We start from the raw sequence: 46,568 nt of genomic DNA, 5'->3' as shown, positions 1-46,568 counted from the left end.
CCGCCGCTACATCATCTGGCGGAACAAGCACGCCGCCGACGAACGCCTACGCGCAGTCGTCGCCAGGGCCAACGTTGCCTGATGCGGCACTAGCCCGATTGCGTGGCGCCCACTACCGAACGGGTGAGCACTGCGCGGCGCTTCGGGCTTGTCGTGCCTGATGGTGCTTCTCTCGCCGAGAAGTGCGGAGCCTGGAAGAGCAAGGAGAAGTCGTGGCAGGCAGTGTCGGTGAGAATCGTGGGGAGATCCACTCGCAGCTCCTGGCTGGGCAGAAGGCCCTGGTGACCGGTGCCAACTCGGGCATCGGCAAGGCGACGGCGATTGCTCTCGGCCGGGCCGGCGCTGACGTCGTCGTCAACTACGTCGTCGGCGCGGACGAGGCCGAGAAGGTGGTCGCGGAGATCGAGGCCTTCGGGGTCCGTGCCTACGCGCACGAGGCCGACGTGTCCGACGAGGAGCAGGTCGTCAAGATGGTCTCGGGCATGGTCGACGAGCTGGGCACCATCGACATCATGGTCGCCAACGCGGGCCTGCAGCGGGACGCTCCCGTCACGGAGATGACACTGGCCCAGTGGCACAAGGTCATCGACGTCAACCTCACCGGCCAGTTCCTCTGCGCCCGGGAGGCGGCCAAGGAGTTCCTGCGGCGTGGCGTCGTCCCGGAGGTGTCCCGCGCCGCCGGAAAGATCATCTGCATGAGCTCGGTCCACCAGATCATTCCCTGGTCGGGGCACGTGAACTACGCCTCCTCCAAGGGCGGCGTCGGCATGATGATGCAGACGCTCGCCCAAGAACTGGCGCCCAAGAAGATCCGGGTGAACGCGGTCGCCCCCGGCGCCATCCGCACCCCCATCAACAAGGACGCCTGGGACACCCCCGAGGCCGAGGCCGACCTCCTCCGGCTGATCCCCTACCGCCGCGTCGGTGACCCGGACGACATCGCCAACGCCGTCGTGGCAGTGGCCTCCGACCTGCTCGACTACGTGGTGGGCACGACGCTCTACGTGGACGGCGGAATGACGCTCTTCCCCGGCTTCGCCACCGGCGGCTGACACCGCGATGGAGGACCACATCACGCCCCGCCGGGTGGTGATCCTCGGCGGGGGATTCGCCGGGTTGTTCGCCGCCCGGGCGCTGCGCCGGTCGCCCGTCGCCGTGACCCTCGTCGACCGCTGCGCCCACCACCTCTTCCAGCCGCTGCTGTACCAGTGCGCCTCGGGGATCCTCTCCGAGGGGCAGATCGCCCAGCCGCTGCGCGCCGTCCTGCGCCGTCACCACAACGTCCGCTGCCTGCTGGCCGAGGCCACGGACGTCGACGTGGACGATCGTCTGGTTCACGCGCGGCGGCCGGACGGTGCGATGATCAGCCTCCCCTACGACGATCTGATCGTGGCGGCGGGTGTGCGCCAGTCCTACTTCGGCCATGACGAGTTCGCCGAGCACGCCCCGGGGATGAAGACCCTGGACGACGCGCTGGACATCCGCCGGCGGCTCTTTCGCGCGTTCGAGATGGCCGAGTCGGCCACGGACGCCCGGGAGCGGCAGGAGTGGCTCACCTTCGCGCTCGTCGGGGCCGGGCCGACCGGAGTCGAACTCGCCGGGCAGATCCGCGAGATCGCCGGCCACACGCTCGAAAAGCAGTTCCGCACGATCGAGCCCGGGCAGGCGCGGGTGCTGCTCCTCGAGGGGGCCGACTCCGTGCTGGCCGCGTTCGGGCCGACCCTGGCCCGCCGCGCGGCCCGGACGCTGAAGGGTCTCGGGGTCGAGCTCCACATGGGAGCGATGGTCACCGGCGTGGACGAACGCGGCCTGACGGCGCGTGACCGTGCCGGCCGGATCACCCGGATCGACGCGCGCACCGTGCTGTGGACGGCCGGCGTGGAGGCGCCACCGCTTGCCGGGGTGCTGGCCCGGGCGACCGGCGCCGAGCAGGACCGGGCCGGCCGGATCCTCGTCGAGCCCGACCTCACGATCGCCGGCCACCCGGAGATCCGCGTCGTGGGCGACCTGATGAGTCTGAACAGGCTGCCGGGCCTGGCCGAGGTCGCGATGCAGTCGGGTGCCTACACGGGCCGCGCGATCCGCCACGCCGTGGAAGGCCGGACCAAACAGCCGAAGCCCTTCAGATACCTGGACCTCGGCAGCGCCGCCTACATCTCCCGGGGCCGGGCGGTCGTCAAGGTCGGACGGCTGAACGTGTCAGGGGTCACGGGCTGGCTGGCCTGGTTGTTCATCCACATCGCCTTCCTCACCGGCTTCCGCAGCAGGCTCGGAGCGCTGCTCACCTGGTTGATCGTGTTCGCCTCCGGGTCCCGCCGCGAGCGCGCTTTCACCTCCGCCGGAACCCGCGCTCCGACCGACCCGGCCCCGCCAGCTCACTGACCCAGCGCCACACGGATCGAGCCATCGAGGCACACATGCACAGCACCACACTTCTTCTCGCGAACACCCCACCCCAGACGTTGCCCGCGCGCGAGCTGATGGCCTTCACCCTGGGCTCCCACATCCTCCTGGTCCCGTTCGGGGTCGCGCTGCCTTTCATCACGCTCCTGATGCACTATCGCGGGCTGCGCAAGGGTGACGCCGTGGCCCTGAAGCTGGCCCGGCGCTGGTCGGCGGTGATGGCCGTGCAGTTCGCCATCGGGATCGTCACCGGCACTGTCCTCTCCTTCGAGTTCGGACTGCTGTGGCCGAGGATGATGGGCCGCTGGGGGGACGTGTTCGGTCTCGGATTCGGCGTCGAGGCCTGGGCGTTCTTCCTGGAAGCCGTCCTCATCGCGATCTACCTGTACGGCTGGCGCAGGCTCAGGCCCTGGACGCACTTCTGGCTCGGCGCGCCGCTGCCGCTGGCCGCGCTGCTGGGAGCCTTCGGCATCATCGCGGCGAACTCCTGGATGAACACCCCGCAGGGCTTCACCCTCGACGCCCAGGGCAACCCGGTCGATGTCACCGTGCGGCAGGCGATCTTCACACCGATCTTCGGCCCGCAGTACTGGCACTTCGCGGTGGCGATGTTCCTGACCGCCGGCTACGTGGTCGCCGGGGTCTACGCGGTCGGCTGGCTGCGCGGACGCCGCGACCGGTACCACAAGCTCGGCTTCACCGTGCCGTTCACCGTCGCCGCGATCCTCACCCCGGTCCAGTTCTTCCTGGGCGACAATCTCGCCCGGCAGGTCTTCCACAAACAGCCGGTCAAGTTCGCCGCCGCCGAGATCGTCTGGAACACCGACACCCACGTGCCGGAGTACCTGTTCGGTCGCCTCAACGAGGACGGAACGATCTCCGGCGGCATCAAGATCCCCCAACTCGACTCCATCCTGGCCGGATTCAAGCCCAGCACCCAGGTCACCGGCCTGACCTCGGTGGCCGCCGACGACCGCCCCACCGCCACTCAGGCGACCATCGTCCACTGGGCCTTCGACATCATGGCGACCATCGGCAGCCTGCTGATCCTGCTCGCCCTCTGGTACGCGTGGTGCTGGTGGCGCCGCCGTGATCTCCCCCGATCCCGGTGGTTCTTCCGCTGCGCCGCCGTCGCCGGGGCCGCCGGTCTGCTGACCGTCGAGTGCGGCTGGATCACCACCGAGGTCGGCCGCCAACCCTGGATCGTCTACTTCAACATGCGGGTCTCCGACGCGGTCACCGCCACCCGCGTGAGTTCACTGTGGACGATGTTCGGCATCGTGGTGGCCGTGTATGTGCTCATTTTCGCTGCCTTCCTCGCCGTGCTGCTGAAGATGCGCACCCGCTGGCGGATCGCCGACGAGAGCCCGGCCGGGCAGGCCGGCGCGCTCGGTCCGGAGGCCGGCACTCCGTACGGCCCAAGGGAAGCGACCATGGCAGCCACCGGAGCCGCGCCGGATCCCGGTACGCCGCGGTCACCTGGTGGCACGTCATGATGGCCGACGCGATGTCCTGGGTCCTGGTGCTGGCAGTCGCCGCCTACGCCTGCGCCGGGGGCACCGACTACGGCGCCGGGTTCTGGGACCTGCTGGCCGGGGGAGCCGAGCGCGGCGAGCGCCCCCGCTGGCTGATCGACCATGCCATGGCACCCGTCTGGGAGGCCAACAACGTCTGGCTGATCTTCGTCTTCATCATCATGTGGACCGGCTTCCCCACGATGTTCCAGGCCGTGTTCGGCGCCATGTGGCTGCCGCTGGCCCTGGCCGCCATCGGCCTGGTCCTGCGCGGCGCAGGCTTCGCCCTGCGCAAGCCGACCCGGCGCCTGGCCGGACGGCGGATCTACGGCGCGGTCTTCGCGGTCTCCTCACTGCTCACCCCCTTCTTCTTCGGCGTGGTCATCGGCGGCATCGCCTCCGGCCGGGTCGCACCCGGGACCACGGCCTCCTCCGACGCCTGGGCCAATCCCACCTCCATCGTCACCGGGCTGCTCACCGTCGCGGCCACCGCGTACCTCGGCGCCGTCTTCCTCACCGCGGACGCGCGCCGCTTCGGAGCCGACGACCTGGTCCGGTACTTCCGGCTCCGAGCGCTCTGCAGCCTCGGAGCCATCGTGGTGCTGGCGGTCATCGGCATCCCCGTCACCCACCACGACGCCGCGTACGTCTGGCACGGCCTCACCCATGGAGCCGGGTTGGCGCTCGTGATCCTCGCCGCCCTCGCCGCCGCCCTCACCGCACTGCTGCTCGCGCGGCGGGAGTACCGCTGGTGCCGTTACACCTCGGTGGCCGGCGTCGCCCTGACCGTGGCCGCCTGGGGCCTCGCCCAGCGCCCGTACCTGCTGCCCACCTCGTTGACGGTGGCACAGGCCGCGGGAGCCGCTCACACGTTGCGCTGGTTGGCAATCGTCACGGTGATCGCGGTCGTGGTGGTCGGGCCGGCCCTCGTCCTGCTCTATCGTCTCGACACGCTCGGCGACCTGGAGCCCCTCACCGACTCCGATACGCGAGGGGCTCGGGCACCGGGCGACGACCGCTAGCCCGACCGGGCAGCCCTCCGGTTCGACCGCTGTCCGGTGCGGACCAGAGGGCGTTCAGCGCAGCCGGTCGATCAGATGGTCGCCGACCCGCAGGGCGTTGGCGATGGCGGTCAGCGACGGGTTCACCGCGCCGATGCTCGGGAAGAAGGCGGTGTCGACGACGTAGAGGTTGTCCAGGTCGTGCGCTTTGCAGTTGACGTCCAGGGCCGAGCTCTTCGGGTCGTCGCCGAACCTCACGGTGCCGGCCTGGTGGGCGGTGGCCCCGATCGGCATTCCCTTGTGCAGGTAGATGCTGTGGTCGAGCAGGCGGTGCTCGTGCATGCCCAGCTGACCGAGCATGCCCTGCAGCTTGTGCTGCAGCTTCTTCAGCCCGGTCGTGTTGTTCTTCTCGTCGATCGACAGGTGGACGTTCCCGTCGCCGTCCAGGGTGACGCGGCTGTCGGGCAGCGGCAGGTCCTCACCGCACAGCCAGAAGTCGACCGCATGGTGCGCGAGCACCTCGAACGGCATGTCCGGCGAGAGCTTGCCGGCCCACCGCGGCGCCTCACCGTGGATCTGCTCGGCGTCCGACTTGCCGAGCATCTGGATGCCGCCGAGCGGGTAGTCGAAGTCGTCCGAGCCGAGGTACCAGTCGTTGAGCGCCAGGGTCTTCTGGAACTGGGTGGGGTTGGGTTCCTTCGAGACCGCCATCAGGGCCAGGTTGTTGTGCCGCATGTAGTGGCGTCCCACCACGTCCGAGCTGTTGGCCAGCCCGTTCGGGTGCCGGTCGTTGGCCGAACGCAGGAGCAGGGCGGCGGAGTTCACTGCTCCGCAGGCGACGACCACGATGTCGGCGCCGAACCCCGTCGCCGAGCCGTCCGCGAGTTCCACGACCACGCCGGTGACGGTGCGTCCGGTCGGATCGGTCTCCAGGCGGCGCACATTGGCGCCCGTGATCATGGAGACGTTGTCGTGCTTCAGCGCTGGATCGACGCAGATCACCTGGGCATCGGCCTTGCCGTTCACCAGGCAGGGGAAGCCGTCGACCCGGTTGCAGCGGATGCAGACGCTGTCGTGGGTCGCCCGCCCGTTCTCCTTCTGCGTGAGGTTCACGCCGATCGGCAGATGGAAGGGATGCAGCCCCTGCTTCTCCAGGTCGTCGCTGAGCTGCTGGATGCGCGGCTCGTGCTCCACCGGCGGGTAGGCGTACGGCGCGCCGGCCGGGCCCTCCGTGGGGTCCTCGCCGTGCTTGCCGTGCACCAGGTAGAGGTGCTCGGCCTGGGTGTAGTAGGGCTCCAGGTCCTCGTAGCGGATGGGCCAGGCGGGCGAGATGCCGTCGTGGTGGCGCAGCTCGCCGAAGTCCTGGGGGCGCAGCCGGAAGAGCGCGGCGCCGTAGAACTTGGTGTTGCCGCCGACGTAGTAGTTGACCTCCGGGGTGAATTCGTGGCCGTGCCGGTCGTACCAGGTCTCCTGCGCCAGGTACTTGCCCTGCACGAACACCTTGGTGGAGTTCCAGTTGTCGATCTCGCGAGGCAGGTAGTCCCCGCGCTCCAGGATCAGCACCCGCTTGCCGGAGGGCGCCAGCCGGTGGGCGAGCGTGCCGCCGCCCGCGCCGGTGCCGATGATGATGACGTCGTAGTGTTGGGTGTCGGCCACGATGGGCTCCCGTTCTCGAAGTGTTCGCACGTCACAGGATCGCGATGGGATTGACGGGTGATCCGGTGGCGCCGGGAAGCCGGAGCGGGGCGATCACGCAGAGGAACGACCAGCGGTCCTGCTCCTCGCAGATCGGCACCAGATCCTCGAACTGCAGGTAGTCCAGCAGGTGCAGTCCCATGGCGTGGATGCCGAGAACGTGCACCGGGAAGGTCACACCCTCCGTGGTGCTGGGAGCGGTGTCGTTGTTGCCGTCGCTGCCGAGCACCGCGACCTGCCGGTCCGCCAGGAACTCCATCGCGGTGGGGTGAAGCCCGGCGCGAGCCCCGGTCGCGTTCCACGGCCCGAGTTCGCGGTGACGGCGGCGATGGCCGACCCGCACGAAGAGCAGGTCCCCTCTCGTGACCCGCAGATGCTGCGCGGTCTCGGCGGCGGCCAGTTCCTCTCCGGTCACGTGGTCGCCGGGTTCGAGCCACGGCACGCCGCGCAGACGGGGGATGTCGAGCAGCACGCCGCGGCCGACGATTCCGTCCCGCGCCACGTCGATGGACAGCTTCGTCGCCCCGGTCACGGTCAGGCTGCTCGCGGCCACGCCGTTGTGCAGTGTGCCGTCGTAGACGACGTGGCACAGGGCGTCGAGGTGGCCGTCGGCGTCGCCGTGCACGTTCATGGCGAAGCGGTCCGCAGCGAACTGCAGGCCGTTCGCCTCGATGTCGCCGTCGACGACGCCGGTCATCTGGTGCTCGCACGGCTCGGGGTTGCCGGGGCGCGCCCGGGTTTCCAGGACGGCGGCGAGCGTGACGGTGCGACCTGATCGGACCTCACCGGCGGCTGCCAGCACCTGCGTCGGTGTGAGGGTGTCCAGTGCGCCGCGGTCGGCGGTGCCTCGCACGGCCTCGCGTCGCACGCGCTGGTAGAGCGCGCGGAACTCGGCCGAACTCAGCGGTGGTGGGTCGGCGGATCCTGTGTGCGTCGCCATGGATGCTCAGCGGGTCTGTTCGCGGTCGAGTGCTTCGTCGAGGGTGGTGGCGGCCATGATCAGCGAGAGGTGGGTGAACGCCTGCGGGAAGTTGCCCAGTTGCTCCCCGCTCGGCCCGACCTCCTCGGCGAAGAGACCGACGTGGTTCGCGTAGGTCTGCATCTTCTCGAAGGCGTAGCGCCCCTGCTCGGTCCGGCCGGCCCGGGCCATCGCATCGACGTAGAGGAAGGTGCAGAGGCTGAACGTGCCCTCGGAGCCTCGCAGACCGTCGGGTGAGGCGGCCGGGTCGTAGCGGTAGACGAGGCTGTCGGAGACGAGTTTGCGGTCGATGGCGTCCAGCGTGGACAGCCAGCCCGGGCCCCTGGGAGCGAGGAAGCGGACCCGGGGGATGAGCAGCAAGGACGCGTCCAGGACGTCCCCGTCGTAGTGCTGGACGAGAGCCTGCTCCTTGTCGCTCCACCCGCGGGTCATCACCTGTTCGAGGATGTCGTTGCGGGCGGTGGTCCAGCGCGCGAGGTCGGCGGGCCTGCTGAACTCGGTGGCCAGACGCAGCCCGGCGTCGAAGGCGGCCCAGCACATCACCCGGCTGTAGGTGAAGTCCTTGCGTCCGCCACGGGTCTCCCAGATGCCCTCGTCGGGACGGTCCCAGGAGTCGGCGAGCCAGTCCAGGGTGGCGGCGAGCGCCTTCCACCCGTGATAGCCCGTCTGTTGGCCCACCGTGCCGCCCTCGGCCAGGGCGTAGAGCGCCTCGCCGTAGATGTCGAGCTGCAGCTGGTCCATGGCGGCGTTGCCGGCCCGGACCGGGGCCGAGCCGCGGTAGCCCTCGAAGTGGTCGAGGATCACTTCGGGGATGTCGGGATCGCCGTCGACCCGGTACATGATCTGCAGACGCTCGCCGTCGGAGCCCGCTCGTTCGGCCAGGCGATCGCGCAGCCAGTGGGTGAACCGGGTGGCCTCCTCGACGAATCCGAGGTCGAGCAGTGCTCGAACGGACAGTGAGCCGTCACGGACCCAGGTGTAGCGGTAGTCCCAGTTGCGCTCGCCGCCGACCTGCTCGGGAAGGCCCATGGTCGCCGCGGCGACCGGGGCGCCCGTGGGGTGGTAGGTGAGCAGTTTGAGCGTGATGGCGGAGCGGTTCACCATGTTCGGCCATCGGCCGCGGTAGGTGGAGGTGTGTAGCCAGTCCTGCCAGAAGTTGCCGATGTCGAAGAGCTGGTCGTTGAGCTCCTCCACGGTGATCGGTGCGGGCGGGGCCCCGTCCGGGCCGCAGACGGTGAAGGCGGCGCCCGCCAGCTGCCCGGCGTTCAGCGTGACCTCTCCGCGTACGTCGTCCCCGTTGCGTTCCACGGGGAAGGTACTCTGCAGGTATCCGGCGAGTTCCGGAGCACGGAACACCGCGGTCCCGCCCTGGAGATCGAGTTCGTGAGTGGCGCGGCCGTAGTCGAACCGCGGTCGGCAGTCCAGGACGAACCGCACGGTGCCGCGCACCGCGCGCACGACGCGAATCAGCGTGTGCCGGTCGGTGGGCTTGCCCGTCCGGTCGGGCGGCATGCAGTCGATGACCTCGCCGACCCCGTCGGGGGACATGAACCGGGTCACCAGGACGGCCGTGTCGGGGTAGTAGAGCTGCTTGCACGTGACCTCCGCTTCTTCCGGGGCGAAGAGGAAGTAGCCGCCCCGGTCGTGGTCGAGCAGGGCGGCGAAGATGCTGGGTGAGTCGAAGCGAGGAGCTGCGAACCAGTCGACGACCCCTTGCGACGAGACCAGCGCGGCGGTCTGCAGGTCGCCCACCAGACCGTGGTCGGCGATAGGCGGGTAGCGGTCCATGGTGTCTCCGCAATCTCGGGAGGATCCCCTGCGTTCCACTATCCGACCAGCCGCGCGCACGCGCTCCACGTCAGGTGCCGATGACTCCCGGAGTCCGCTGTGACCAGGAAGGACGCGCCTGCCCGCCTGGTACTCCAGATGGAGTACTCACGCGCCTGCCTGACGTCGGCAGGCGGGACCGGGACAGGCCGCGGCCCGGACCGCCCGGAGGCGGTACCGGCCGGGCCGCTCGACTTGCCGACGATCGTTCCCCCGGCGCTACTGGCCTCGGGCGGTACGCACGCGCCGCCACTGCACTTCCCCGGCTGCGGAGGGGCTACATGGAGATGGTCCATCTCCGGCTGGTGACTCCGCCGGACGTCACCGACGAGACGGTCGACATGCTGACCGGCGACCGCTACGTCTTCAACCTGGTCGTGCTCGCGGGTACGGCACGTCACCCGGACGGCGACGCCATCGAGTGCGACGTGCTGGCAGGTGCGGCGAACGAGGTCCTGCGCAACCTCCGTGAGCTGGAGGTCGACCGGCGTGGCTCGGTCGTGATCGAGTCGGTCGACATGGCGTTCTCCGGACTCGCGGAGGAGGCGGAGACACACCAGCTCGGGGCGCTCGCGCATGCACCGGTGTGGGAGGCGGTCGAGGCGCGTATCCGGGCCGAGGGGACCTACCTGCCGAGCTTCTACGTCTATCTGATCATCGCTGGACTCATCGGCTCGGTGGGAATCATCACCAACTCCCAGATCCTGATCGTCGCGGCCATGGTCGTGGGACCCGAGTACGGCGCCATCACCAGCGTGGCGCTGGGCATGGACCGGAGGAACGGGCCGCGGATTCGGCAAGGGCTGTTAGCGTTGCTCGTCGGCTTCTCGCTGGCCGTGGTCTTCACGCTCCTGTTCTCGTTACTGGTCCGGGGTCTGGGAATTCAGCCGAAGGCGTTCACGCTGGGCGTCAGGCCGGTCTCCGACCTGATCAACACGCCGAACTTCTTCTCCTTGGCCGTCGCCGTGCTCGCCGGCATGGTCGGGATCATGTCGCTGACCCAGGCCAGGACGAGCGCCCTGCTCGGCGTGTTCATCTCGGTCACCACGGTCCCGGCGGCCGCTGACATCGGCGTGTCCTGTGCCTTCGCGAGCTGGAGCGAGGCGCGTGGCTCACTGCTGCAGCTTCTGCTCAACATCGTCGTGCTGATCGCGGTGGGTGTTCTCACGCTCAGGTTCCAACGCGCGATCTGGCGGCGGATCAGTCTTCGAAACAGCCGCTGACACCTGGCCTTGGCTCGCCCGGATCACGCGGTGGACGGATGAACAGATCGCAAGCGGCGCGTCGGCCGCAGTGGCCGGCTCGGCGCTGGAGCGATCGTACCGGGACCATCTGCGGGACGGACTCACCGGACGGCTGATGAGGACGCCCACCGCGCCGGGAATCGTCTCAAAGGGCGAACCCACCGAGCTCTTCCGGAGGTGGGATCGTGTCTCGCTTGATTTGGACCCTGTGCGCCCGCACCCTGCCGATCGAGGGGCCTGCACGTGTCGGGCCGCCACGGCGCCCGGGTTCGTGGGTTGTGCCCACCCTCAGGCAGCGCGAGGAGGCCGCGTGCGCGAGAGCCGGACCGGACGACAGCTGACGCTGCGCCATGGGAGCCACTCCGTGGTCGTCGTCGAACTGGGCGGTGCCCTTCGGCACTACGCGATCGGCGGACGTCCGGTGCTCGACGGCTTCGCTGCCGACGACCGGATCACGGGAGGACGCGGCCAACTCCTGGTGCCGTGGCCGAACCGGGTCAGGGGCGGCCGCTACCGATGGCACGGACAGGACCTGCAACTGCCGCTGACCGAGCCGGTGAACGGCAACGCGATCCACGGTCTGCTCCGCTGGACCTCGTGGCAGGTGCTGGAGGAGGCGGACAGCCGAGCCGTGCTGGAAGTCACGCTGTGGCCGCAGCCGGGCTATCCCTTCCACCTGCGGGTCCGAGCCGAGTACGTCCTTGGCGACGAGGGCCTGGAGGTGGCCGTGACCGCGCTGAACCAGGGCACGAGCGTCGCACCGTACGGCGTGGGCCAGCATCCCTACCTCACCGTCGGCACGGCCACGGTCGACGACGCGGTGCTGACCGTTCCGGCGCGGAGTTGGGTCCGTACCGATGACCTGGGCCTGCCCGTGGCCACCGAACCGGTCGCGGGCACGCCGTACGACTTCCGCACACCGAGGGCGATCGGCGCCCAGCACCTGGACACCCCGTTCAGCGATCTCGACCGGGACGCCCGTGGTCGCGCCGTGGTACGCCTGGCCCACCCGTCGGGGGAACACGGTACGGATGTCTGGCTCGGCGAGGGGGCGGACTTCCTGCAGGTGTACACCGGCGACACCCTGCCGGAGGGGGAACGTCGTCGCGCGGTCGCCATGGAACCGATGTCCTGTCCGCCGGACGCCCTCCGCAGCGGTGCATCGATCGTCGCCCTCGGACCGGACGAGCGGCACACCGTCAGATGGGGCATCTCGCCATGGGAGAAGTGACCGAGGCCACGGGTCCTCGACCTCGCCGTCATCGGCCTGGCGATCACTCCGGAACCGGTGCCGATCGCCGCGTTCACCCTGATCCTCCCGGCGCGGAACGGCGTACGCCACGGTCCTGCCGTCCTGCTCACGTGGCTCGCACGCCTGGCTGTGGTACTCGGAGTCGTCCTCCTGTCCACCCGAGGCACGCCGCCCCGCTCGTGATGGAGCTTCGGACGACGTTCGCGTCCGCTCCGGCGGGAGCCGGACTCGCGCTGCTGCGCACCTGGTCGGCGGAACACGAGGACCAGGCGATCGTCACCCTGTCGCTGTCGCTGCTGCTCGGCCGCTGGCGGGTCGGCAAGAGCCGCCACCAGCTCGTCCGGTGAGCCGGCCTGCCGGAGCGGTGACGTGACGACGAACCAGATCCTCATCGGGACGGGCCTGATCCTGGTGCTCGCCGTCGGCTCGCAGATCCTGGCGAGCCGACTGCACATCCCCGCCCTGATCGTCCTGCTGCCCGTCGGCTTCACCGCAGGTGCGCTGACCAGCGATGTCGATCCCCAGCGACTGCTCGGCGCAGCCTTCTCGCCTCTGGTGTCGCTCGCCGTGGCGGTGATCCTCTACGACGCCGGTCTCGGGCTCGACCTGGCGAAGTTGAAGGGGCACATGCGCCGCGTCGTCATCCGGCTGATCTGGATCGGCGTGCTCCTCACCTGGGCGATCGGCACGCTCGTGTCGAAACCGCTGCTCGGCCTGGACTACGGAGCGGCCGTGATGCTCGGGGCCATCCTGGTGGTCTCGGGGCCGACTGTCGTGGGCCCGCTGCTCAGCTTCGTCCGCCCGACGGACCGGCTGCGGCACCTCCTGGTCTGGGAGGGCTCGCTGATCGATCCGGTGGGTGCGATCCTGGGCGCGCTCGTCTTCCACGCGGTCGACGCCAGTACCAGGGGTCGGTTCGGGAGCGGGGCGGCACACTTCCTGGGGAGTGTGGGCGTCGGCCTGGCCGGCGGGGCCGTCGGAGCGGTCCTGCTGTGGGCGCTGGTGCAGGGACTGCGGCTGGGCGAGGTGCTCGGGACCACCGCGCAGCTCGCCGTGGTGATCGGCGTGGCGGCGGTCTGCGACGTGCTCCGCGAAGACACCGGGCTGATCGCCGCGGTCGTGATGGGCCTGGCCGTCACCAACCTGCGACGCTTCGACTTCCCCGTGCGTCGGCCGTTCTTCGAGACACTGGTCACCCTGATCCTCGGGGTGCTCTTCGTCTCCATCTCGGCCACCGTGACACCGCAGTCGCTGCGGCACGTACTGCTCCCCGCGTTGGGACTGTCCGCCGTCCTGGTTGCCGTCGCCAGGCCGCTGGTGGCCCTGGTGTCCACGCTCGGCACTGACATTCCCCGAAAGGAGCGCGCCTTCCTCGGCTGGATGGCGCCGCGCGGCATCATCGCGGCATCAACCGCCTCGACCTTCTCGGCCGGCCTGGTCGGCAAGGGGATCGTTGGCGCCTCGAAGATCCTCCCGGCTACCTTCGTGGTCATCGTCGCCACGGTGACGCTCTACGGGCTGACCGCGACGCTCGTCGCCCGACGCCTGGGGGTCGTGCGCTCGGGCCGTTCCCGGCCGCTGCTGGTGGGCGGCGAGCCCTGGGTGGTCGACCTGGGCCTGGCCCTGAAAGCCGCTGGTCTTCAGGTGCTGCTGTGGGCCGGTCTCGAAGAACAGCGTGAGCGCATCGAACAAGCCGGACTCGAGCTGGCACCCGGAGAACTGCTGGCGGCAGCCACCGGGGAAGGCGCCGAGCTGGAGGGCATCACCGTGGTACTGCTTCTCACTGCCGAGGACGACTTCAACGCACTGGCGTCGGTGGTCCTGCGGGGGAGCGTGGACGGACCGGTCTACCGGATCGGGCCTCCAGCCGCCAGCCACGGCGTCGTCGCCCCGTTCCTGGGCGGTGACATCCTGTTCGGTGCCGGGCTCACCAGGCCTCGGCTGATGCGCCGGTACGGCGCCGGGGCCGACGTCGTGGCGCAACCGGTGAACGACGCGACGCCGCCAGGGCACGACGCCCTGTTCGTGGTGCGCACCGACGGCCGCCTGGTTCCGGTCACCGAACACGACATCCCCTCTCCGCAGACGGGAGATACCGTCGTGGTCCTCGGCCCGGCCCCCGCCGGCCGTGCGGAACGGATCTGAGCTTCGGTCGGTCCAGCAGGCGGGTTCAGCCGGCCCAGCCGCTCCGGGGAGGAGAAGAGCTCGCGGCCGCGCATCGGCACGAGCGCCGTGGGACCGGGCGCTCGTCGACTCCATGGCCGAACTGCCCACCGGGGTGGTCGAGGAGGTGGTTGCCGGCCTTCTCCTCGACGACGTGGCGGAGTACCGTCACGGATGGAATGACAGGCTGTTCGACGGGCCGAGGGCTATCACCAGCGCTTCGGCCTCGTCCACGTCGACTTCGCGACCCAACGACGCACCCCGAAGGCCTCGTACACCTGGTACCGCGACCTGATCGCCACGTACCGGGCCCGGCGTTCGGGGTGGTCGGCTTCCGGTCGGTGCGGGTGGTTCAGTCGGCTTCTGGGCGCGGTTCCACCGTCATGAGGAGGTTGTCGGGGTGGTTGGTGCTGGTCATGACGCCCCGGACCCGTGCTCCCGGGGCGGGCGTCAGCCGCCAGCGGCTCGCCACGGTCGCGGCCACGGTCAGCATCTCGGTGCGCGCGAAGGACTCCCCGATGCACAGGTGGTGGCCGGCGCCGAAGGGGACGAACGCGCCGCGCGGGGCGGGGGGCCGGTCGGGCAGCCAGCGGTCGGGGTCGAAGCGCAGGGGGTGGGGGAAGTGGCGGGGATTCCGGTGGAGGACGAGGGCGCTGAAGATGAACTCGGTGCCTTCGCGGAAGCGGTAGCCGCCGAGTTCGACGTCGGTGGTCGCGCGGCGGATCGTGATGCCTCCGGGGTTGCGCATCCGAAGGGCCTCGTCGACGACGCGACGGGTGTGGCCGAGCCGGGGCAACTGGTCGGCGGTGAGGGGGAGTACGGCGTGGTCGTGCAGCTCCTGGTGGAGTCGCCGGTCGAGGTGCGGGTGCCGGCCCAGTTCGTGGAAGAGCCAGGCGAGCCCGCCGGCGGCGGTCTCGGTGCCGGCCACCAACAGGGTGATGAGTTCGTCGTGGAGCTGGCGGTCGGTCATGGCCTCGCCGCTGTCGGCGTCCCGGGCCTGCAGGAGCATCGACAGCAGGTCCGGTCGCCCGCTCGCGCGGTCGGCGCGGTCGGCGTGGATCAGGTGGTCGATGGCGCGGCGCAGCCGGTCGTGGGCGTCGGCGAGGCGGCGGTTGCCCGGTGTGGGGAGCCGGTGCCACAGGTTCGTGGGGTCCAGCACCCGGGTGTACATGCCGTGCAGGACGACGGGCATGGCGTGGCGGATCTCGGCGGCGGCGGAGGCGTCGAGGGAGGTGGAGAACAGCGTCGAGGTGACGATGGCGAGGGACAGCTCCAGCATCTGCCGGGTGACGTCGACCACCTGGCCGGGCCGCCAGGAGTCGGCGCGCTCGGCGGCCAGTCGCGCCATGGTGTCGACGTAGTGGGCGATCTGCTGGTGGTGGAACGCCGGTTGCACCAGGCGCCGTTGGCGGAGGTGGAAGGCCCCTTCGGAGGTGGCAAGTCCGTTCCCGAGGTAGGGGCGGAGCTTGTCGAAGGAGCGGCCCTTGGCGTAGTTCGCCGCTTCGGTGACCAGTACGCGGTGGACCAGGTCGGGGCCGGTCAGCACATAGCTGGGTTTCGGGCCGAGGTGGGTGGCCACGATCGGGTCGTAGGCGGTGAGGCTGTCGAGGAACTCCAGCGGACGCCGCCACAGTGCGAGCGCGTGGCCGATCAGCGGGAGCCGTCCGGGTGCGACGGGAGGGGCCGGTGGTCGGCTGGCGGTGGGCATCGTCGTTCCTCCGGTGAGGGGTCGGGACCCAGTCTGCGGTCCGGCGCACCACCTGCGCACCCTTCGCACCGGGGCGCGCTGGTGGACTTCGCGGCGCACGGAAGCGGATTCACACCTTGTCCGTACAACTTGATGCGTTCGTCTGCCGTACGGCGGCCGGTCATGAACGGGCCGCCGGTTGGTACCCCGCGCGCGCTGTCCTTGGGGGCGCCGTCCTCCACCCTCCTGACATGCTGAGGTCAATCCACCCATGGCAGAGCTGAATCGTCGTCGCTTCCTCCAACTCGCCGGTGCCACCGTCGCGTTCTCGTCGCTTTCGCAGAGCATCGCGCGCGCCGCGTCCATCGCCCCGCAGGGGAGCACCGGCACCCTCCAGGACGTCGAGCACATCGTCGTGCTGATGCAGGAGAACCGTTCGTTCGACCACTACTTCGGGGCGCTGAAGGGCGTCCGGGGCTTCGGCGACCCCCGCCCGGTCACCCTGCCGAGCGGCAGCTCGGTGTGGCACCAGACGGACGGCCTCAAGCGGGAGGTGCTGCCGTTCCGGCCCCAGGTCAGCGACCTCGGGATGCAGTTCGTCCAGGACCTCAACCACGACTGGGCCGGCGGCCACAAGGCCTTCAACAGCGGCACGTACGACCAGTGGGTACCCGCCAAGACGGCCACCACGATGGCCTACCTGACCCGCCAGGACATCCCCTTCCACTACGCGCTCGCCGACGCCTTCACCATCTGCGACGCCTACCACTGCTCGTTCATCGGCTCCACCGACCCGAACCGCTACTACATGTGGACGGGCTGCACCGGCAACGGGGTCGCCGGCAACGGTCCGGTCCTCGGCAACCAGGAGGCCGGCTACAGCTGGACGACCTACCCCGAGCGGCTGGAGAAGGCCGGGATCTCCTGGAAGATCTACCAGGACGTCGGCGACGGACTGGACGCGGCCGGTTCGTGGGGCTGGATCGGCGACGCGTACCGCGGGAACTACGGCGACAACTCGCTGCTCTACTTCAACAACTACCGCAACGCCAAGCCGGGCGACCCGCTGTACGACAAGGCCCGCACCGGCACCAACGCCAAGGCCGGCGACGGCCTGTTCGACCACCTGCGGCGCGACGTGCAGGCCGGCACCCTGCCGAAGATCTCCTGGATCGCCGCCCCCGAGGCCTTCACCGAGCACCCCAACTGGCCCGCCAACTACGGCGCCTGGTACGTCTCCCAGGTGCTGGACGCGCTGACGTCCAACCCCGACGTGTGGGCCAGGACGGCGCTGTTCATCACCTACGACGAGAACGACGGCTTCTTCGACCACGTCGTGCCGCCGTTCCCGCCCTCCTCCGCCTCGCAGGGCCTGTCGACCGTGGCGACCACCGCCGACTGGTTCGGCGGCGGCGTCGGCTACTCGGCCGGACCGTACGGGCTCGGCCAGCGGGTCCCGATGCTGGTCGTCTCGCCCTGGAGCACCGGCGGCTACAGCTGCTCGGAGACCTTCGACCACACCTCGATCATCCGCTTCATGGAGCGCCGCTTCGGCGTCCAGGAGCCCAACATCTCGCCCTGGCGGCGCGCCATCTGCGGCGACCTGACCTCCGCCTTCGACTTCAGCGCGTCGAACACGACCGCGGCGGCGCTCCCCTCGACGGCCGGCTACGCCCCGGCGGACCGCAACCGCCACCCGGACTACGTGCCCACCCCGCCCGCCACCGGCACCATGCCGAAGCAGGAGGCGGGCGCGAAGCCCACCCGCCCGCTGGCCTACGCGCCGTACGTGGACGGGGCGGCCGACACCGCGGCGGGCAAGTACCGCCTCACCTTCAGCGCGGGCGCGGCGGCGGGCGCCCAGTTCCTGGTGACCTCGCCCAACCGCACCGACGGTCCGTGGACGTACACCACGGAGGCGGGCCGGACGATCGCGGACGCCTGGAACACCACGTACTCCAAGGGCGTCACGGACCTCACCGTGTTCGGCCCCAACGGCTTCCTGCGCCGCTTCCGCAACCCCGGCAAGACCGCCGGGCCCGAGGTCACCGCCCGCCACAACGCGACCACCGGCAACCTCGACCTCACCCTCACCAACGCGGGCGCCGCGGACGTCGTGCTGACCCTCACCAACGCCTACGGCGGCACGCCGCAGGCCCTCACCGTCCGCCGGGGCGCGACCGTCACGTGCACCGTCGACCTGAGCGCCTGCCGCAACTGGTACGACGTGACCGTCACTTCGGGCGCGACCGCCGACTTCGTACGCCGCCTCGCCGGCCACGTCGAGACCGGCGCCCCCGGTCTCTCCGACCCTGGCATCGTCACCTACTGACGGCACCGCGCACAGCGCCGCCCCGGGCACGAGGGTGCCCGGGGCGGCGCTGTGCGGGCGACTCAGAGGAAGTAGAGCCGGTTCAGCGGGACTTCCTCGGCGGGGGAGGACCGCAGCGGCGTGCCGTCGAGGGTGACGAGACCCTCGCGCGAGTCGACGAGGACCTCGCCGAGGCGGGTGTTGCGGACCATGTCGCGCGGGCCGATCCCGCGGGTGTGGCGGACGGCGACGCGACGGCGCCGGGTGGTCATGGTGTCGTAGGGGCGGTCCCGGGTGCCGGACTCGGCGGCGGCGCGGCTGGTGAAGGCGACGGAGAGGTCGGCCGGAGTGGCGCCGTGAGCACCGAACAGGGGCCCCAGAACGAGCGGTTGACAGGTCTCGGTGGCGGCGTTGGGGTCGCCGGTGACGCCGTAGGCGGGAAAGCCCGCCTTGAGGACCAGCTGCGGCTTGGCTCCGAAGGAGGCCGGCTGCCACAGCACGATGTCGGCGAGCTTGCCGATCTCGATCGAGCCGACCTCGTGCGCGAGGCCGTGGGCGATGGCCGGGTTGACGGTGAGCTTGGCGATGTAGCGCAGCACGCGCTCGTTGTCGTCGTCCGGGCCGTCGCCCTCCAGCGGGCCGCGCTCGGCCTTCATCTTCCCGGCCACGGCGAAGGTGCGGCGCACCGTCTCGCCGGCCCGGCCCATGCCCTGGGCGTCGGAGGAGGTGATGCCGATGGCCCCGAGGTCGTGCAGGACGTCCTCGGCGCCCATGGTGCCGGCCCGGATGCGGTCGCGGGCCATCGCGGCGTCGCCGGGCAGGTCGGTCTTGAGCCCGTGGACGGAGACGATCATGCCGTAGTGCTCGGCCACCGCGTCCCGCCCGAAGGGCAGGGTGGGGTTGGTGGAGGAGCCGATGACGTTCGGCACGCCGGCCATCTTCAGCACGTTGGGGACGTGTCCGCCGCCGCAGCCCTCGATGTGGAAGGCGTGGATGGTCCGCCCGTCGAGGACGCTCAGGGTGTCCTCGACCGAGAGACACTCGTTCAACCCGTCGGTGTGCAGGGCCACTTGGACGTCATGGGCCTCGGCGACGGACAGCGCGGTATCCAGGGCGCGGGTGTGCGCGCCCATGTCCTCGTGCACCTTGAAGCCGCAGGCCCCGCCCTCGGCGAGGGCTTCGACGAGCGGGGCGGGGTGGGAGGACGAACCGCGGCCCAGGAAACCGATGTTGACGGGCCAGGCGTCGAAGGAGTTGAAGGCGTGGCGCAGCGCCCAGGGCGAGTTGACGCCGACGCCCCAGGCGGGGCCGAACTCCTGGCCGATGATGGTGGTGACGCCGGAGGCCAGCGAGGCCTCCATGATCCGCGGGGACATCAGGTGGACATGGGTGTCGACGGCGCCGGCGGTGGCGATCAGGCCCTCGCCGGAGACGATGGCCGTCCCGGTGCCGACGACCACGTCCACGCCGTCCAGGGTGTCCGGGTTGCCGGCCCGCCCGACGGAGGCGATCCGGCCCTCCCGGATGCCGATCGAGGTCTTGCGGATGCCCTGGATCGCGTCGATCACCAGCACGTTGCTGATGACGAGGTCGCAGGTGTCCCGGACGGCGGCGGCCTTGAGGTGCAGGCCGTCGCGGGCGGTCTTGCCGAAGCCGACGAGGAACTCGTCACCCGGCCGCTGGGAGTCGGATTCGACCCGGACGACCAGACCGCTGTCGCCGAGCCGGACCCGGTCCCCGGCGCGCGGGCCGTGTACGGCGGTGTACTCGGACGCTTCGATGCTGCTGCTCACGGCTGGTTCTCCTGCCCGTCGTCGACTGCTCCGAGGTAGCCCTGCTCGGCCGCTCCGAGGTAGCCCTGCTCGGCCGCCCGGCGCAGGGCCTCCTGCCGTGCCCGCGGCGAGTCCAGCGGGCCGTCCACGAGCCCCGCGAAACCGATCGCGACGCGCTCGCCGCCGATCGGCACCAGGTCGACCTCGACGGTGGCGCCGGGGTCGAAGCGCACCGAGGAGCCGGCCGGCACCGCGAGGTGGGTGCCGTAGGCGGCGGCGCGGTCGAAGGCGAGCCGCGGGTTGACCTCGAAGAAGTGGAAGTGCGAGGTGACCGAGATCGGCACGTCCGCGGTGTTGCGCACGGTAAGGGTGTGCACGGCCTCCGGTCCGGGCGCGGTGCGGCCGTCGCCGTGGTGGAGGACGGCGCCCGGCGCGGCCGTGCCGAGGGTGCCGCCGCCGAACGGGTCGGCGATGACGGCGAGCCGGGTGCCGTCCTCGAAGACGGCCTCGACCTGGATCTCGGTGACCAGGTCGGGGACGCCGGGCAGCACATCGGCGGCGGCGAGGACGGAGCGTCCCCGCTGGACGGCCTCGGCCAGCCGGAGGCCGTCGCGGGCGGCCTCGCAGACGGTGTCCGAGATGAGCGCCACGGCCTCGGGGACGTTGAGCCGCAGGCCGCGGGCGCGGCGGGCGCGGGCGAGTTCGGCGGCCGTGAAGATCAGCAGCCGGTCGCGTTCGGTGGGGGTCAGCTGCACAGGGGTTCCCTTCTCCCTCGGTGCGGGACGGTGCGGGACAGCGCGGGACAGCGCGGGACGGCGGGGGACGGGTGCGGGACGGGGTCAGCCGGCGGGCTGGTCGTGGGTGGCGCAGTGGATGCCGCCCCCGCCGCCGGCGATGGTGTCGATCGGCAGGGGGACGATCTCGCGGCCCGGGAACTGGTCCTTGAAGACCTCCTGGGCGTGGCCGTCCGCCTTGGCGTCACCGAACTTCGGCAGGTAGACGCCCTTGTTGCCGATGTAGAAGTTCATGTACGAGGAGACGAAGGCGTCGCCCCGGCCGGTGATCCTGTCCGGGTCGGGCTGGCCGATCTCGATCACCTTGAGCTTCCGGCCGGCGGCGTCGGTGGCCTCGGCGAGGACGGCGCGGGCCTGGTCGGCGGAGCGGGACCAGACGTCCGGCGGGGTGCCGGGGAAGGCCCGGTCCAGCAGGACGACCCCGGGGGCGGCGTAGCGGGCGAGGCAGTCGACGTGGGCGTCGGTGATGTCCTTGCCCTTGACGCCCGCGAGCCAGATCACCTTGGTGAGGCCCAGCACCCGCTTGAGTTCCGCCTCGATCTCGTCGCGGGTGCGGCCCGGGTTGCGGTTCTCGTTGACCACGGAGCTCTCGGTGACCAGCAGCGTGCCCTCGCCGTCGGTCTCGAAGGAGCCGCCCTCGGCGGTGACCGGGGTCTCGATCCGCTCGATCCCGTACGTCTCCAGGACGGTGCGGGCGATCCGGCCGTCGTCGGTGTGCTCCTGCTTGCCGCCCCAGCCGCTGAAGTTGAAGTCCACGCCCTGGACCTTTCCGCCCTCCTCCACGAAGACCGGGACGGTGTCGCGGGCCCACAGGTCGTCCACGGGGACGGCGAGCAGCTCGACGTCCGAGCCGCAGGCGTTGCGGGCCGAGGCCTCCTGGCCGGGGCGGACGAGCAGGACCACCGGTTCGCGCTCGCCGATGGCCCTGGCCACCGAGGCGATGTCCCGGCGGACGGCCCCGAGCTGCTCGCCCCAGACGTTCTCGGAGGCGGGCCAGGCCATGAAGGTCCGCTCGTGCTTCTCCCACTCGCCGCCGAGCCGGCGTCCGCGGGCCGGAGCCGGAGCCGGGGCGGGGGTGGGCGCGGGGGGCTGTGCGGGCGCTTGCGTCGACGCCTGGTCGGGGGTGCCGGAGGCCGTCGGGGCCGCGGAGTCGGCCGGGTCGTCGCCGGAGGCGGCGCAGGCGGTCGCACCGAGGGCGATCGCGCCGGCGCCGGCGAGCGAGCGCAGTACCGTGCGGCGGGCGAGGGAGGGCTGGGACACGCTGGACTCCGGTGGGGCTGGGGGTGGTTCCGGTTCGGCGGGAGGGACGGGCTCCGGGGAGCGGTCGCGCGGCGCCGGTTGGGCGGTGGACGAGGTCGTCCCGGTGGACGGGGTCGTCCGGCATCACCGAGACTGAACTCTCGCATTGACTGAAAAATCAGTCAAGCTTTACGGTGAAGTCACCCAAACCACCCCGAGACGACCGGGCCGCCGAACGGACGGCCCGGTCACGACGATGAAAGGCCGGGTGAGGCGGCGATGCTGCGCAATGGTCTGGAACCCTGGCACGTGCTGGTGACGGTGGCCGTGCTGGTGCTGCTGTTCGGCTCCAAGAAGCTGCCCGACATGGCGCGCGGACTGGGGAAGTCGATGCGGATCCTGAAGTCCGAGACGGCGGCCCTGCGGAAGGAGGCGGCCCCGCCCGGCGGCGCCCCGGCGGGCGACGGTCAGTCCGGCGGGACCCCATCCGGCGGGACCCCGTCAGGCATCGGCCGGTCAGGCACGGCCCCCTCCGGCGGCGGTCCGGCCGGCAGCGGTCCGGCCGAGCCGGCCCGGCACCGGCACCCCTGACCGTCCCGTCGGCCGCGCGTCGCCAGGGACGTCCGAGAGCCGCCGTTCCCCACCAGTCGGTGCGGGGGCGGCGGCTCTCAGCCGTTGCGGCGGTACTGGTCCAGGGACACCCTGACCGGCCCGTCCGCGCCGGCGGTCGACAGCACCCGGACCACGGCGAGGTCCCGGCCGTCCGCGGACCGGACGCAGAACGCGCCGCGCGGTCCGACGGCGCCGAACGGCACCCGCCCGGCCGGCCGCGAGCCGAGCCCCTTGAGGCAGTCGGCGACGCCCAGGCCGGCGTCCCGGCCGATGAAGGTGTCGGCGGCCTCCGGGACGAGGAACTCGCCGTCGCCGCGGCCGACGTACCAGATCGCGCTGTCCACCGGGACGACGGTCCCGGTGGCGAGGTCGAACTCGTAGGAGGAGTCCGCCGAGGTCAGCTCGACCCCGCGGTAGACGGTGGCGTAGTCGGTGACGGGCGGCGGCGCGGAAGCGGTCGGCGCGGTCGGGGCCGACCGGGTGGGGGACGGGGATCCGGTGGGGGCCGACGGGCCGGGCGGGGCCGGGGTGACCGGTGCGGCGGTGCCGGACACCGGGGCCTCCTCGGTGGCGGCCTCCACCTGGTCCGGGTCGTCGAGCAGGAACACCGCCGCCGCGGCGCCGACGGTCAGGGCCACGGCGGCGGTCAGCGCCGTTCGTCCGAGGGCCCGTCTGCGGCCTCCTCCGGCCCGGGCGCGCCTCGCCGGGCCGCCCTCGGCCGAGGGCGCCGGGACGGAGCCGGACGCCGGCACCGGTCCGGACGCGACGACGGTGGGGGTCGGGACGGCCACCGGGGCGAGGACCGTACGGGCCGAGGCCCAGCCCGGTCCGTCCGTCCGGTCGCCCGGATCACCGAAACCGCCCTGCTCGCCGGCATCACCCCGCTCGGCCTCGGCCGGTACCTGCGGCAGCTCGGCGTGCCGGGTCATCTGGTTGGTCAGATGGTGCGGCAGCCAGTCGTCGCCGAACCTGAGGTGCCCGCCGACCGCCGGGTGGCTCCGGGCGGCGGCGATCACCTCGGCGGTGGTCGGCCGGTCCTCGGGCCGCTTGGCGAGGCAGTGCAGCAGCAGCTCGCGCAGGCCCGCCGGGACCGGGGTGAGGTCCGGCTCCTCGTGGACGGTCCGGTAGAGCGTCGACGGGTCCGGCCCGTCGCCGAAGGGCGGGTTGCCGCCGGCGACGTGGACGGCGAGGGCGCCGAGGGCGTACACGTCGGTGGCCGGGGTCGCGGGCCGGCCCATCGCCTGTTCGGGCGCCATGTAGGCGGGCGAGCCGATGCGCAGCCCGGTGCCGGTGAGCGCGGCGGCGTCGGCGGCCCGGGCGATGCCGAAGTCGATCACCCGGGGGCCGTCCGGGGCGATCAGCACGTTGCCCGGTTTGAGGTCGCGGTGCACCACCCCGGTGGCGTGGATCGCCTGCAGCGCCTCGGCGATGCCGGCAATCAGCAGCAGGACCGTCCGTTCGGGGAGCGGGCCGAAGCGCCGTACCACCTGTTGCAGGGACGGGCCCGGCACGTACGTGGTGGCCAGCCACGGCGGGGCGGCCTCCACGCCGGCGTCCACGAGCTGGGCGGTGAACAGTCCGTGGATGCGTCTGGCGCTGGCCACCTCCTGGGCGAACCGGGCGCGGAACTCCGGATCCTCGGCCAGTTCGGGTCGCACCACCTTGAGTGCGACCGGCCGCCCGCCGGGGGTGTAGGAGAGGTAGACCCGGCCCATGCCGCCGGCCCCGAGCCGCGCGTACAGCCGGTAGCCGCCGACCTCGCGCGGGTCGTCCGGGGTCAGCTCCTGGAAGACCGGCTGGAGGGCGAAAGGGGATCGGTCAGCGGACATGCGGGCTGCCTCTCTCGGCGGGCGGTGGCGTCGGCGGGCGGGACGTCGGCGGTCGGGGACTCGGGTGCGCGGGGGCCCGACGGTCGCGGAAGCGGCGTGCGGCGGGCACGGCCTCGCAGAGTTTAGAGGTTTCGTCAGGATTGGCCGAATCCGTCGCCGCCGGCTCGTCCGGGGCCCCCGCTGCCTCCGGAGTCCCCGCCGCCCCCGGCGCCTCGCCGGGGGTCTCCCAGCTCCGCCTCGATCGCCCCGCGCAGCAGGCGGCGGGCGTGCTCGACCGGCAGCGAGCCGCTGAGCCAGCGCACGCTCAGGCCCTCGACGAGTGCGGTCAGCCGTTCGGCGGCCGCCGCGTGCGCCGGCGCGGTGCCGCCCGGATCGGCCCGGGCGAGCAGTTCGGCGACGTCGTGAACCCAGGTGTGGGTGGTTCGCGCGAGGTCCTCGCGAAGCTCCGGGTCGAAGACCGCGGTGGCTCTCAACTCGCCCCAGGCGGTGCTGTTCTCCCGTACTTCGACGGTGTCCTGGAGCTCCAGGAGCAGCACCTGTTCCAGGTCGGCGCGGGGGTCCTCGGTCCGGGGCACCGGGTCCGGTTCGGCGGTGTAGTGGTCGGCGCGGTCGCTGATGAAGTCGAGCGTCCGGCGCAGCAGGCCGGCCCGGTCGGTGAAGTGGTAGTAGATCAACGAGGTGGACACCCCGGCTTCGCTCGCCAGCTCGCCCACCCGCAGTCCGCGTACGCCGCGCCGGGCGATGACCCTGGTGGCGGCCTTGAGTATTTCTGTCCGACGGTCCGACATGGGCGCCCACTCTATGTGCTCCTCGGCTGGTCGGGCCAGCTGCCTGATGATCGTTTCAGGGTTTTCGAGGAGTCCTGCATCAAAAGCTTGACTGAATTTTCAGTACGGTAGAGGATGCGGGGCAACCCCCCACCTCCCACGTCATCCAGGGAGCGCCATGCACACCCCCACACCCTCACGACGCGGCCTGCTCCGGCTCGGCGCCGCCGCCGTACCCCTGATCGCCCTGGGGACGGCCCTTCCGGCCACCGCCCGGGCCGCGACCGCCGGCCCGCCAGGTGCCCCCGCCGCGGCGGACGCCGTCGCCCCGGCCGCGGCGGGCAGCACCACGCGGCTGCGGATGCCCGCCGAGAGCGACCGGCACGACCGCACCTTCATGGCCTGGCCGGCCCTGTCCTCGATCTGGCGGACCCAGCTCTCGGCGGTCCGCGACGACATCGCCCGCGTCGCGTACGAGATCTCCCGCTACGAGCCCGTCGTCGTGGTCGCCCGCCCCGGCCAGGCCGCCGACGCGCGCTACTACTGCGGCCCCGGCGCCTACCACGCGATCACCGTGGTCGAGATCTCCAACGACGACCTGTGGATCCGCGACTTCGGCCCGACCTTCGTGGTCGCACCGGGCACCGTCGCCGGCGTCGACACCAACTTCAACGGCTGGGGCAAGACCGGCACCCCCTACTACCAGCGCTGCACCGAGGACGCCGCGGTCGCGGCCGCCCTCCTCGCCGAGTACGGCGTCGACCGCGTCCGGGCCCCCTTCGTCGGCGAGGGCGGCGCCCTGGAGACGGACGGCCAGGGCACCCTGCTGGCCACCGTCAGCTCGCTGGTGAACCCCAACCGCAACCCCGGAATGTCCCAGGACCAGGTCGAACAGGCCCTGAAGGCGTCGCTCGGGATGGACAAGGTGATCTGGCTGGCCGGTCTGGCGGGCCAGGACATCACGGACTACCACATCGACTGCCTGGCGCGCTTCACCGCGCCCGGCCGGGTGCTCCTCGACCGACCCGGCCCCGGCACCGACCGGATCTGGATCGACGTCTACGAGCAGGCCGAGCAGGTCCTGCGGACCGCGACCGACGCCCAGGGCCGCCCGCTGACCGTCGTGGAACTCCCCGGCCCGAACCGCGCCCGGATCCGCGGCCGAGGCAAGGACTTCCTGTCCAGCTACACCAACTTCTACGTCGCCAACGGCGCCGTGTTCGTCCCCCAGTTCGGCGACGCCGACGCCGACGCCCGGGCCTGCGCGATCCTGCGGGCCGAGTTCCCCGGCCGTGACGTCGTCCAGCTGAACATCGACACCATCGCCTCCGGCGGTGGCGGCATCCACTGCGCCACCCAGTCCCAGCCGGCCGTTCCGCCGGCGCTCTGAGACCCCCTGGCGGCCCGTCCGGTACCCCACGGAGGCGGGCCGCCGGGGATCCTTCCGCTCCCACCACCTTCCCCCTCGACCGGCCCGCGCCCCGAACGCGCCGGGCCGGCCGGGGACCGACCAGAAGAGGTTTCCCGTGACGTACCGAATGCCCGCGGAGTGGACCGAGCACGAGGGCTGCCTGATGGCCTGGCCCGTCCGCCCGGACCTGTGGGGCGACACCCTGGCCGAGGTGAAGCGCGAGTACGCGGCGGTCGCCCGCGCCATCGCGGAGTTCGAACCGGTCACCATGGTGGCCCCGCCGGGCCACGGCGACGAGGCGCGCGCCCACTGCGGCGCGGGCACCGGCACCGGCACCGGCACGGGCACGGGCACCGGCATCACCGTCGTCGAACTCCCCACCGACGACTCGTGGTTCCGCGACTCCGCGCCGATCTTCGTCCTCGACGGCGACGGCCGCCGGGCCGGCGTGGACTTCCGCTTCAACGCCTGGGGCCGCAAGCACAGCCCCTGGGACGCCGACGACCGGATCAGCGGCCTGCTGCTGGAGCACCTCGGCACCCCGGCGATCCGCTCCGGGATGATCCTCGAAGGCGGTGCGATCACCGTCGACGGCGAGGGCACGCTGATCACCACCGAGCAGTGCCTGCTCCACCCCAACCGCAACCCGGAGATGACCCGGCAGGAGATCGAGGCCGAGCTGAAGGCCCGGCTCGGCGTCACCACGATCGTCTGGCTGCCCTACGGCGGGGCGCTGGACACCGAGACCGACGGGCACGTCGACGGCGTCTGCGCCTTCGTCGCCCCCGGCAGGGTCGTGGTGCAGCTCCCGGCCGATCCCGGCCACCCGGACTACGTGCGGATGCGGGCCAACCGCGCCGTGCTGGAGCACTCCACGGACGCCCAGGGCCGGCCCTTCGAGATCGTCGACCTGCCGCAGGCCGCCTTCGTCGAGGTCGACGGCCGGGAGGTGGAGGTCGGCTACCTGAACTTCTACCTCGCCAACGGCGGCGTCGTGGTGCCGATCGCCGACCACCCCGAGGACGCGGCGGCGCTGGCCGTGCTGGCCGCCGCCTACCCGGACCGCAAGGTCGTCGGCGTGCGCGCCCGGGTGATCGCCTACGGCGGCGGCGGCGTCCACTGCATCACCCAGCAGATCCCGGCCGCCACGCAGACCACCGCCACGCCGTCCGCGGCTGCTCGCGCCTGACCCTCGCCAGCGAACGGAGAAAACCCTCATGACTCCCACCGCGCCCGCGAGACGCACCGCGGCCCGGCGGCGACTCGTCCTCGCCACCGCCCTGCTCTCGGCCGCGGCCCTGGTCGCCGCCTGCTCCGGCCCGCCCCGCGGCGCCGGCGGGTCGGCCGTACAGCTCTCCGCCGACACCCCGCCGGCCACGGGCGAGCTCGACTCCTTCACCTGGGCCACCTACGCCGAACCGCCCACCCTGGACTACGTCCAGGCCTTCGACTACCCGCAGAACACCGTGCTCGCCAACGTCTGCGAGAGCCTGATGCGCTGGACGCCCCAGCTCACCCTGGCCCCCGGCCTGGCCGAGAAGGCGTCCAGCCCCGACCCGACCACCTGGGTCTACGACCTGCGGGCCGGCGTGCACTTCCACGACGGCACGGTGATGACCGCCGACGACGTCGTGTACAGCCTCGGCCGGCAGACCAACCCGGACAACGCCTCCGCCTGGGCGCAGGTGTTCCAGAACGTCGACTCCGTCACCGCGACCGGCCCGCTCCAGGTCACCGTCAAGCTCAAGCAGCCCGACTCCCAGTTCCCCCAGTACATGGCGACGGCCGCCGGCGTGGTCGCCGCCAAGGCCGGGGTGGAGGCGGCCGGCAAGGACTACGGCACCAGCGGCGGCCTCGACTGCACCGGCCCCTTCAAGCTGGGCGGTTGGGCCAAGGGCCAGTCGATCGAACTCCAGCGCTTCGACGGCTACTGGGGCACGAGGGCCAAGGCCGGGAAGGTCGTCTTCAGCTTCCTCACCGACGCGTCCGCCCGCACCAACGCGATGCTCACCGGGGACGTCGACGGCGGCTACCTGATCCCCACCGAGAGCTACGACCGGTTGAGGAAGGACGGCCCGGGCACGCTCTACTTCGGCGAGGGCCTGAGCACCGTCAACGTCAACGTCACCAGCATGCACGGTCCGCTCGGCGACCTGCGCGTCCGCCAGGCCCTGTCGCTGGCCCTCGACCGCTCCGGCTTCGTCAAGGCCGGCCTCTCCGGCGCCGGCACCGTCACCGGCTCCCTCACCACCAGGGCGGCCTGGGGCGCGGCCCCCGACGACGTCCGCAGGACGGCCTTCGACGGTCTCACCCCCACGGCGCAGGACATCGACAAGGCCAAGGCCCTGGTCAAGGAGGCCGGCGCGAGCGGCCGGACGATCGTCATGGCCACCAGCACCATCGGCCAGGACGTCTCCCTGCTCGCCACCGCCGTCCAGGCCGCCGGGGCGAGGATCGGGCTGGACGTGCAGCTGAGGACGATCGCCCCGAACGCCTTCACCGCGCTGTTCACCGACCCCAAGGCGCGCGAGGGCATCGACCTGTTCCCGGAGACGTACTACGACTCCATCACCGACCCGCTCGACCTGCTCGTCAACTTCCGGACCGGCGCCTACCAGAACTTCGCCGGGTACAGCGACGAGGCCTATGACGACCTCGTCGACCAGGCGACCGCCGAGTACGACCCGGCCGGGCGCGGCGCGATCGAGGCGAAGCTCCAGCAGACCGCCTCCCAGCAGCTGCTCTGGATCCCGGTCGCCGAGTGGCCGACCGCCGTCTTCCTCAACAAGCGCATCACCGGCGCCCCCACCACCATCGCGTACATGTACTACCCGTGGGCCGCCGACGTGGGGGCCGCCCGGTGAACTTCCTGAGATTCGCCGCCCGGCGACTGGCGGAGATGGCCGCGACCCTGCTCGGCGCCTCCTTCGTGGTCTTCGGCGCGATGTACCTGGCGCCGGGCAACCCGGCGAGTTTCCTCCTGTCGGGCCGGTCGGCCTCGCCGGCCGCCCTGCAGGCGATCAACGACCAGTACCACCTCGACGACCCGTTCCTGGTCCGGTACTTCCGCTGGCTCGGCCAGGTGCTGCAGGGGGACTTCGGGCGCTCCATCACCTACCGCACCGACGTCTCCACGCTGCTCGCCGACCGACTGCCGGCGACCCTGACACTGGTGGCCATGGCCCTGCTGGTGGTCGTCGTCATCGGCCTGGCGCTCGGCTGGACCGGCGCGGTGCGCGGCGGCGCGACCGACTCGGCGATCCTGCTCTCCACCACGCTCGCCGTCGGCACCCCCTCCTTCGTCGCGGCCGTCCTGCTGCAGGGCCTGTTCGCGGTCAAGCTGGGCTGGTTCCCCACCAGCGGCACCGGCGACGGCCTCGCCGACCTGCTGTGGCATCTCACCCTGCCCGCGGTCGCCCTCGCGCTGTACCTGATCGGGATGCTCGCCCGGGTCACCCGTTCGGCGATGCTGGACGCCCTGGAGGGCGAGCACGTCACCGTCGCCCGCAGCCGGGGCGTGCCCGAACGCGAGGTGATCCGCCGCCACGTGTTCCGCAACTCGCTGGGCACCGTGCTGACCACCGGCGGCCTGATCGTCTCCACCCTGCTGGTCTGCACGATCCTGGTGGAGTCGGCCTTCAGCGTCGGCGGCATCGGCCAGCTCCTCGAACTGTCCACCACCACCAAGGACTTCCCGACCGTCCAGGCCATCTCCCTGCTCGTCGTCGCCCTGTTCATGACCGTGAACCTGGTCGTCGACCTGCTCCACCCGCTGGTCGACCCCCGGGTCGCCCTCGGCACGAGGAGGTCCGACGCATGAGTGTCGCCCTCGCCCGCCGGCCCGGTCTCGGCCGCCTCAAGGCCGCCCGCGCCCCGCTCCACCTGGCCTGCCTGGGCATCGTCGCCCTGGTGGTGCTCGCCGCCCTGCTCGCCCCCTGGATCGCACCGGACGACCCCAACGCCGTCGACCTCGGCAACGCCCTGGCCGGCCCCTCGCCCGACCACCTGCTCGGCGTCGACACCGCCGGCCGCGACACCCTCTCCCGGCTCCTGCTCGGAGCCCGCACCTCCCTGCTCGGCCCGCTCGGCGTGGTCGCCTTCTCCACCGTCGCGGGCGTGGCCGTCGGCCTGGCCGCGGGCTGGCGGGGCGGCTGGCTCGACTCCGTCCTCTCCCGCAGCACCGAACTCGTCTTCGCCTTCCCCGGCATGCTGCTCGCCATCCTGATCGTCTCGGTGTACGGGGAGGGCCTGCTCGCCCCCGTCGTCGCCCTGGCGGTCGCCTACCTGCCGTACGTCTCCCGGCTCACCCGCTCGCTCGTCCTCGCCGAACGGTCCCGCCCCTACGTCTGCGCCTACCAGGTCCAGGGCCACTCCACCCTGCAGATCTGCCTGCGGCACGTCCTGCCCAACATCGCCCCGATCGTCCTCGCCCAGTCCACGATCAACTTCGGCTACGCCCTGATGGACCTCGCGGGCCTCTCCTTCCTCGGGCTCGGCGTCCCCGCGCTCACCCCCGACTGGGGGCGGATGGTCTTCGACGGCCAGACCGCGATCCAGCACGGCTACCCGCTCTCCGCGATCCTGCCGTGCGTCCTCATCGTGCTCACCGTCGTCGCCTTCAACGTCGTCGGCGAGCGCTGGGCCGACCGCGTCGCCCGGAGGACCCCATGAACCGCAGCAGTCACGAACCGGAGCAGCGCGTGAACGCCCTCGACGTCCGGGGCCTGCGGCTCCGCCTGCCCGGCACCGCCCGACCCGTCCTCGACGGCGTCGACCTCACCGTGGGCCCGGGGGAGACCGTCGCCCTGGTCGGCGAGTCCGGCTCCGGCAAGAGCCTCACCTCCCGCAGCGCCCTCGGCCTGCTGCCGCCCGGCGCCACCGCCGAGGGCAGCGTCCTGGTCGACGGGGAGGACGTCCTGACCATGGGCCCCGACCGGCTGCGCGCCCTGCGCACCGGCCGGGCCGCCATGATCTTCCAGGACCCCCGGGCGGCCATCAACCCGCTGCGCCGCGTCGGCGACTTCCTCACCGAGAGCGTCCGCCTCACCGGCGCCGTGGGCCGGGAGGACGCCGACCGGCGCGCCGCCGAACTGCTCGACGCCGTCGGCCTCGGCCCGGAACTGCTGCACCGCCACCCCGGGCAGCTGTCCGGCGGCATGCTCCAACGCGTCATGATCGCCGCCGCGCTGATGGGCGACCCGGTCCTGCTGCTCGCCGACGAGCCCACCACCGCGCTCGACGTCACCAGCCAGGCCGAGGTCATCGCGCTCCTCGGGGAACTGCGCCGACGCTTCGGAACGGGCCTGCTGTTCGTCACCCACGACCTCGGCCTCGCCGCCGCCATCAGCGACCGCGTCTACGTCATGTACGCCGGGCGGATCGCCGAGACGGGCCCCGCCGGAACGCTCTTCGAGAGGCCCCGCCACCCCTACACCGCCGCGCTGCTGGCCTCCACCCCGGGGCTGGAGTCCGACCGTCGCCGCCTCGCCGCGATCGACGGCCAACCGCCGGACCTGCGCCAGGAGTTGACCGGATGCGCGTTCGCCGAGCGGTGCCGGTACGCGACCTCCCGGTGCCGCGAGGAGACCCCGGTGGCGCACCCGGTCGCCTGCCACCACCCGCTCGAAGGGAGCCGTGCCGATGCCTGAGGCCGTACTGGAGGTCACCGGACTGTGCCGGACCTTCGGCACCGTACGGGCGGTGGACGACGTCTCCTTCACCCTCGCCGCCGGCGGATCGCTCGGCATCGTGGGCGAGTCGGGCTCCGGCAAGACCACCACCGCCCGGATCGTCGTCGGCCTCGAACAGGCCGACGAGGGGCGGGTCGCCGTCCGGGGCCGGGCCCGCGGCGGCCGGGTGCGGGGGAGGGCCGAGCGGCTGGCCCGCGCCCGCGAGGTCCAGATGGTCTTCCAGGACCCGTACCTCTCCCTGGACCCGCGCACCAGCGTCGAGGCCGTGCTCCGCGAGACCCTGCGGCTGCACTTCCCCGGCACCGACCACGAGGCCCGGATCCGGGAGCTCCTCGACCAGGTCGGCCTCGGCACCCGGGCGGCCGACGCGCTGCCCCGGCAGCTCTCCGGCGGCCAGCGCCAACGCGTCGCCATCGCCCGGGCGCTGGCCGTCCAGCCGGCCGTCCTGGTGCTGGACGAGGCGGTCGCCGCCCTGGACGTGTCCGTGCAGGCGCAGGTGCTGAACCTGCTCGCCGACATCCGCGAACAGACCGGCATCGGCTACCTGTTCATCACCCACGACCTCGGCGTCGTCCGCTGCGTGACCGACGAGGTCGTCGTCATGCGCCACGGACGGATCGTCGAATCCGGCCCCACCGCCCACGTCCTGGACTCCCCGCAGCACGCCTACACCCGGCTGCTGCTGGAGTCCGTCCCCCGGCCCGGCTGGGATCCCGACCGGATCGCCGCCGCGCGCCGCGCCTTGTAGGACGGCCCCGGCCCGGCAGGTGGTGGGACCCGCCGGGCCGGGGTGACCGAGCAACACCGGCGGGCGACGCCGGGCGGCAGCGAACCTGCCGGCCCGGCGCCACCGCCGCAGGAAGGACGACCGTGCAGGTCCGGCCCCCGGGTCGCCGCCGAGCGGATCACTGATCGACTACGTGGCGTTCTTCTGGGCCGAGGGCGTCATCGCCGCCGGCCTGGCCTGCACCGCCTGGTCCGGCATCCGCACCGAGCACCGGCTGCGCCGCGAGCGGGAGGCGGCCGCCGAGGGGCCGTGAGCGGATTCCCCCGAACGGCGGGTGCGTGCCGCGCCGGAATCTGACCTTCCGGTCAGTAGCGTGCGGAGCCGAACCCCGACACCAACCCGAACGAGGCCCCATGGCGCACCCCCGGCCGTCCCGCCGCTCACTCCTGCGGTCCGGGGCCGCGCTCGCCGCGCTGGCCCTGGCCGGTGGCTGCTCCTCCGACGGCGGATCGGAGGAGCAGTCCGACAGGAGCGGTACGGCTTCGGGCGCGGCCCCGTCCACGAGCCCGGCGGCCGGGGGGTGGGCCATGCCGGCCGAGTCCGGCCCGCACACCCGCACCTTCATGGCCTGGCCGGCGCTGGAGGAGGTGTGGGGCGACCAGCTGCCCGGGGTCCGGCAGGACATCGCGGGGCTGGCCCAGGCGATCGCCGGCTTCGAACCGGTCGTCCTGCTGGCCCGCCCCGACCAGGCGGCCCAGGCCCGGCAGGCCGTCGGATCCTCGGTCGAGGTGCTCGAACTGAAGGTCGACGACCTGTGGGCCCGGGACACCGGCCCGACCTTCGTCACCGGCCCGCAGGGGCTGGCCGGGGTCGACTTCAACTTCAACGGCTGGGGCGACAAGCAGACCCACGCCAATGACAGCCTGGTCGCCCGCTACCTCCTCGACCACTACCGCATCACCCGCATCCAGGCGCCGATCACCGGCGAGGGCGGCGGCATCGAGGTGGACGGCGAGGGGACGCTGATGGCCACCGAGAGCTCCTGGGTCAACGGCAACCGCAACCCCGGCAAGTCCCGCGACCAGATCGAGGCGAGCCTCAAGGACCTGCTCGGCGTCGAGAAGGTGATCTGGTTCCAGGGCGTCGCCGGGCAGGACATCACCGACTGCCACGTCGACGCCCTCGCCCGCTTCGCCGAGCCGGGCACCGTGGTCCTGCACCGTCCCGCCGCCGACGCCCCGCCGGACGTCTGGACCACCGCCTCCGCGCAGGCGCTGCAGGTGCTGCAGACGGAGACGGACGCCCAGGGCCGCACGCTCAAGGTGGTCGACCTCCCCGAGCCCGACACCGCCCGGATCCCGGGCGCGGGCAAGGACTTCCTGGCCACGTACATCAACTACTACGTCTGCAACGGCGGCGTCATCGTCCCGCGCTTCGGGGACCAGGCCACCGACGACCGGGCGGCCGGCGTCCTCGGCGACCTCCACCCGGGCCGCAAGGTCACCCAGGTCGGCATCAACCACATCGCCTCGGGCGGCGGGGGCATCCACTGCGCCACCCAGCAGCAGCCCGTGGCGCCCGGCTCCACCCCGTGACCGGTCGGGCTCCGGAGGGTCGGGCGGCGCGGATCGGGCTCCGGACGGTCGGGCTGCGGACGGTCGGGTGACGCGGGTCCGGGCGGCGTACGGTCCCTCCGCGGACCGTCAGGCGCCGGACGGCCGGGGGGCGGACGACAGCGATTCCAGCAGGGTCCGCAGCACCCGCTCGGCGTCCACCGTCCCGTCCAGCGACCCGATGGCGGCGAGCCCGTCCACGGCGGCGGCGAAGGCCTCCCCGAGCGGGACCGGGTCGCCGCGGTCGCCGCGTTCCTCCAGCAGGCAGCGGAACAGGCCCACGAAGGAGGCCCGCCAGCGCGCGTACTCGGCCTCCAGGCTCGCGCGGACGCGTTCGTCGTTGAGGGCGAGCCAGTGCAGGGCGGCGTGCAGTCGGGCCAGGTCGGGGCTCTCGGGCCGGGTGAGCAGCGTCAGGACCCGCTCGGAGCGCTCGGCGTAGCCGCCGGGGCCGGCGACCGCCTCCTCCAGCGGCGTGATCCACTCGGGCCGGATGTCCGCCACGACCGCGACGATCAGGTCGGTGCGGTCCGCGAAGTGGTAGTGGCACATCCCGTGCGAGACCCCGCACAGCGCGGCCACGTTGCGGGTGGTGAACCGCCCGGCGCCGTCGCCCGCGAGCAGGGTGCGGGCCGCCGCGATCAGCCGGGCCCGGGTCTGCTCGCCCTTGGCGGAAGCGCGGGTCCGGCCGGGGCCGCCCGCCGCGGAGGCCGTTCGTGCGGCCGTGCCTGTCGCCTGTGTCGCCATGGCCGTCACTGTAACGACCGGGGGAGTGCCGCCGGGGCGCATCGGGAACGATGGCTGCGCAAAGTATTGACCGAGCGCTTGGCCAGTTTTACCTTTTCGGTCAACTGCTGCACAAGCAGCGGACGTTGACATGGAGGCAGTGATGGACGACCGCTCCAGAACCGGGACGACGGCCGCGGAGGGGCTCGACCGCCGCCGGTTCCTGACGGCCGCCGGGATCGTCGTCGCCGGCACCGCGCTGACCGCCGCGACCGGTGGGCCGGCCCAGGCGGCGCACCGCCGCACCGCCGCGGGTGCCGCCGCCGACGCCGGCCTCGCCGCGGGCTTCCGGGTGCCGCTGGACACCGTCCGGCACACCCGCACCTGGATGGCCTGGCCGGACAGCAGCACCATCTGGCGCAACAAGCTCGGCGGTGTCCAGTCGAACATCGCCCTCATCGCCAGAACCATCGCGAAGTACGAGCCGGTCACCATGTGCGCCAACCCGGCCGGTGTGGCCAAGGCACGGTCGATGTGCGGCTCGACCGTCACCGTCATCGGGGACGTCCCGGTCGACGACTGCTGGATGCGCGACACCGGCCCGGTCTTCCGCACCGACGGCGCGGGCGGCCTGGACACGATCGGCCTCAACTTCAACGGCTGGGGCAACCACCAGAACCCGCACGGCAACGACGCCCTGGTCGCCCGGGGCGTCGCCGCCTACCTCGGCCTGCCGTTCACCGCCGCCGGGCTGGTCGCCGAGGGCGGCGCCATCGAGACCGACGCGGCCGGGACGCTGATGGCCACCCGGAGCAGCATCCTCAACGCCAACCGCAACCCCGGCATGTCCCAGGCCGCGGTCGAGAGCGCGATGTGCGCCGCCTACGGCGCCACCAAGGTGATCTGGTTCAACGGTGTCGCCGGCCAGGACATCACCGACGACCACGTGGACGCCACCTCCCGCTTCCTCGGCGCGGGGACGGCCGCGGTCCAGATGCCGCTGGCGAGCGACACCGACGCCTGGTCGAACGACGCACGGCAGCAGTACCGGATCCTGACCACCTCCACCAGCGCCCAGGGAACTCCGTTCGGGGTCAGCCAGATCCAGGGGCCCGACTACAACCTGATCCGCTCGACCGACCCCAACTTCGTCGGCTCCTACGCCAACTACTACCTGTGCAACAACGCGGTGATCGCGGCGCAGTTCGGCGACACCAAGGCCGACAGTGCCGCCCGGGCCGCCCTCGCCCGGATGTTCCCCGGCCGCACCGTCGAACAGCTGAACATCGACAGCCTGGGCGTGGGCGGCGGCGGGATCCACTGCGTCACCCAGCAGCAGCCCGCGGCGTGAGGCGGTGGGGCCGGGCCGACCCTCCGGCCGACCCGGGGAGCCGGCCCGGCGCCCGCTCAGCCCAGGGCGGGGATGTCGTGGGTGGCGCAGTGGATGCCACCGCCGCCGGCCGCGATCGCGTCGATCGTGACCGGCACGATCTCCCGGCCAGGGAAGTACTGCTTCATGATCTGCTGGGCCCGGTCGTCGGCCCTGGCATCGCCGAACTTCGGCAGGTAGACGCCCTTCGTGCCGATGTAGAAGTTCATGTACGAGGAGACGAAGGCGTCACCGCGCCCGGTGATCCTGTCCGGGTCCGGCTGCTGGAGCTCCACCACCTGGAGCTTGCGGCCCGTCGCGTCGGTGGCGTCCTTGAAGACGGCGCGGGCCTGGTCGGCCGAGCGGGACCAGACGTCCGGCGGGGTGCCGGGGAAGGCCTGGTCGAGCAGGACGACGCCGGGGGCGGCGAAGCGGGTCAGGCAGTCGACGTGGGCGTCGGTGATGTCCTTGCCCTTGACGCCCGCCAGCCAGATCACCGTGCTCACGCCGAGGACCCGCTTCAGCTCGGCCTCGACCTGGTCCCGGGTCATGCCCGGGTTGCGGTTGTCGTTGACGACGGAGCTCTCGGTCACCATCAGGGTGCCCTGGCCGTCGGTCTCGAAGGAGCCGCCCTCGGCGACCAGCCGGGTCTCGACCCGCTCCACGCCGTACTTGGCCAGCACCGTCCGGGCGACCTTGGCGTCGTTGCCGCGCTGCTGCTTGCCGCCCCACCCGTTGAAGTTGAAGTCGACGCCCTTGACCGTGCCGCCCTCCTCGACGAACACCGGCAGGGTGTCCCGGGCCCACAGGTCGTCGACGGCGATCGGCACCACCTCGACGGCCGAGCCGCAGGCCTTCCGGGCGGCGTCCTGCTGCTCGGGGCGGGCCATCAGCACGACCGGTTCGCGCGCCGCGATGGCCTGGGCCAGGCCGGCGACGTCCCGGCGGACGTCCGGCAGCTGCTCGCCCCAGATGTTCTCGGAGGCCGGCCAGGACATCACGGTGCGCAGGTGCTTCTCCCACTCGGCGCCGAAGCGGCGCACACCGGGGGTGCCGCCGGGCTGCGGGGGCGGCAGGGTGGCGCCGTCCTCGATGCCGTTGGGGTCGCAGGCGGTGAGGCCGAGGGTGAGGGCGCCGACGCCGGCGCCGACACCGGCGAGGCGGCGCATCAGGGTACGGCGGGACAGGGCAGGGGACATACGGGCACTCCGGCTGTGGTGGTCGGTGCGGTGGACAGGACGTGCGGTACGGAGGCTGCGGCTGCGACGCAGGCCGCCCGGTGGCTACGGCAGCGGTTCGTGCATGGTCGAGCAGTGGATGCCGCCGCCGCCGGCCATCAGGCGGTCGACGTCGATCTGCACCACCTCGCGGCCGGGGAAGGCCGCGGCGAGCGTCTCCCGGGCGGCGGCGTCCTTGTACGCGTCGCCGAACTCGGCGGTGATGACGCCCCCGTTGACGAGGACGAAGTTGAGGTAGGAGTCGACGAACGTGGAGCTGCGGGAGCGGACGGTGTCCGGGCCGTGCACCGGGACGACCTGCAGGCGGCGGCCCCGGGCGTCGGTGGCGGCGGAGAGGATCGCGAACTGCTCGCGGGCGTCCCGCGCCCAGGAGTCGTTGCGGTCCGCCGGCGGCAGCTGCACCATCACCACGCCGGGGCGGACGAACCGGGAGGTCACGTCCACGTGGTCGTCGGTGATGTCCTCGCCCCTGATGCCCGGCAGCCAGATCATGGTGTCCGCGCCGTAGGCCTCCAGGACGGACTCCTCGATCTCGGCCCGGCTCATGCCGCGGTTGCGGTTCTTGTTGACCAGGCTGCTCTCGGTGGCCATCACCGTGCCGTCGCCGTCGGTCTCGATCGCGCCGCCCTCGCCGACGAAGTCCGCGTAGGTGTGGCGCAGGCCGCGGCGGGCGGCGAGGCGCTCGGCGACCCGGGCGTCGTCGTGGTGCACCTGCTTGTTGCCCCAGCCGTTGAAGTTGAGGATCACCGCGTCCAGGCCGCCGTACCCGTCCCGGCGGAACACCGGCGCGGTGTCGCGCATCCACAGGTCGTCGGTGGGGATGGCGGTGATCACCTCCACCCCGGAGCCGCACCGGGACCGGGCCTTGCCGGCGGTCCAGTCGTCGGGGGCGCACATCACCACCGGCTCGAACTCGGCGATCGTGCGGGCGATCAGGGCGATGTCCTCCTGGACGCCGCCCAGGCGCAGTCCCCACACGCCCCTGCGGGAGGGCCAGGACATCCAGGTCCGCGCGTGCGGGACGTCGTCCGCCGGCACCCAGGGGTACGGCCCGGTGGAGCGGTCGTCGGGGTAGTGGGTCATGAGGGTCTCCAGATCGTGCGACGGTGCCGGGAAGGGCGCCGAGGGCCGCCGGATCCCACTCTTCGCGCCGCGACGCGGTGGCGCACCACGGGGACGGGCCGGCGGCAGCACCCTTCCTGCGGCTTCAGGCTCGCACTGACTGAAAGTTCAGTCAAACCCGTGGGCGCGCCATAACGCATCCTTGACGGGCTCCCCGCGCAGCGTGACAAGCCCTGCGCGGTCCGTACGGCTCAGGACCCGAGCCGGGCCACCTCGACCTCGATCGCCTCGGTCAGCAGGGTGCGGGCGTGCGCCAGCGGCAGGCTGCCGCTGAGCCAGCGCGTACTCAGCCCCTCCAGCAGCGCGGTCAGCCGCTCCGCCGCGCCGGCCAGCGCGACCGCCGAGGCCATCGGCCGCACGTCGCCGAGCAGTTCCGCGACCTCCTGCACCCAGATCCGGGTGGCCCGCGCCAGGTCCTCGCGCAGCGTCTCGTCGAACACCGCGCTCGCCCGCAGCTCGCCCCAGGCGGTGCTGTTCTCCCGCACCTCCGGGGTGTCCTGGAGCTCCAGCAGCAGCGTCTGCTCCAGCTCCTCGCGGGGCGTCAGCGGCGGGGCGTCCTCGGCGCGTTCGGTCGTGTACCGCTCCGCCCGGTCGTTGATGAACTCCAGCGTCTGCCGGAGGATCCCCGTACGGTCCTTGAAGTGGTAGTAGATCAGCGCGGTGGACACACCCGCCTCGGCCGCGAGCTCCTCCACCCGCAGTCCGCGCACCCCGCGCCGCGCGATCACCCGCGCCGCTGCTTCCATGATCGACGTTTTACGACTGGCCACGATCCACCACCTTACCGGCGGCGCGGGCGCCGGTCCCGCCCTCCGGCTGACCGACCGATCAGCCGGAGCCGACGGCCCGGGCGCGGAATGTGGCGCAGGTCACGCCGGATCCAGAACCCGGGCGCCGGATCTCGCGTCTGGCTGGTGTGAGATCACGCAGGAGAGCACTGGACGAGGTGGACGAGGAGCGCCTCCTCCGGCTGGTGGCCAGGGGAGACCGCGGGGCGTTCGACGAGCTGTACCGGCGTACGTCGCCATGGCTGGCGGTGCGGCTGCGCCGCCGCTGCGCGGACGAGCAGATCGTCGCCGAAGTCATGCAGGAGACCTATCTCGCGGTGTGGCGCGCGGCCGGCGCGTTCGCCGGGAGCGCGGTCGGCGGGACGGCCGTCGGGTGGCTGTGGACGATCGCGGCACGCCGCCTCGTCGACGCGTTCCGGCGCCGCGCCCACCACGCCGAACCGCCGGTCGCCGCGGCCGAGCGGGCGGTGGTGCCCGCGGCGGAGGAGGAGGCGCTCGCCGGGACCGTCGGCGGCGACGTCGGCGACGCCCTGAGACGGCTGGCGCCGGAACTCCGCGAGGTACTGCAGGCCACGGTGCTCGACGGGCTCTCCGTCCGGGAGACCGCCGTCCTGCTCAGACTGCCCGAAGGCACGGTCAAGACCCGTGCCCGTCGGGCCCGGATCGCGATGCGGGAGGCGCTCGCATGAGTACGGAACACGCGTCCAGGCAGTTGATCGACGACTACGCACGTGGCGCCACGACGATCGCGGCGGACACGGTCTGGGCACTGGAGGCCCACCTGGAGACCTGCGCGCCGTGCCGGAGCCGGCTGGCGGCCTCCGTGGCCACCGGGGTGCCCGGCATCGCCGCGCTCGTCGACACCGTCCGGGCCGGTCTGGAACCGCACTTGGACGCGGCGGTCACAGTGGCCCCGCGGCGGTACCGGCCGGGATGGGTGTCGTCCTGGCTGACGCCGGTGATGACCCCGTGGCTGGCCATGACCGCCGTCGTCACCCTGGTGGCGCTGCTGCTGGACGCGGTCGCGCCGTCGGAGCGCTTCGGCGGCTCCTCACTCGTGTCGCTGATCGCGCCGGTGCTGCCGCTGTGCGGCGTCGCCGCGTCGTGGTCCAGCGGCCTGGACCCGGCACACGAACTGACCGCCTCGACCGCCAGGGCCGGCCTGCCGCTGCTGCTCAGGCGCACCACCGCGGTCCTCGTGGTGGTCCTGCCCCCGCTGCTGCTGGGGGGATGGCTGACCGGGACCATGACGGCCGCGCAGTGGCTGCTGCCCTCCCTGGCCTTCACCTCCGCCGCCCTGGCACTGGGCAGCGTGGTCGGGGTGACCCGCGCCTCCGTCGGGCTGGCGCTCGCGTGGGGCGCCGTCGTCCTGGCCCCCGCGTCGCTCACCGGTCGCGTCCCCTCCGTCCTTCAACTGGCCCTGCAACCGGACCGGTTGCCCCTGTGGGGGCTGCTCCTCGCGCTCGGCGCCGGCGCCGTGATCGCCCGCAGGGACGCGTACTCGACGCTGTGAAACCCATGTCCACCCTCGAATGTCCACCATCGAAAGGGACCACCGCATGACACCCGTGACGAGCGCGGCCGACACCGCGCCGAAGACCTACGCCTGGGAGATCCGGGCCGACGGCCTGAAGGTCCGCGTCGGACGGAACACGATGGCCGTCGACGGCCTCGACCTCTCCCTGGGCATCGGCGCCCACGGCCTCCTGGGGCCCAACGGGGCGGGGAAGACCACCCTGATCCGGACCCTGGCCACGGTGCTGCGCCCCACCGAGGGCGAACTGGAGATGCTCGGCACCTCCCTGGGCAAGGCGGGCGACCACCGGGCCCTGCGCCGCCGCATCGGCTACCTCCCGCAGGACTTCGGCTACTACAAGCGCTTCACGGTGCGCGAGTTCGTCGAGTACATGGCCTGGTTGAAGGAGGTCCCGAAGAAGGACGTCCCCGAGGCCGTCCAGCGCGCCGTGGAACGGGTGGGCCTGGCCGACCGCGCCGACCACCGGATGAAGACCCTGTCCGGCGGCATGGTGCGGCGGGCCGGCATCGCCCAGGCCATCGTCAACTCCCCGACGGTGCTGCTGCTGGACGAGCCCACGGCCGGCCTCGACCCGGCACAGCGGCTGCGCTTCCGCGAGCTGCTGCACGACCTGGGCCGTGACACCTGCGTGGTCGTCTCCACCCACCTCGTCGAGGATGTCGCGGCGGCCTGCTCCGACGTGGTCCTGTTCGCCGACGGCCGCCTCGTCTTCCAGGGCACGCCGGACGAACTGGCCGCCGCGGGCAGCACCGAGCACCCCGGCGACAGCCCCCTGGAGCGCGGCTACTCGGCGCTGCTCCGCACCTCCGGACAGCAGGGGAGCGCCTGGTGAACCGACGTGTACTGCGAACCGAGCTGAAGCGCTCGGCCGCCCCGTGGGCCGGAGCCGTCGTCCTGGGCGGCAGCCTGGCGGTCTTCCTCCTGTACGACGGAATCTGGTCGAGGGGCACCGCGGGGTGGACGGCCCAGTGGACCACCATGGCCATGTGGACCCGTTCCCTGCTGGCCTTCTGGCTGCCGCTCGTGGTCGGCATCGGGGCGGTGTACGGGCTGCGTGAACCCCGCTCGCGGATGACCGAACTGCTGACGACCACGCCGCTGCCGGCCTGGCGCCGTGCGGCGCTGCCGGCGGGTGCGATCGCGCTCGCGCTGGCGGTGGGCTTCGGCCTCCTCGTCGTCGTGGGCGGAGCGCAGGTGGCGTTCGGCCCGACCACCTACATGGGCCTCGGCTGGCTGCCGATCTCGCTGGTGGCGGTCCTGGGCCTCGTCGCGGCCGCCGTGTTCGCCATGGGCGTCGCGCGGACGCTGCCCTCCGTCCTCACCCCGCCCGCCCTGGTGGTGGCCTGCCTCGCGGTGACGGGCATGCTGCGCATACGGATCGAAGGGGAGGTGCCGGAGAGCAGGACGTCGAACCGGATCGGCCTGCTGTCCCCGGTGACCGCGGACCCGCGGCAGATGCTGCTGACCCTCTCCGACTCCGTCCACCTCGGCCAGACGGTCTGGCTGCTCGGCCTGCTCGCCACCGGCCTCGCGCTGCTGGCGGCCGCCACCCGCCGGGCCCGGCTGCTCGCGGCGACCCCCGCCCTGGCCGGCGCCGCCGTGGCCCTGCTGGTCCTGCCGGCCGCCGCGCGCGACAGCTACGTCGTCGACAAGGCCGCCGCGGCCATGGTGTGCGACGGACCGGTGTGCGTGACCCAGGCCAGCCGCTCGCACCTGGCCGAGCTCGCGCCGCGCGGCCGGGAGGCGCTGCGCGTGCTGCACGAGTCCCTGGGCGACAAGGCGCCGACCTCGGTACGGGAGGACACCGCGCTGCGCGCGCTCGGCGATCCCCGCTCGCTCCCCGCCGACGCGGTGCTGGTCGACTTCGACGATCAGCTGTTCATCGACGCGACCGGCAACGACCTGACCCGCGCGCTGGTCGCCCAGGGACTGGCACCGAGCTGCCACGCCCGCACCTCCCGGGAGGGCGGGTCACAGGACGACGTCGCCCTCCAGAGCGTCGTCGTGAGCTGGGCCCTCGGTGACCCCGCCCTCCGACCGATGGTGGAGCAGGCCACCGACGTGTTCTCGCGCAGGGCATGGGCGGACGCCGACGCCCTCTGGCAGGAGCTGAAGGGGCTGGCGCCCGCCGAGCAGCGCTCGCGGATCGCCGAGCTGCGCACCGCCGCCCTCTCCTGCACGGCAAGGCTGCGCGAGGTGCCGGTGGGGGGTGTGTCGTGATGAGGTGGCTGATGCTGTACGCGCGTTCACGGCAGGTGCCCGCCTCGGCCGCCGCGGTCGTGCTCGTCGCGCTGGCGGTGTGGGCCCTCACCCGGGGCTACGGTACGGGCGCGACGGATGCGATGGACCCGACCGCGTTCTACGTGCTCACCGCGGGCGTGGCGGCGGGTTCCGTCGGGCTCGGCGGGCAGGACCTCGCACTGGACCGGACCGCCGCGATCCGGTGGGCGCCCCGCCGGGCCGCGCACACGGTGCTGATCGGCGCGGTCGCCGGTGCGGCGCTGCTGGCGGTTCAGGCGGTGGGTCCGACGTTCGTCCCCACCGAGGTCGTCGTCCGGGACAGCGCGGGCCTGGTCGGCCTGGCCGCGCTCGGGGCGGTGCTCTGCGGGGCGCACCTGGCCTGGGTCCTGCCGACCGGCTGGCTGGCGTTCGCCGTCCTCGTCCCGCCGCTGCCGCCCACCACCGTGGGGAAGGCCTTCGGTTGGATGACCTTTCCCCCCGGCACGGAGGCGTCCACCTGGACCGCGGTGGTGCTGCTGGTGACCGGCGGCGCGCTGTACGCCGCTGTCGGCCCGAGGCGCTGACTCGGGGCCCGCCCGCCGCTTCCGGGCGCGGGCGGGCGGACGGCCGGGCCCTGCCCAAGCCGGCGTACGAGCAGGTCGGCAAGGCGGCGCAGGCCGCCCTCGGAGTCGCCCTGGCGACGGGCACCCGGGTCCATCCCTGCGGGATCGTCACGGTCGGCCTGGACGGCATGCGGACCGGTGAACTGGCCGAGGTGCTCGGCGAGATCACGGCGACGCCGCGCCGGAGCGAGCAGTTGTCGCACACCCGGGTGATGTCCGTACTGTTCGCCCAGGACCTCGACCTGTGGGACGCCCGCAAGACGCTGCCGCAGGTGCGGCGCGCCCTGGTGGGCCTGCGGGAGTACGACCCGTGCGCGCCGTCCACGCCGGGGGCGTTCGACCTCGCCGAGCACGCGGACGCGCCGGGGTGGAGCTGTGCCACGCCCGCGGCCTGGAGGCGAACCTGGCCGGCTCGGTGCAGAGCCACCACGCCCAGCAGGTCTGGCGGACGACCGTTCCGGTGTCCCCGGCCGAGTCCCCCGGATGTCGTTCATGGCCCGTTTGCCGTACGCCGAGGCGCAGTTGGTGGGATCGTCTTGTCAGTACGCCAACAAGAAGGAGTGTTCCCCTTGACCACTCACCCCAGGCACGGCGCCCGCTCGCGAACCCTCCCGGCACTGGCGGCGGCACTGTGCGGGATCCTCGGTGCCACCGCGCTCGGCACCACCCCGGCGGCGGCGGCCGCCGCCGACCAGCGTCACCCGATCTACGCCATCGCGCACCGGGTCGACACCCTGGACGGCGTGGACGCCGCGATCAACCACGGCGCCAACGCCATCGAGATCGACGTCTGCGCCTGGTGGAACCCGAACGAGTGGCGCGCCTACCACGACTGTTCCTCGGCCGGCGAGAACCGGCTCGGCCCCAGCTTCGACAGCATGCTCGACCGCATCGTCTCCAACGCCAACGCGGGACGCCGGCTGTCGCTGGTCTGGCTGGACATCAAGGACCCCAACTACTGCGGCGAGGAGCCCAACCGCACCTGCAGCGTCGCCGGACTGCGCGACAAGGCCCAGCGGCTGACGGCCGCCGGCATCCAGGTGCTCTACGGCTTCTACGAGTACCACGGCGGCAGCACCCCGGACGTCGGCGGCCGGGGCTGGAAGAGCCTGGAGGGCAGGCTCGGCCCGCTGGAGGGCATCACCACGACCGGCACCCGGGATCAGGTGCAGAGCGCCTTCGCCAAGTCCGGCACCGGATTCCCGGCCGGCCGCCGGGCGATGGACTACGGCGACAGCGACATCACCAAGGGCTTCGGCAACTGCACGGAGGCCACCTACAACACCTGCGCGGAACTGAAGAAGGGAGCCGCCGACCGGGCCGCCGGACGACTCGCGGCCACCCTCTCCTGGACGACCACCTACAACGACCCCTGGTACGTCGACAAGCTGCTGGGCGACGCGCAGGTGGACGGCATCATCGCCGGCTACGGCGCCTTCACCGGCGTGCGGGAGTACGACAACAGCTGGCAGTGCGCCAACGCCGTCAACCTGGTCCGGGACTGGGTGAACCGCCACAGCGGCACCCACCGTATGGCCACCAGCGGCGACCGCCTGTTCAAGTAGGAGACGACCCGGCCCGACCGCACCCGGCGCAGGTCGGGTGCGGTCGGCTGCCTTTCGGCGGGCCGGCCGCTCTTTGGCGGGGTGGCAGCCGCTGGGCGGCGGTCAGCAGGTCGGGGCGGCGGGCTCGGCCAGCGGTTCGTCGTCGGCGCCCGGCGCCAGGCCGCGGAGCAGGTGGGTGAGCAGGTCGTCGAAGACCTCGTCCAGGGCCGGGCCGGAGAGCCGACCGCTCGCGGTCTGGGCGGCCACGCCGTGGACGGCGGTGAAGAGGATGGCGCCGATCCGGTCGGCGTCGCCGGCCCGGATCAGCCCCTGGGTCTGGCCGAGGGAGATGAGCGCGCGGAGGTCGTCCTTCAGCGGCTGCCAGGCGAGCTCCAGTCCGTCCGTCACGGCGGGGTCGTGCTTGCGGGCGAAGGCCAGCTCCAGTAGTGCGCCGTGGTCGGCGGCGAAGTCGACGTACGCGCGGGCGACGGCGAAGGCCCGCTCGCGGAAGCCGTCCCCGCTCCTGCCGCGACGCGCCACGGTTGCGGTCGCCGAGCGGGTCACCCGGCCGAGCCCGGCGGTCTGAGTATTTGGCCTCCGACCCGGAGGGGAGTAGTGTTCTCCGAGTTGCCCCACGGGACGGCCCCTCGGAACGAGCTCGAATCTGAATTCGAGAATGACCGGGGAAAACGGACCGAAAAGCTCTGATAGAGTTCGGGAGCGCCGAAAGGCGAAAGCGAATCGGATGAATGAAACTCCGGAAAACGGAGCGGAAAGTGTCTGATAAGCTGGAAACACGAAAGAACGAAGCCCGGAGGGTCCGCTGGAAGGCGGTCCGAAGGAAGCGTCCGTTCCTTGAGAACTCAACAGCGTG

At 72.3% G+C, this 46,568-nt stretch carries 40 protein-coding genes and 2 pseudogenes; 28 read left to right on the top strand and 14 right to left on the bottom strand.

What is annotated here, in order from left to right; all coding sequences use genetic code 11:
• The 5 genes and pseudogenes from ACZ6EM_RS36735 to ACZ6EM_RS36715 form a co-directional block, all read left to right on the top strand.
• A pseudogene (locus tag ACZ6EM_RS36735) lies at positions 1-82 on the top strand (transposase); the annotation flags it as partial.
• Between the two features lie 130 nt (positions 83-212).
• Positions 213-1,052, top strand: coding sequence for an SDR family oxidoreductase (locus ACZ6EM_RS36730; RefSeq protein WP_465774325.1), 840 nt, complete (start codon positions 213-215; stop codon positions 1,050-1,052).
• Positions 1,053-1,059: 7 nt separating this feature from the next.
• The gene (locus tag ACZ6EM_RS36725) at positions 1,060-2,382 is read left to right on the top strand and encodes an NAD(P)/FAD-dependent oxidoreductase (RefSeq protein WP_465774323.1); all 1,323 of its coding nucleotides are present in this window, start codon (positions 1,060-1,062) and stop codon (positions 2,380-2,382) included.
• A gap of 35 nt (positions 2,383-2,417) precedes the next feature.
• Positions 2,418-3,899 carry a cytochrome ubiquinol oxidase subunit I gene (locus tag ACZ6EM_RS36720; RefSeq protein ID WP_465774322.1) on the top strand — a complete coding sequence of 494 codons (1,482 nt, stop codon included), beginning with the start codon at positions 2,418-2,420 and terminating at the stop codon, positions 3,897-3,899.
• Complete coding sequence (locus ACZ6EM_RS36715) at positions 3,896-4,939, top strand: cytochrome d ubiquinol oxidase subunit II (protein ID WP_452177776.1); 1,044 nt, start codon at positions 3,896-3,898, stop codon at positions 4,937-4,939. Before ACZ6EM_RS36720 ends, ACZ6EM_RS36715 begins: the two co-directional genes overlap by 4 nt.
• Positions 4,940-4,993: 54 nt before the next feature.
• Here the strand turns inward: ACZ6EM_RS36715 and ACZ6EM_RS36710 are convergent, their stop codons facing one another.
• Genes ACZ6EM_RS36710 through ACZ6EM_RS36700 form a run of 3 tightly spaced genes read right to left on the bottom strand, consistent with a single transcriptional unit; the run spans position 4,994 to position 9,380 of the window.
• Complete coding sequence (locus tag ACZ6EM_RS36710; RefSeq protein WP_401043378.1) at positions 4,994-6,574, bottom strand: GMC oxidoreductase; 1,581 nt, start codon at positions 6,572-6,574, stop codon at positions 4,994-4,996.
• Between the two features lie 31 nt (positions 6,575-6,605).
• Positions 6,606-7,553, bottom strand: a complete 948-nt coding sequence (locus tag ACZ6EM_RS36705; RefSeq protein WP_452177774.1) for a cyclase family protein — start codon at positions 7,551-7,553, stop codon at positions 6,606-6,608.
• A 6-nt stretch (positions 7,554-7,559) separates the two neighbouring features.
• Complete coding sequence (locus ACZ6EM_RS36700; protein ID WP_401043381.1) at positions 7,560-9,380, bottom strand: glycoside hydrolase family 15 protein; 1,821 nt, start codon at positions 9,378-9,380, stop codon at positions 7,560-7,562.
• 320 nt (positions 9,381-9,700) lie between these two features.
• Between ACZ6EM_RS36700 and ACZ6EM_RS36695 the strand changes: the two genes are divergently transcribed.
• From ACZ6EM_RS36695 to ACZ6EM_RS36675, 5 genes and pseudogenes are all read left to right on the top strand, one after another.
• A complete protein-coding gene (locus ACZ6EM_RS36695) occupies positions 9,701-10,642 on the top strand; it encodes a DUF389 domain-containing protein (RefSeq protein WP_401043384.1) in 942 nt (313 codons plus the stop codon).
• Between the two features lie 331 nt (positions 10,643-10,973).
• Positions 10,974-11,894: an aldose 1-epimerase family protein gene (locus ACZ6EM_RS36690; RefSeq protein ID WP_452177772.1), complete on the top strand. Its 921-nt coding sequence runs from the start codon at positions 10,974-10,976 to the stop codon at positions 11,892-11,894.
• Positions 11,895-12,097: 203 nt separating this feature from the next.
• The gene (locus ACZ6EM_RS36685; RefSeq protein ID WP_465774320.1) at positions 12,098-12,262 is read left to right on the top strand and encodes a hypothetical protein; all 165 of its coding nucleotides are present in this window, start codon (positions 12,098-12,100) and stop codon (positions 12,260-12,262) included.
• Between the two features lie 22 nt (positions 12,263-12,284).
• A complete protein-coding gene (locus ACZ6EM_RS36680) occupies positions 12,285-14,060 on the top strand; it encodes a cation:proton antiporter (protein ID WP_465774319.1) in 1,776 nt (591 codons plus the stop codon).
• A gap of 216 nt (positions 14,061-14,276) precedes the next feature.
• A pseudogene (locus ACZ6EM_RS36675) lies at positions 14,277-14,390 on the top strand (family 1 glycosylhydrolase); the annotation flags it as partial.
• 40 nt (positions 14,391-14,430) lie between these two features.
• Here ACZ6EM_RS36675 and ACZ6EM_RS36670 read toward each other — a convergent pair.
• Entirely contained in the window at positions 14,431-15,786 is a 1,356-nt protein-coding gene (locus ACZ6EM_RS36670) for a cytochrome P450 (RefSeq protein WP_465774318.1), read from the bottom strand.
• Positions 15,787-16,036: 250 nt separating this feature from the next.
• Between ACZ6EM_RS36670 and ACZ6EM_RS36665 the strand changes: the two genes are divergently transcribed.
• On the top strand, positions 16,037-18,097 hold the full coding sequence (locus ACZ6EM_RS36665) for a phosphocholine-specific phospholipase C (protein WP_401049877.1): 2,061 nt from the start codon (positions 16,037-16,039) through the stop codon (positions 18,095-18,097).
• 62 nt (positions 18,098-18,159) lie between these two features.
• Here ACZ6EM_RS36665 and ACZ6EM_RS36660 read toward each other — a convergent pair whose 3' ends face one another.
• From ACZ6EM_RS36660 to ACZ6EM_RS36650, 3 genes are all read right to left on the bottom strand, one after another.
• On the bottom strand, positions 18,160-19,869 hold the full coding sequence (locus ACZ6EM_RS36660; RefSeq protein WP_465774316.1) for an urease subunit alpha: 1,710 nt from the start codon (positions 19,867-19,869) through the stop codon (positions 18,160-18,162).
• Positions 19,866-20,603 (bottom strand): urease subunit gamma, encoded by a 738-nt coding sequence (gene ureA, locus ACZ6EM_RS36655; protein WP_452180003.1) that lies wholly within the window; start codon positions 20,601-20,603, stop codon positions 19,866-19,868. Before ureA ends, ACZ6EM_RS36660 begins: the two co-directional genes overlap by 4 nt.
• An 84-nt stretch (positions 20,604-20,687) precedes the next feature.
• The gene (locus tag ACZ6EM_RS36650) at positions 20,688-21,902 is read right to left on the bottom strand and encodes an agmatine deiminase family protein (protein ID WP_465774315.1); all 1,215 of its coding nucleotides are present in this window, start codon (positions 21,900-21,902) and stop codon (positions 20,688-20,690) included.
• A 258-nt stretch (positions 21,903-22,160) separates the two neighbouring features.
• On the opposite strand from ACZ6EM_RS36650, the gene tatA reads away from it, so the two are divergent.
• On the top strand, positions 22,161-22,472 hold the full coding sequence (tatA, locus tag ACZ6EM_RS36645) for a Sec-independent protein translocase subunit TatA (RefSeq protein ID WP_465774313.1): 312 nt from the start codon (positions 22,161-22,163) through the stop codon (positions 22,470-22,472).
• A 77-nt stretch (positions 22,473-22,549) separates the two neighbouring features.
• Here tatA and ACZ6EM_RS36640 read toward each other — a convergent pair whose 3' ends face one another.
• Positions 22,550-24,322, bottom strand: coding sequence for a serine/threonine-protein kinase (locus tag ACZ6EM_RS36640; RefSeq protein ID WP_465774312.1), 1,773 nt, complete (start codon positions 24,320-24,322; stop codon positions 22,550-22,552).
• Positions 24,323-24,456: 134 nt separating this feature from the next.
• Entirely contained in the window at positions 24,457-25,110 is a 654-nt protein-coding gene (locus ACZ6EM_RS36635) for a TetR/AcrR family transcriptional regulator (protein WP_401056647.1), read from the bottom strand.
• Between the two features lie 157 nt (positions 25,111-25,267).
• Here ACZ6EM_RS36635 and ACZ6EM_RS36630 point away from each other — a divergent pair, with 157 nt between their 5' ends.
• The 9 genes from ACZ6EM_RS36630 to ACZ6EM_RS36590 all read left to right on the top strand — a co-directional run bounded on the left by ACZ6EM_RS36630 (position 25,268) and on the right by ACZ6EM_RS36590 (position 34,512).
• Positions 25,268-26,479 carry an agmatine deiminase family protein gene (locus tag ACZ6EM_RS36630; RefSeq protein WP_401049813.1) on the top strand — a complete coding sequence of 404 codons (1,212 nt, stop codon included), beginning with the start codon at positions 25,268-25,270 and terminating at the stop codon, positions 26,477-26,479.
• Between the two features lie 136 nt (positions 26,480-26,615).
• On the top strand, positions 26,616-27,689 hold the full coding sequence (locus ACZ6EM_RS36625; protein WP_465774311.1) for an agmatine deiminase family protein: 1,074 nt from the start codon (positions 26,616-26,618) through the stop codon (positions 27,687-27,689).
• Positions 27,690-27,717: 28 nt separating this feature from the next.
• Complete coding sequence (locus ACZ6EM_RS36620; protein ID WP_465774309.1) at positions 27,718-29,364, top strand: ABC transporter substrate-binding protein; 1,647 nt, start codon at positions 27,718-27,720, stop codon at positions 29,362-29,364.
• Positions 29,361-30,320 carry an ABC transporter permease gene (locus tag ACZ6EM_RS36615; protein ID WP_465774307.1) on the top strand — a complete coding sequence of 320 codons (960 nt, stop codon included), beginning with the start codon at positions 29,361-29,363 and terminating at the stop codon, positions 30,318-30,320. The genes ACZ6EM_RS36620 and ACZ6EM_RS36615 overlap by 4 nt, the downstream gene beginning before the upstream one ends.
• Positions 30,317-31,171 (top strand): ABC transporter permease, encoded by an 855-nt coding sequence (locus ACZ6EM_RS36610; protein ID WP_380550792.1) that lies wholly within the window; start codon positions 30,317-30,319, stop codon positions 31,169-31,171. The genes ACZ6EM_RS36615 and ACZ6EM_RS36610 overlap by 4 nt, the downstream gene beginning before the upstream one ends.
• Positions 31,168-32,148 carry an ABC transporter ATP-binding protein gene (locus ACZ6EM_RS36605; protein ID WP_465774306.1) on the top strand — a complete coding sequence of 327 codons (981 nt, stop codon included), beginning with the start codon at positions 31,168-31,170 and terminating at the stop codon, positions 32,146-32,148. The genes ACZ6EM_RS36610 and ACZ6EM_RS36605 overlap by 4 nt, the downstream gene beginning before the upstream one ends.
• Positions 32,141-32,938 carry an ABC transporter ATP-binding protein gene (locus ACZ6EM_RS36600; RefSeq protein WP_452179996.1) on the top strand — a complete coding sequence of 266 codons (798 nt, stop codon included), beginning with the start codon at positions 32,141-32,143 and terminating at the stop codon, positions 32,936-32,938. Before ACZ6EM_RS36605 ends, ACZ6EM_RS36600 begins: the two co-directional genes overlap by 8 nt.
• A gap of 85 nt (positions 32,939-33,023) precedes the next feature.
• Positions 33,024-33,230, top strand: a complete 207-nt coding sequence (locus ACZ6EM_RS36595) for a DUF4436 family protein (RefSeq protein ID WP_465774327.1) — start codon at positions 33,024-33,026, stop codon at positions 33,228-33,230.
• Positions 33,231-33,330: 100 nt separating this feature from the next.
• Positions 33,331-34,512 (top strand): agmatine deiminase family protein, encoded by a 1,182-nt coding sequence (locus tag ACZ6EM_RS36590; RefSeq protein WP_452179995.1) that lies wholly within the window; start codon positions 33,331-33,333, stop codon positions 34,510-34,512.
• A gap of 108 nt (positions 34,513-34,620) precedes the next feature.
• On the opposite strand, the gene ACZ6EM_RS36585 is transcribed toward ACZ6EM_RS36590, so the two are convergent.
• Positions 34,621-35,274 (bottom strand): TetR/AcrR family transcriptional regulator, encoded by a 654-nt coding sequence (locus ACZ6EM_RS36585; RefSeq protein WP_465774305.1) that lies wholly within the window; start codon positions 35,272-35,274, stop codon positions 34,621-34,623.
• Between the two features lie 142 nt (positions 35,275-35,416).
• Between ACZ6EM_RS36585 and ACZ6EM_RS36580 the strand changes: the two genes are divergently transcribed.
• Positions 35,417-36,604, top strand: coding sequence for an agmatine deiminase family protein (locus tag ACZ6EM_RS36580; protein ID WP_465774304.1), 1,188 nt, complete (start codon positions 35,417-35,419; stop codon positions 36,602-36,604).
• Between the two features lie 56 nt (positions 36,605-36,660).
• On the opposite strand, the gene ACZ6EM_RS36575 is transcribed toward ACZ6EM_RS36580, so the two are convergent.
• The 3 genes from ACZ6EM_RS36575 to ACZ6EM_RS36565 form a co-directional block, all read right to left on the bottom strand.
• Positions 36,661-37,821: an agmatine deiminase family protein gene (locus ACZ6EM_RS36575; protein ID WP_401049406.1), complete on the bottom strand. Its 1,161-nt coding sequence runs from the start codon at positions 37,819-37,821 to the stop codon at positions 36,661-36,663.
• Between the two features lie 84 nt (positions 37,822-37,905).
• On the bottom strand, positions 37,906-38,943 hold the full coding sequence (locus ACZ6EM_RS36570) for an agmatine deiminase family protein (protein WP_401049405.1): 1,038 nt from the start codon (positions 38,941-38,943) through the stop codon (positions 37,906-37,908).
• A gap of 230 nt (positions 38,944-39,173) precedes the next feature.
• Positions 39,174-39,752, bottom strand: a complete 579-nt coding sequence (locus tag ACZ6EM_RS36565) for a TetR/AcrR family transcriptional regulator (protein WP_359898998.1) — start codon at positions 39,750-39,752, stop codon at positions 39,174-39,176.
• Positions 39,753-39,955: 203 nt separating this feature from the next.
• On the opposite strand from ACZ6EM_RS36565, the gene ACZ6EM_RS36560 reads away from it, so the two are divergent.
• From ACZ6EM_RS36560 to ACZ6EM_RS36535, 6 genes are all read left to right on the top strand, one after another.
• On the top strand, positions 39,956-40,459 hold the full coding sequence (locus ACZ6EM_RS36560) for an RNA polymerase sigma factor (RefSeq protein ID WP_097234875.1): 504 nt from the start codon (positions 39,956-39,958) through the stop codon (positions 40,457-40,459).
• Positions 40,456-41,283 carry a zf-HC2 domain-containing protein gene (locus ACZ6EM_RS36555; protein WP_465774303.1) on the top strand — a complete coding sequence of 276 codons (828 nt, stop codon included), beginning with the start codon at positions 40,456-40,458 and terminating at the stop codon, positions 41,281-41,283. The genes ACZ6EM_RS36560 and ACZ6EM_RS36555 overlap by 4 nt, the downstream gene beginning before the upstream one ends.
• 46 nt (positions 41,284-41,329) lie before the next feature.
• Complete coding sequence (locus tag ACZ6EM_RS36550; RefSeq protein WP_452179991.1) at positions 41,330-42,139, top strand: ABC transporter ATP-binding protein; 810 nt, start codon at positions 41,330-41,332, stop codon at positions 42,137-42,139.
• Positions 42,136-43,527, top strand: coding sequence for a hypothetical protein (locus ACZ6EM_RS36545; protein WP_465774302.1), 1,392 nt, complete (start codon positions 42,136-42,138; stop codon positions 43,525-43,527). Before ACZ6EM_RS36550 ends, ACZ6EM_RS36545 begins: the two co-directional genes overlap by 4 nt.
• Positions 43,527-44,111, top strand: coding sequence for a hypothetical protein (locus ACZ6EM_RS36540; RefSeq protein WP_401052750.1), 585 nt, complete (start codon positions 43,527-43,529; stop codon positions 44,109-44,111). The genes ACZ6EM_RS36545 and ACZ6EM_RS36540 overlap by 1 nt, the downstream gene beginning before the upstream one ends.
• A gap of 608 nt (positions 44,112-44,719) precedes the next feature.
• Entirely contained in the window at positions 44,720-45,715 is a 996-nt protein-coding gene (locus ACZ6EM_RS36535; RefSeq protein ID WP_465774301.1) for a PI-PLC domain-containing protein, read from the top strand.
• A gap of 102 nt (positions 45,716-45,817) precedes the next feature.
• On the opposite strand, the gene ACZ6EM_RS36530 is transcribed toward ACZ6EM_RS36535, so the two are convergent.
• Positions 45,818-46,258 carry a TetR-like C-terminal domain-containing protein gene (locus tag ACZ6EM_RS36530; RefSeq protein WP_465774300.1) on the bottom strand — a complete coding sequence of 147 codons (441 nt, stop codon included), beginning with the start codon at positions 46,256-46,258 and terminating at the stop codon, positions 45,818-45,820.
• Positions 46,259-46,568: the final 310 nt, after the last annotated feature.

The sequence above is a fragment of the Kitasatospora sp. NPDC041917 genome (assembly GCF_055589745.1).
Note: the sequence above shows the minus strand (reverse complement) of the source record. Positions and strands in the feature narration are given on the sequence as shown.

Excerpts from the sequence above, each read along its gene's own strand:
- ACZ6EM_RS36725 (WP_465774323.1), top strand. The coding sequence starts at position 1,060 with ATGGAGGACCACATCACGCCCCGCCGGGTGGTGATCCTCGGCGGGGGA.
- ACZ6EM_RS36720 (WP_465774322.1), top strand. The coding sequence starts at position 2,418 with ATGCACAGCACCACACTTCTTCTCGCGAACACCCCACCCCAGACGTTG.
- ACZ6EM_RS36715 (WP_452177776.1), top strand. The coding sequence starts at position 3,896 with ATGATGGCCGACGCGATGTCCTGGGTCCTGGTGCTGGCAGTCGCCGCC.
- ACZ6EM_RS36705 (WP_452177774.1), bottom strand. The coding sequence starts at position 7,553 with ATGGCGACGCACACAGGATCCGCCGACCCACCACCGCTGAGTTCGGCC.
- ACZ6EM_RS36700 (WP_401043381.1), bottom strand. The coding sequence starts at position 9,380 with ATGGACCGCTACCCGCCTATCGCCGACCACGGTCTGGTGGGCGACCTG.
- ACZ6EM_RS36695 (WP_401043384.1), top strand. The coding sequence starts at position 9,701 with ATGGAGATGGTCCATCTCCGGCTGGTGACTCCGCCGGACGTCACCGAC.
- ACZ6EM_RS36685 (WP_465774320.1), top strand. The coding sequence starts at position 12,098 with ATGGAGCTTCGGACGACGTTCGCGTCCGCTCCGGCGGGAGCCGGACTC.
- ACZ6EM_RS36670 (WP_465774318.1), bottom strand. The coding sequence starts at position 15,786 with ATGCCCACCGCCAGCCGACCACCGGCCCCTCCCGTCGCACCCGGACGG.
- ACZ6EM_RS36665 (WP_401049877.1), top strand. The coding sequence starts at position 16,037 with ATGGCAGAGCTGAATCGTCGTCGCTTCCTCCAACTCGCCGGTGCCACC.
- tatA (WP_465774313.1), top strand. The coding sequence starts at position 22,161 with ATGCTGCGCAATGGTCTGGAACCCTGGCACGTGCTGGTGACGGTGGCC.
- ACZ6EM_RS36640 (WP_465774312.1), bottom strand. The coding sequence starts at position 24,322 with ATGTCCGCTGACCGATCCCCTTTCGCCCTCCAGCCGGTCTTCCAGGAG.
- ACZ6EM_RS36635 (WP_401056647.1), bottom strand. The coding sequence starts at position 25,110 with ATGTCGGACCGTCGGACAGAAATACTCAAGGCCGCCACCAGGGTCATC.
- ACZ6EM_RS36630 (WP_401049813.1), top strand. The coding sequence starts at position 25,268 with ATGCACACCCCCACACCCTCACGACGCGGCCTGCTCCGGCTCGGCGCC.
- ACZ6EM_RS36620 (WP_465774309.1), top strand. The coding sequence starts at position 27,718 with ATGACTCCCACCGCGCCCGCGAGACGCACCGCGGCCCGGCGGCGACTC.
- ACZ6EM_RS36610 (WP_380550792.1), top strand. The coding sequence starts at position 30,317 with ATGAGTGTCGCCCTCGCCCGCCGGCCCGGTCTCGGCCGCCTCAAGGCC.
- ACZ6EM_RS36605 (WP_465774306.1), top strand. The coding sequence starts at position 31,168 with ATGAACCGCAGCAGTCACGAACCGGAGCAGCGCGTGAACGCCCTCGAC.
- ACZ6EM_RS36600 (WP_452179996.1), top strand. The coding sequence starts at position 32,141 with ATGCCTGAGGCCGTACTGGAGGTCACCGGACTGTGCCGGACCTTCGGC.
- ACZ6EM_RS36590 (WP_452179995.1), top strand. The coding sequence starts at position 33,331 with ATGGCGCACCCCCGGCCGTCCCGCCGCTCACTCCTGCGGTCCGGGGCC.
- ACZ6EM_RS36585 (WP_465774305.1), bottom strand. The coding sequence starts at position 35,274 with ATGGCGACACAGGCGACAGGCACGGCCGCACGAACGGCCTCCGCGGCG.
- ACZ6EM_RS36580 (WP_465774304.1), top strand. The coding sequence starts at position 35,417 with ATGGACGACCGCTCCAGAACCGGGACGACGGCCGCGGAGGGGCTCGAC.
- ACZ6EM_RS36575 (WP_401049406.1), bottom strand. The coding sequence starts at position 37,821 with ATGTCCCCTGCCCTGTCCCGCCGTACCCTGATGCGCCGCCTCGCCGGT.
- ACZ6EM_RS36570 (WP_401049405.1), bottom strand. The coding sequence starts at position 38,943 with ATGACCCACTACCCCGACGACCGCTCCACCGGGCCGTACCCCTGGGTG.
- ACZ6EM_RS36555 (WP_465774303.1), top strand. The coding sequence starts at position 40,456 with ATGAGTACGGAACACGCGTCCAGGCAGTTGATCGACGACTACGCACGT.
- ACZ6EM_RS36550 (WP_452179991.1), top strand. The coding sequence starts at position 41,330 with ATGACACCCGTGACGAGCGCGGCCGACACCGCGCCGAAGACCTACGCC.
- ACZ6EM_RS36540 (WP_401052750.1), top strand. The coding sequence starts at position 43,527 with ATGAGGTGGCTGATGCTGTACGCGCGTTCACGGCAGGTGCCCGCCTCG.